The sequence below is a fragment of the Arsenophonus symbiont of Ornithomya chloropus genome (genome assembly GCF_964026495.1).
Taxonomy (GTDB): Bacteria; Pseudomonadota; Gammaproteobacteria; order Enterobacterales; family Enterobacteriaceae; genus Arsenophonus.
The window spans coordinates 115343-173013 of record NZ_OZ032148.1; the positions used below are offsets into that span (position 1 = coordinate 115343).

At 22.3% G+C, this 57671-nt stretch carries 35 protein-coding genes and 2 pseudogenes (2 of these 37 running past the window's edge); 19 read left to right on the forward strand and 18 right to left on the reverse strand.

The features are described 5' to 3' along the window. From lspA to dapB, 3 genes are all read left to right on the forward strand, one after another. Positions 1–215 carry the 3' portion of a signal peptidase II gene (lspA, locus tag ABNS14_RS00510; protein ID WP_348666426.1) on the forward strand. Its footprint begins 265 nt before the window's first position, so the window shows 215 of its 480 coding nt (coding positions 266–480); its start codon lies off the left edge, out of view; its stop codon occupies positions 213–215. Between the two features lie 359 nt (positions 216–574). Further along, positions 575–1525, forward strand: a complete 951-nt coding sequence (ispH, locus tag ABNS14_RS00515) for a 4-hydroxy-3-methylbut-2-enyl diphosphate reductase (RefSeq protein ID WP_348666427.1) — start codon at positions 575–577, stop codon at positions 1523–1525. A gap of 205 nt (positions 1526–1730) precedes the next feature. Further along, a complete protein-coding gene (gene dapB / locus ABNS14_RS00520) occupies positions 1731–2546 on the forward strand; it encodes a 4-hydroxy-tetrahydrodipicolinate reductase (RefSeq protein ID WP_348666428.1) in 816 nt (271 codons plus the stop codon). Between the two features lie 179 nt (positions 2547–2725). On the opposite strand, the gene fpr is transcribed toward dapB, so the two are convergent. From fpr to priA, 6 genes are all read right to left on the reverse strand, one after another. Next, on the reverse strand, positions 2726–3472 hold the full coding sequence (gene fpr / locus ABNS14_RS00525; RefSeq protein ID WP_348666429.1) for a ferredoxin--NADP(+) reductase: 747 nt from the start codon (positions 3470–3472) through the stop codon (positions 2726–2728). A gap of 191 nt (positions 3473–3663) precedes the next feature. Then, positions 3664–5181 carry a glycerol kinase GlpK gene (gene glpK / locus ABNS14_RS00530; RefSeq protein ID WP_348666430.1) on the reverse strand — a complete coding sequence of 506 codons (1518 nt, stop codon included), beginning with the start codon at positions 5179–5181 and terminating at the stop codon, positions 3664–3666. A 1778-nt stretch (positions 5182–6959) separates the two neighbouring features. Beyond that, on the reverse strand, positions 6960–8291 hold the full coding sequence (gene hslU / locus ABNS14_RS00535; RefSeq protein ID WP_348666431.1) for an HslU--HslV peptidase ATPase subunit: 1332 nt from the start codon (positions 8289–8291) through the stop codon (positions 6960–6962). 10 nt (positions 8292–8301) lie between these two features. After that, complete coding sequence (hslV, locus tag ABNS14_RS00540; protein WP_348666432.1) at positions 8302–8832, reverse strand: ATP-dependent protease subunit HslV; 531 nt, start codon at positions 8830–8832, stop codon at positions 8302–8304. Positions 8833–8960: 128 nt separating this feature from the next. Continuing rightward, the gene (locus ABNS14_RS00545) at positions 8961–9728 is read right to left on the reverse strand and encodes a hypothetical protein (protein WP_348666433.1); all 768 of its coding nucleotides are present in this window, start codon (positions 9726–9728) and stop codon (positions 8961–8963) included. An 895-nt stretch (positions 9729–10623) separates the two neighbouring features. After that, a complete protein-coding gene (priA, locus tag ABNS14_RS00550; protein WP_348666434.1) occupies positions 10624–12702 on the reverse strand; it encodes a replication restart helicase PriA in 2079 nt (692 codons plus the stop codon). Positions 12703–12903: 201 nt separating this feature from the next. Between priA and rpmE the strand changes: the two genes are divergently transcribed. From rpmE to gltS, 3 genes and pseudogenes are all read left to right on the forward strand, one after another. Beyond that, positions 12904–13119, forward strand: a complete 216-nt coding sequence (gene rpmE, locus ABNS14_RS00555; RefSeq protein WP_348666435.1) for a 50S ribosomal protein L31 — start codon at positions 12904–12906, stop codon at positions 13117–13119. A 667-nt stretch (positions 13120–13786) separates the two neighbouring features. Beyond that, a pseudogene (metL, locus tag ABNS14_RS00560) lies at positions 13787–15190 on the forward strand (bifunctional aspartate kinase/homoserine dehydrogenase II); the annotation flags it as partial. A 1246-nt stretch (positions 15191–16436) separates the two neighbouring features. After that, positions 16437–17657 carry a sodium/glutamate symporter gene (gltS, locus tag ABNS14_RS00565; RefSeq protein WP_348666436.1) on the forward strand — a complete coding sequence of 407 codons (1221 nt, stop codon included), beginning with the start codon at positions 16437–16439 and terminating at the stop codon, positions 17655–17657. 2381 nt (positions 17658–20038) lie between these two features. On the opposite strand, the gene gmk is transcribed toward gltS, so the two are convergent. Continuing rightward, positions 20039–20662 carry a guanylate kinase gene (gene gmk / locus ABNS14_RS00570; RefSeq protein WP_348666647.1) on the reverse strand — a complete coding sequence of 208 codons (624 nt, stop codon included), beginning with the start codon at positions 20660–20662 and terminating at the stop codon, positions 20039–20041. Between the two features lie 1105 nt (positions 20663–21767). After that, positions 21768–23012 carry a valine--pyruvate transaminase gene (locus tag ABNS14_RS00575; protein ID WP_348666648.1) on the reverse strand — a complete coding sequence of 415 codons (1245 nt, stop codon included), beginning with the start codon at positions 23010–23012 and terminating at the stop codon, positions 21768–21770. A gap of 1173 nt (positions 23013–24185) precedes the next feature. On the opposite strand from ABNS14_RS00575, the gene glyQ reads away from it, so the two are divergent. From glyQ to ABNS14_RS00595, 4 genes are all read left to right on the forward strand, one after another. Beyond that, positions 24186–25085 (forward strand): glycine--tRNA ligase subunit alpha, encoded by a 900-nt coding sequence (gene glyQ, locus ABNS14_RS00580; protein ID WP_348666437.1) that lies wholly within the window; start codon positions 24186–24188, stop codon positions 25083–25085. Positions 25086–25111: 26 nt separating this feature from the next. Further along, positions 25112–27178 (forward strand): glycine--tRNA ligase subunit beta, encoded by a 2067-nt coding sequence (glyS, locus tag ABNS14_RS00585; RefSeq protein ID WP_348666438.1) that lies wholly within the window; start codon positions 25112–25114, stop codon positions 27176–27178. Between the two features lie 548 nt (positions 27179–27726). Continuing rightward, positions 27727–29076, forward strand: a complete 1350-nt coding sequence (gene gorA, locus ABNS14_RS00590; RefSeq protein ID WP_348666439.1) for a glutathione-disulfide reductase — start codon at positions 27727–27729, stop codon at positions 29074–29076. Positions 29077–29496: 420 nt separating this feature from the next. Continuing rightward, positions 29497–30144, forward strand: coding sequence for a DsbA family protein (locus ABNS14_RS00595; protein ID WP_348666440.1), 648 nt, complete (start codon positions 29497–29499; stop codon positions 30142–30144). Positions 30145–30387: 243 nt separating this feature from the next. Here the strand turns inward: ABNS14_RS00595 and yihA are convergent, their stop codons facing one another. After that, positions 30388–30996 carry a ribosome biogenesis GTP-binding protein YihA/YsxC gene (yihA, locus tag ABNS14_RS00600; RefSeq protein WP_348666441.1) on the reverse strand — a complete coding sequence of 203 codons (609 nt, stop codon included), beginning with the start codon at positions 30994–30996 and terminating at the stop codon, positions 30388–30390. A 1330-nt stretch (positions 30997–32326) separates the two neighbouring features. Here yihA and ABNS14_RS00605 point away from each other — a divergent pair. The 4 genes and pseudogenes from ABNS14_RS00605 to ABNS14_RS00620 form a co-directional block, all read left to right on the forward strand. Next, positions 32327–33226, forward strand: a pseudogene (locus ABNS14_RS00605) (5'-3' exonuclease); the annotation flags it as partial. 1388 nt (positions 33227–34614) lie between these two features. Continuing rightward, positions 34615–35190: an anthranilate synthase component II gene (locus tag ABNS14_RS00610; protein WP_348666442.1), complete on the forward strand. Its 576-nt coding sequence runs from the start codon at positions 34615–34617 to the stop codon at positions 35188–35190. Positions 35191–35758: 568 nt separating this feature from the next. After that, entirely contained in the window at positions 35759–35965 is a 207-nt protein-coding gene (locus tag ABNS14_RS00615; protein WP_348666443.1) for a hypothetical protein, read from the forward strand. A 76-nt stretch (positions 35966–36041) separates the two neighbouring features. After that, positions 36042–36209 carry a DUF441 family protein gene (locus tag ABNS14_RS00620; RefSeq protein WP_348666444.1) on the forward strand — a complete coding sequence of 56 codons (168 nt, stop codon included), beginning with the start codon at positions 36042–36044 and terminating at the stop codon, positions 36207–36209. 348 nt (positions 36210–36557) lie between these two features. On the opposite strand, the gene dapE is transcribed toward ABNS14_RS00620, so the two are convergent. Next, positions 36558–37697 carry a succinyl-diaminopimelate desuccinylase gene (gene dapE / locus ABNS14_RS00625; RefSeq protein WP_348666445.1) on the reverse strand — a complete coding sequence of 380 codons (1140 nt, stop codon included), beginning with the start codon at positions 37695–37697 and terminating at the stop codon, positions 36558–36560. Between the two features lie 1206 nt (positions 37698–38903). Here dapE and guaB point away from each other — a divergent pair. Together guaB and guaA are read left to right on the forward strand one after the other, a co-directional pair. Next, positions 38904–40367, forward strand: coding sequence for an IMP dehydrogenase (gene guaB / locus ABNS14_RS00630; RefSeq protein ID WP_348666446.1), 1464 nt, complete (start codon positions 38904–38906; stop codon positions 40365–40367). A 46-nt stretch (positions 40368–40413) separates the two neighbouring features. Next, the gene (guaA, locus tag ABNS14_RS00635; protein WP_348666447.1) at positions 40414–41988 is read left to right on the forward strand and encodes a glutamine-hydrolyzing GMP synthase; all 1575 of its coding nucleotides are present in this window, start codon (positions 40414–40416) and stop codon (positions 41986–41988) included. Positions 41989–42489: 501 nt separating this feature from the next. Here the strand turns inward: guaA and ABNS14_RS00640 are convergent. Continuing rightward, positions 42490–43536 carry a 3-deoxy-7-phosphoheptulonate synthase gene (locus ABNS14_RS00640; RefSeq protein ID WP_348666448.1) on the reverse strand — a complete coding sequence of 349 codons (1047 nt, stop codon included), beginning with the start codon at positions 43534–43536 and terminating at the stop codon, positions 42490–42492. Between the two features lie 1341 nt (positions 43537–44877). Between ABNS14_RS00640 and prmB the strand changes: the two genes are divergently transcribed. The 3 genes from prmB (at position 44878) to fabB (ending at position 49939) form a co-directional block, all read left to right on the forward strand. Beyond that, positions 44878–45819 carry a 50S ribosomal protein L3 N(5)-glutamine methyltransferase gene (gene prmB / locus ABNS14_RS00645; RefSeq protein WP_348666449.1) on the forward strand — a complete coding sequence of 314 codons (942 nt, stop codon included), beginning with the start codon at positions 44878–44880 and terminating at the stop codon, positions 45817–45819. 74 nt (positions 45820–45893) lie between these two features. After that, on the forward strand, positions 45894–46958 hold the full coding sequence (gene aroC / locus ABNS14_RS00650; protein ID WP_348666450.1) for a chorismate synthase: 1065 nt from the start codon (positions 45894–45896) through the stop codon (positions 46956–46958). Between the two features lie 1760 nt (positions 46959–48718). Next, positions 48719–49939: a beta-ketoacyl-ACP synthase I gene (gene fabB / locus ABNS14_RS00655; protein ID WP_348666451.1), complete on the forward strand. Its 1221-nt coding sequence runs from the start codon at positions 48719–48721 to the stop codon at positions 49937–49939. An 858-nt stretch (positions 49940–50797) separates the two neighbouring features. On the opposite strand, the gene ABNS14_RS00660 is transcribed toward fabB, so the two are convergent. The 7 genes from ABNS14_RS00660 to ABNS14_RS00690 all read right to left on the reverse strand — a co-directional run. Beyond that, a complete protein-coding gene (locus tag ABNS14_RS00660) occupies positions 50798–51367 on the reverse strand; it encodes a UbiX family flavin prenyltransferase (RefSeq protein WP_348666452.1) in 570 nt (189 codons plus the stop codon). Positions 51368–52153: 786 nt separating this feature from the next. Next, positions 52154–52642, reverse strand: coding sequence for a CvpA family protein (locus ABNS14_RS00665; RefSeq protein WP_348666453.1), 489 nt, complete (start codon positions 52640–52642; stop codon positions 52154–52156). Positions 52643–52815: 173 nt separating this feature from the next. Further along, the gene (locus tag ABNS14_RS00670) at positions 52816–53427 is read right to left on the reverse strand and encodes an SPOR domain-containing protein (protein WP_348666454.1); all 612 of its coding nucleotides are present in this window, start codon (positions 53425–53427) and stop codon (positions 52816–52818) included. Continuing rightward, entirely contained in the window at positions 53417–54715 is a 1299-nt protein-coding gene (gene folC, locus ABNS14_RS00675; protein ID WP_348666649.1) for a bifunctional tetrahydrofolate synthase/dihydrofolate synthase, read from the reverse strand. The genes ABNS14_RS00670 and folC overlap by 11 nt, the downstream gene beginning before the upstream one ends. Before the next feature lie 22 nt (positions 54716–54737). Beyond that, the gene (gene accD / locus ABNS14_RS00680) at positions 54738–55676 is read right to left on the reverse strand and encodes an acetyl-CoA carboxylase, carboxyltransferase subunit beta (RefSeq protein ID WP_348666455.1); all 939 of its coding nucleotides are present in this window, start codon (positions 55674–55676) and stop codon (positions 54738–54740) included. Between the two features lie 647 nt (positions 55677–56323). Then, positions 56324–57118: a tRNA pseudouridine(38-40) synthase TruA gene (gene truA / locus ABNS14_RS00685; protein WP_348666456.1), complete on the reverse strand. Its 795-nt coding sequence runs from the start codon at positions 57116–57118 to the stop codon at positions 56324–56326. Positions 57119–57547: 429 nt separating this feature from the next. Further along, positions 57548–57671, reverse strand: the end of a protein-coding gene (locus ABNS14_RS00690; RefSeq protein WP_348666457.1) for a 4-phosphoerythronate dehydrogenase. 1010 nt of this gene lie beyond the right edge of the window; the window shows 124 of its 1134 coding nt (coding positions 1011–1134); the start codon falls outside the window, past its right edge; the stop codon is at positions 57548–57550.

Genomic DNA, 57671 nt, shown 5'->3' on the forward strand with positions numbered 1-57671 from the left:
ATCAAGAAATTCATAAAAAAATAAGCAATATTGCTTATGCAATTATTATAGGTGGTGCGTTAGGTAATTTGTGTGATCGCTTTTTTTATGGTTTTGTTATTGATTTTATTGATTTTCATGTAAATAATTTGCATTGGCCAACATTTAATATTGCTGATATCGCAATTTGCATTGGTGCTGGATTAATTATTTTAGATCATATTATACATTCTTAATAAGAAACAAGTCATACTTCTCTGTTTCTCATGTGATATGTTATATATCATTAAATAAATTTTGATTATTTGATATTTTTCTTATTGTATTATACTTAATACAATCAAAATTATTATGTTATTTTGATAATATAATTATATTTTAAAAACAGTATTTTTCTTTCAAAAAAATTAACATATTTTAATTTTTTATCTGATTTTAATTCAATTTTTTAGTAAATAATTCATCAATATTTCTTATTAAAGGTGGTATGATAGTATTTAATAAAAATATTCAAAAATTACTATTTTGTTATTTTATTTGTAAATATTTTTTCAATTAAAATTTTGTGAATATTAGTAAGAAATTGGAGCTATATATGCAAATATTGCTAGCTAACCCAAGAGGTTTATGTGCTGGTGTTAATCGTGCAATTACTATTTTGAATCGTGTATTATTTTTGTATGGGTCTCCAATTTATGTACATCATGAAATAGTACACAATCGTTATTTAGTTAACGATTTTTGTCAGCGTGGTGTAATGTTTATTGAAAAAATCTCGGAAGTACCCGATGATGCTATTTTAATTTTTTCTGCTCATGGTGTTTCACAGGCGATTCGACAAGAAGCTAAGTTGCGCCGTTTAAAAATGTTATTTGATGCTACTTGCCCTTTAGTAACTAAAGTACATATGGAAGTGATTCGTGCTAGTCAGAAAGGGCAAGAAGTAATTTTAATCGGTCATTTAGGTCATCCAGAAGTAAAAGGTACAATGGGGCAATATGATAATATGTTTGGCGGTATATATTTAGTTGAATCTAAAGAAGATATTCAAAAATTAAATGTGAAAGATAAAAACAATCTTTGTTTTGTGACACAAACTACATTATCAGTTGAAGATACTTCTGATATTATTGATGAATTAAAAAAATATTTTCCAAATATTATTAGTCCTCGTAAAAATGATATTTGTTATGCGACAACTAATCGTCAAGAAGCAGTTCGTAAATTATCTTATCAAGTTGATGTTGTACTGGTTATTGGGTCTAAAAATTCTTCTAATTCTAATCGTCTTAGTGAATTAGTTAAAAAAATAGGTAAGGAAAGTTTTTTGATTGATTCTGTTGATGAGATTCAAAAAAACTGGTTTAATAAAGTTAGTGTTATAGGTATTACTGCTGGTGCTTCTGCACCAGATATTCTTGTTAATGAAGTTATTGAATATTTAAAAACTTTAGGTGTTAATAAAATCCTTGAACTTTATGGTCATCAAGAAAATATTGTTTTTCAGGTTCCAAAAGAGTTACGTATAGAAATCAAAGAAAAATAAAAATAATTGTAATATTATCAATAATATAATTTTAGTAAAATTAGTAGTTTATAATATTTATTACAATTTTTTATATAATTATATTATTAAATGATAAAAATTTTTTAAAAATTAAATTTAAGAAAATTTCTATGTTTTAACTAAAAATTAAAAATATATTAACAAACAAATTATTTATATAACATTTTTATCTAATTGAGAAAACATGATTCTTTTTAAAAATATTCGTGTCGCTGTCATAGGTGCTGAGGGACGAATGGGAAGTATGTTAATAAAATTCATTGCACAAAATAAAAAAGTTTTTTTAGGTGCAGCATTAGTCAGGAAAGGTTCTAATATAGTTGGAATTGATGTTGGTAAATTAATAGGTATAAATCCTATAAATATTATGGTTACTGACGATCTTGTTAATGTTTTAAATGATTTTGATATTTTAATTGATTTTACTACTCCTAAAAGCACTCAATCTTCTTTATTAATATGTAAAAAATATAAAAAAAGTATGATTATTGGTACTACAGGATTTAATGAAATTGATAAAAAAATTATTAAAGAAACTTCAAAAGAAATCCCAATTGTATTGTCTGAAAACTTTAGTATTAGTATGAATGTTATATATAAATTGTTAGCGATAACAGCAAAATTAATTGGTGAATATAGTGATATAAAAATCATTGAAAGTCATCATAAAAAAAAAATTGATACACCATCAGGAACAGCATTAAAAATAAGAGAAATTATTGATAAAAATATTAAAAAAACTTTTCAAAGTTCTGTAATTGATATTCAAAAAGTTTTTTCTAATGATAAAAGAAAAAAACAGATTAATATTTGCAGTATTAGAATTGAAGACGTTATTGGTGAGCATAAAGTTGTTTTTTCTACAATTAATGAACAAGTAGAAATTAATCATAAAGTATTAGATCGTATAATTTTTGTGCACGGAGTTGTAAAAGCTTGCTTGTGGTTAAAAGAAAAAAAAGCCGGATTATATAGTATGGAAGATGTATTAAATATTTAATATATAATTTATTTTTTTATTAATATTTGAAAAATATATTTTTAAATTAAATTTTGTAAAACAAAAAATATGTAAATTCTGAATAAAAAATATTTTTTGTTTATATTGATATTTATTTATAATATTATTATTATTGCAATCAGAAAATAATTAATTTTATGTTTTTTCTAAATGTATAATTACCAATATTGCTCACTAGTAATTTGCCCCAATTGAGTACGTAAGTTTTTTTTCATCCCCCTTTGCATTTTTAGTAAATTTTGTGTATCTTTAACCATATTTGGATTACCACAAAGCATAACATGACTATCTGATCGGTTAATAGTTGTTTGTACTGATTTTTCTAATTGTCCATTTTCAATTAATTTTGGAATACGACCATTTAATGCTCCAGTGATATTTTCTCGACTTACAATAATTTGAATTTTTAATTTTCCTTTGTATTTTTTTTCTAATTTTTTTATTAGTGGTAAATAACTTAAATCTTTAGAATAACGTACTGCATGTACAAGAATAATTTGATAAAAACGAGATAAATCTTTACCAAATTGTAAGATAGATAAAAAAGGCCCAATAGCTGTTCCTGTTGATAACATCCATAAATTTTTTGCAGTGGGTAATTTTTCCAATAAGAAAAATCCAGATGATTTTTTTGTTATATAAATAGAATCACCTGTATTTAATATTGCAAGATGTGGACTAAGTTTTCCAGATGGAATTTTTATCAGATAGAATTCTAATTTTTTTTCATTTGGAGCGTTGACATAAGAATAAGCTCTTTGTATACGTTCACCATTTATTTCTAGAGCAAGTTTAGCAAATTGTCCTGGAATAAATGGTTCAATTGAAGCATTGATGATTAAACTAAATAAAGAATTATTCCATTTTTGGTTTTTGATAATTTTTCCTTTTATCCAAGTTGTCATATTTTATTTCTCTATAATTTTAATTGTTTTAATATTTTAATATATTTTTTTTCATAATTATATGATTAAAAATATTGCAATTATTACTATTACTAATATAACAATAATTATTTTTAATATTTATGTATATGTTATTTCTTAAATTTAATGAAATGAATAATTTTTTATTTCTATCCATTAATTATATTTATCTATATATTTTCTTTCCAATCTTTAACACGTGAAACTGCTTTTTTCCATCCATTGTATTTGTAATTGCGTTCAGTGGTTGCAATACTAGGAGTAAAAGTTTTTTCTATATTCATTTTTTCTTTAATTTCATCTAAATCTTTCCAAAAATTTATTGCTAAACCAGCAAGTAGAGCTGCTCCTAATGCACTACTTTCACGAATGATAGGACGTTCTACATAAGTTCCTAATATATCAGATTGAAATTGCATTAAAAAATTATTTTTTACTGCACCACCATCAACACGTAATGATTTTAAGCGTGTATTTGTATCTTTTTGAATTGCTTCTAATACATCACGAGTTTGATAAGCAATTGATTCTAAGGTAGCTCTGATAATATGATTCCGATTAGTACCCCGTGTTAAACCGAAAATAGCACCACGAGCATATGGATCCCAATATGGTGCACCTAACCCTGTTAGAGCTGGAACAACATAAACACCATTATTGTTTTTTACTTTATTTGCAAAATATTCTGCATCATTGACATCATCAATTAATTTTAATTCATCACGTAACCATTGTATAGAAGCACCTGCCATAAATACGGCACCTTCTAAAGCATAATTCACTTCACCTTTTGGCCCACAAGCAATAGTTGTTAATAATCCATGATTAGAAATTTTAGTTTTTGTACCTGTATTCATTAATAAAAAACAACCTGTTCCATAAGTATTTTTAGCCATTCCAGGTTGTACGCATAATTGTCCGTATAGTGCTGCTTGTTGATCACCGGCTATTCCAGCTATTGGAATACGCACCCCCCCCTTACCCCCAATATTTGTTTGTCCATAAACTTCTGCAGATGGACGTACTTTTGGTAACATAATTTTAGGAATATTAAAAGCATCTAAAATTCTTTGATCCCAATCTAATTTATGAATATTTAATAGCATAGTACGGGATGCATTAGTAAAATCAGTAATATGAACACGTCCTTGTGTCATTTTCCATACTAACCAAGTATCGACAGTACCAAAAAGTAATTCACCATTTTTTGCTCGTTCATAGGCTCCCTCAATATTTTCAAGAATCCATTTTAATTTTGTTCCAGAAAAATATGGATCAATAACAAGGCCTGTATTTTTACGAATATATTTTTCAAGTTCTGGATCATTTTTTTTGATTTGAGTGCAGAAATCAGCAGTACGTCGACATTGCCAAACAATTGCATTATAAATTGGTTTACCAGTTTTTTGTTCCCAGACAATAGTAGTTTCTCGTTGATTAGTTATTCCAATTCCTGCGATTTGATCACTACGAATATCAGAAATTGCTAATGCTTCAGTAAGAGTAGCACTTTGTGTTGCCCATATTTTTATTGGATCATGTTCTACCCAACCAGGTTTTGGATAAATTTGTAAAAATTCACGTTGAGAAATATTAATAATATTAGCATCATGATCAAAAACAATGGTACGTGAACTTGTTGTGCCTTGATCGAGTGCTATGATATATTTTTTTTTTGATATGATCATTATTATTATGATTACCTAATTTACTAAAAATTATTCGGTTTTTTGTTTGTATGTTTTAATTGGTATGGTAAATAAATATAAATTAATTTTCATAAGTTTATGCAAAAATAACAATTAAAACAGGTGTTGTTAGAAAAAGGGATCATATAATCAGAAAAAACTTTTCGGTTATTTATAGGAATATTACTCCAATCAGTAAGATCAGTTATTAATGTTAGATTATAATAATGAGTAGAATATAATTTAAATACAATTAGTTTATTAAATGGACTATTAGTAATTAAAATTAAAATTTTAAGCAATGGTAATAATATAACATGAAATATGTTATTTTTTTATAAGTGAAATTTAATATGGTGGAGTTTATATTAAGAATAACTTTAATGATAAATTTTTTTGGAATAGTAATAAATCTTGGTAAAAAATATTAATTTTAAAAAAAATCTTTCAGTTTTGCTATTATTTATATTTTTATAATCAAAAATAGTTTAAAAGATAATATATATAAAGTATGTAAAATTAATTTTTTCAAGTTATATAAAAGAATATAAAGTTATTTTTATAAAAATAAATAAAATAAAAAATACTGTAAAAAATTAAAGTGTATTACTAAAATCTTGTGTATAAACTAAAATAGTTAGAAAAAATTTTATTACAGTAATTTTTTTAAAAATAATTCTAGTTGTACATCTATAATGTTTATAAGTGTAATAATATTAAGTTTTTAGAAATTAAGATATAAATTAAGATATATTGACTTATAATGGTAAATTTAATAATTGGAATTATATTTTTATCTTCTTATAAAATCTAAAAATAATATAATACCAAAAATTTTTATTTGATAATTTTAGAGAAAGTTAAAGTTTTGTGATAAAATTAATATTATTTTTATAGAAAAAATATTTTTAATATTATGTTTTTAAAATTTTTAGATTTTTTTATAAACATAATAAGTATTTAATTTTTCATGTATTTTTATAATTCTTAATTATTATTGATGATAATTTTGTATTTTTTGTGATGCATAATTTTTTATAATTATTTATATAGATTAAATATTAATGCAAATTATTTTTTATGAAAAATATAAATATTAAATTTTAATATTTTGATATAATTAAGTTTTAGAAACAACAAAAATTATATATGATAATTAAAAATTAAAAAAGAAAAAAAATTAGGTTCATGAAGATAAAATTTTAAAAAATCTTTGTAAGATAAACTTTTAATATTTATTTAATATATAAATATAATACTTATTTTTAAAAAAATAATATTTTGTTTATGACCATTAGTATTTGAGATAATTTTTATTTTTTTGCTTCTCTTAATATATCTTATATAAAAATATGTAATTTTTCTTTTTGTATTTTTTACATTTTAGATATTTATTTAATAAATATTAAGTATCATATATATTTTATATAATAGATATTATATTAATAATTACATACAATAAATTAAAAATATATATAATTTTTAAAGATTATTTATTTAATTATTAATTATTTTTTATACTTTTCGTAGTAATTATTTATATGTTAAAATTTTTATAATGTTTTACAATGATATAAGCATTATAAATCAGATAAGTTAAATATATTATTTATTTAATAAATAAATCTGTTTTTTGTGATATGTATAATGAATTTTTCATATTTTTATCATAATTTCATTATGTATAGATCTTTATAAATCTTTTTTTTGAAGGATTATATCAATCATCATTCTTAAATAAGAACTATAATTTCCATAGTGACTAATCTCCATAGTTATTATAAAATAAACTTACTTAAATCTTCATCAGCTACTAATTCATCAAGATGTATAGATACATAATCAGCGTTAATTGTAATCATTTGTCCATGACGTTCATTGGCATTAAAAGAAATATCTTCCATTAAACGTTCTAGTACAGTATGTAAACGACGAGCACCAATATTTTCTGTTTTTTCATTGACTTTCCATGCTGTTTGTGCAATTTTTTCAATTCCATCTGGAGTAAATTCGATATTTAAACCCTCAGTGGCCATTAATGCTTTATATTGTACTGTTAAAGAGGCATTAGGTTCAGTTAAAATACGTTCAAAATCTTCTGTTGTTAATGCTTTTAATTCAACTCTAATAGGCAGTCTTCCTTGTAGTTCAGGAATCAAATCCGAGGGACTAACAATTTGAAATGCACCGGAAGCAATAAATAAAATATGATCGGTTTTTACCATGCCATGTTTAGTAGAAATTGTACATCCTTCGACTAATGGTAGTAAATCGCGTTGTACACCTTCTCTTGAAATATCTGGTCCAGAAGTTTGTCCATGTTTACAAATTTTATCGATTTCATCTATAAAAACGATACCATGTTGTTCTACTGCATCAATTGCTTGTTGTTTCAATTCTTCTTGATTAATTAATTTTGATGCTTCTTCTTCTATAAGAATTTTGAAAGCATCTTTTATTTTCATTTTTCTTGTTTTATGTTTTTGTCCTGCAAGATTTTGAAATATAGATTGTAATTGACTAGTCATTTCTTCCATACCAGGTGGGGCCATAATTTCAACACCAACTGCTGTTGTAGCAACTTCAATTTCAATTTCTCTGTTATCTAACATTCCTTCTCTTAATTGTTTTTTGAAAGCTTCACGTGTTGTAGAAGACTCTATATGTATATCAGGTTTTCCCCAATTATTTTTAGATAGTGGTACTAAAACATCTAGAATACGTGCTTCAGCAAGTTCTTTTGCTCGATGACGATTTTTTTCTATAGATTGTAGACGTACCATTTTTAATGCTGCATCAGTTAAATCACGAATAATAGAATCGACTTCTTTACCAACATAACCGACTTCAGTAAATTTGGTTGCTTCTACTTTAATAAATGGCGCGTTAGCTAATTTTGCTAATCTACGAGCAATTTCAGTTTTACCAACACCTGTTGGTCCAATCATTAAGATATTTTTTGGTGTTACTTCTTGACGTAATGTGTCATTGAGTTGCATTCGACGCCAACGATTCCTTAATGCAATAGCAACAGAACGTTTTGCTTTGTTTTGCCCGATAATATGATTATTTAATTCAGTAACAATTTCATGAGGTGTCATTGCAGACATGTTTAAATCCTTAAGATTTTAAAGAAAGTTCTTCAAAGTTAAAATTATGGTTGGTATATATGCAAATATCACTTGCTATATTCAAAGCTTTTTCTGTAATATCACGTGCACTCATTGCTGTGTTTTCTAGCATAGCACGTGCTGCAGCTTGTGCATATGGTCCGCCAGAACCAATAGCGATTAAGTCATGTTCTGGTTGAATAACATCACCATTTCCTGTAATAATCAGGGAGTTTTTTAGATCTACAATAGCTAATAGTGCTTCAAGTTTTCTTAGCATGCGGTCGGTTCGCCAATCTTTTGCTAATTCAACAGCAGCTTTTGTTAAATTACCCTGATGAATTTCGATTTTTCTTTCAAAAAGTTCAAATAATGTAAATGCATCAGCAGTACCTCCAGCAAATCCAGCAATAATTTTTTCATTATAAAGACGTCGTACTTTACGAACATTACCTTTCATGATTGTATTGCCCATACTTGCTTGTCCATCACCACCAATGACGACTTGATCATTACGGCGAACGCTTAAAATTGTGGTCATTCATTATCCTTTGATTATTTTATATTAAAAAAAATATTTGATCATATTTTTTTATAATGAAATAAAATTTGTATTTGCGTTATTAGGAATGTAGATGGGGGGAGAAGATGATTTTTCAACCCTTACTATTATAGAAGAATGCAATTTGATAAATCTATAGATTTTAATTGATCATTTTTTATTTTTTTTGTTTCTTTATTGTAAGGCTCTATCCTTATGGTAGGAAAATCTGATTTATTTTTAATGATGTTACTTTCTAAACCTAAAAATGCTAAATTTGCCTTCATGGATTCTATTTCTTCATTTTTTTTAAATGATAGACATTTTATTATTAAATAATTTTGCTGAATTTTATTTTGTGCTGCTAAAATAGATTTTTTATCAAAAGTAAATTTTTCTGGCAAAAGATTAATTATTTCTTTTGATGTTTTAATATTTTTTTTGTTTTTACTTTTATATAAAGTTTTAATAGAAGAATTATTTTTTTTATTATCTATTTCTGTAACTAATTGCTTTTTTTTGTTATTTAATATATTTTTATTATTACTGTTTACATTTGATTTGACTGAGTGATATAATTTTTCTAAATCATTATCTTTTTTTTTTAATTCTTGAATGTAATGCCAACGTTCTTCAGGTTTTGGAGGTAGATTATCATTATTTTTTGTATTTATATTTGGTAATAAAGATTTATAAAAAGTTGATTTATTAAATAAAGAAGATTTTTTTGATGTATAACTTTTTTTTGAGAGATAATATAGGCTAATTATACAAATACTAATTATTATACTAATTTTAAAAATAATATTTTTAGGTAATTTTTGATTAGTTTTATTTAAATGTTTATTTTTACGAGATGTTATGTATTTTTTGTTTATGTAATCTTTTTGTATCACGCTTATATTCGCTGATTAATAATTAATAAAAAGTTTTGTTTTTATTTTTTTATGTTATTGAATTTTACTAGTAATAACTAGTATTTAAGTTTAAAAATATCAAATAATTATCATATTTACAATAAAATTAGTTAAAATTTATTTTTATGTATTTTTGTATATTTTTTATAATATTATTGTATTATTATAATATATATTATATATAAATTGTAAAATTTTTTATTAAAAATTACATTTTTATGTTTGTATTTATTAAATAAATTTTTAATAAAAAATATAATCTTTTATTAAAAATTAATATATAAATATATAAGTACAAATAATTTTTGTTTTTGATTTGAGTAAATATTTGATATTAATTAAAAAATAATTATTTATAGATTATAGATGATCATTTTTTTAAAAAAATAATTAAAAACAAAAAAATTATATTAAATAAAAATTTTATTGACTATATCAATAATTGATAATTTTGATTAGTATAAAAATAGTTAAAAATAAAATTGATTATAATATAAAATATTTTTAATATTTTTTATATTAATCTTTTATATTTAAATTATGTTTTTTTAGATATCAAAATAATATATTTTTTATTATAAAATATTATTATAGACAATATTTTTCTTGTTTTTTAAAAATCTCTCTTTTTTTTGCATATTTTTTGTTTAAAAAATATAGATATTAAAAATTAAATGTAGTTATATTTAATATCAAAATTATTTTTTATTTTTTTTAATAATAAAGATATTGGTCATATTATAGAAAAGTCGATTTATTTACTTATTTTTTATAAATTATATATACATAAATTTGTTTTTTGATTAAGATTTGTATTAATTTTGAAAGAAATAAGCAATATTTTATAAATTAATTATCATATATTAATAAAAAATTAATATTTGATCGGATCCACGTCGATGCTCCATTTTACTTTATAACATTCTGGATATGTCATAATTTTAGGTAATATTAGTGATAGCATTATTTTTAAATAATATTTTGAAGGATGTTGCAATAATAATTGCCAACGAAAACGTCCTACTCGTTTAGCTAAAAGTGCAGGTATAGGACCTATAACTAAAAAATTTTTATCATGATTATTATGTGATGCCATAATATTTTTGCGAAATTTCTGTAAAAAAGTTTTTGTAGATTGGTTAGAATAACCTTCTGCTCGAATTATTATATGACTAGTGTATGGTGGTAAAAAAACATTGTATCTTTCTTTTAATGTTTCTTGTGCAAATGCATCATAACCTTTTTTTAATAAAGTTAACATTAATGGATTTTCAGGGTAATAAGTTTGTAAAATAACTTCTCCTGCTCCTATTTTGTTTGCAACATGTTTTGATATTTTTGTATAAAATTGCGCAAATTTTTCAGTAGCTCTGTAATCGCTTGAAAAAAGTGGATAATCTGCATTTAGTAATGCTACCAAGGTAACGTATGGAAAATGGTATTTTGTAGTTAATATTTGAGTGCCAATAAAAATATGAGTACCTGGCTCATAAGTATTTTTTTCTAATTTTTTTTTAGATATGTTTGTTTTTGTATCTTTATCAATGCGTGTAACTGGTATTTTAGGAAAAAGTTTTTTGATTGCTTCTTCTAATTGTTCAGTTCCTAAACCAAAAGGAAAAAGATGTTTTGAATAACATAGCAAGCATTTTATTGGCATAGGTTTTTGAGTGTTACAGTAGTGACATCGTATTTGGTTTTTATAACGATATACCGTATAATACTTTTCGCATCTTAAACATTTTGGAATCCAACCACAGTGGTGGCATATCAATATTGCTGAATAGCCTCTTTGATTTAAAAATAGTATTATTTGGTTATTTTCTTTTAGATGATTACGTATAGATCGTATTAATGGTTGTGACATTCCATACTGTAATGGTTGTCCTTTTAAAGCGATTAAATTTTGGACAATTTTTTTATTAATAGTTTTATGTTTAAGATCTAAACGATCATATTTTCCTTTTATAATATTATAAAGACTTTCTAATGAAGGTGTTTCAGTTTCTAAAATAATTGGAATATTTTCTTTTTTTGCTAAAACAATAGCAAGATCGCGTGCATGATAACACCATCCTTCTTGTTGTTTATAGGAATTACTATCTTCTGAATAAACAATAATTAAACCTAAATTCGAAAAAGAAGTAAATAATGCTGAACGAGTACCCATAAGAATTGCATTTTGACCATTTTTTGTGCGTAACCAAATTATAAATTTTTCAGTATCACTTAATGATGAATGTAGTACATCAATGGGGATATTCAAGCGTTGTTTAAACTGTGTCATCGTTTGTAGTATCAAACTAATTTCTGGAATCAGTACTAATATTTGTTTACCTTGATTTAAAATTTTTGCAATTACATTTAAGCATACTTCTGTTTTACCAGAACCTTTGCTTCCAATTAATAACCAAACTTTAAATTTTTGATTAGAATTGATTGTTTTAATTGCATGTAATTGTTCTGTATTTAGTTTTTTTTTAATAAAGATGTTTAAATTAAAATGCCAATTTTTAATTAAATCTAAACTTTTTTTTTGTTTGTTTTGGATTTCTTGGATTGGCTTGAATTGAGATTTTTTGTTTTTTTTTCTTAATTTACATTGTATTTTTGGAAAATATGTTATTTTTTTTTCATTTCGTAACAAGATAGGCAATGCATGGAAAAGCACTTTACCAATTGGATAATGATAGTATTGATGCCCCCAAATTAATAATAACCATAAACTATCTGAAAATAATGATTTTTTATCTAAAATTTTTTTAATATATCCCAATTTCAGATTACTTGTTATTGTATCATTTCTATGTGTGATTACTATACCTATGTGACTATATAGACCGAATGGTACTATTACCCGACATCCTCTTTTTGGTATGGGAAAATTAGATGGTAATTTATAATCAAAAGTACGCATAAGATGAATAGGAAGTGCAACTTGCACGATAGTCATTTTTGCTATTTCCAAATGATTACTATAAATATTTTTGATTATTTTTTTAGACAATAAAATATTAAACTTATTATGGATTTTATTGTGCTATAAAAAATAATTTTGTATTATTTTTACTTTATAATAAATATTTCAAATTAACTTTTTTAAGTTTTAATTATTATAATATGTTATTAAATTTTTAATTTAAAGGATTTTTATATGAAAAAGGGTATTCATCCTAAATATCACAAAATTACTGCAATTTGTTCTTGTGGAAATATAATGTATATCAAATCAACTGTTCATCATAACATTAATTTAGATGTGTGTGGTAAATGTCATCCATTCTACACAGGTAAACAGCGTGATGTAGTTACTGGAGGTCGTATTGATAAATTTAAGCAACGATTTAATATCTCAGTGCTTAAAAAGTAATCATTTTATTAATGTTTTATATATTTGGTAATTTTTTATTATAGCTATTTTGAGTCATAGATATTTTTTAATTTTTAAAAAATATTTTTTGTTTTTATAATCATAAAATTAAATGATTTAAGTAAATCAATATTTAATTTTTATTTTTATAAAAAATAGTTACGATTATTATTTTAAATAATTTATCTTATATATAAATATTAATTTAAATTATCACAAATAGTTATTTATAAAATTTTAATAACAAATAAATTTAATAGTAATATTTTTTTATAATTTATTAAAATATTAAATGAAATTTTTATGATCAAGCTTATATTTAGTTATACATAATAATTATAATTTTTATTTAATTTTTGTAATAGAAATTTTATTATTTGATGGTTTAAAAATAAATGTTTTATTAATTCTTAATATAATTTTTAACAATTTTGTTAAAAAGCTATAATTTCAAATTTATTTTTATGAAAATATCATATAACTTTTTGTATATTTAAAATATTGTTAGATATATGTTAGATATAAAAAATATCTTTGTATTTTTTTATTTTTATTTTTTTATTTATAAATTTTCAAGGGATTAAAAGTTTAGATAATAAAAAATCGTATAGATTTAAATGACATTTTTCATGTGCTACAAAAGAGGTAATTTTTTATGATGAATACAATGAGAAAAGGAATTATACGATATCAAAATCGTCAATTACATAAATTTGGTGGTAGTAGTTTAGCTAATGTAAAATGTTATCAACGAGTAGCTAATATTATGGAAAAATATAGCGAACCAGGTGATTTAATTGTAGTATCTGCAGCAGGAACAACTACTAATCAATTAATTCATTGGTTAGAATTAAGTAAAATTAATCATGTTTTGGCTGCTCAAGTGCAAAAATCAATATGTTATTATCAAGAAAATCTTATTATTAAACTTTTGAGTAAAAAAAGAGCTAACTTATTAAAGTTAAATTTTTTAAGTGACTTTACTTATTTGAATAATTTATTAAATAAACCAATTGATAATAATGTTTATTCAGAAATTGTGGGTTATGGAGAAATTTGGTCAGCACGTTTAATGTCTGCTGTATTAGAAGAATTTGGAATATCAAGTCATTGGTTAGATGCTAGACTTTTTTTGCGTGCAGAGCATTCTTCTCAGCCAGAAATAGATGAAACAGCTTCAAAACCATTATTAGAAAAACATTTGCGAAAATATCATAATAAACGTGTAGTTATGACAGGTTTTATTGCTAAAAGTAAAAAAGGTCAAACAGTATTATTAGGGCGTAATGGTAGTGATTATTCAGCAACACAAGTTGGTGCATTAACAGGAGTTAAGAAAGTAACTATTTGGAGTGATGTTGCTGGTATATATAGTGCCGATCCACATAAAGTAAAAGATGCTTATTTGTTACCATTATTGCGTTTTGATGAAGCCAGCGAATTAGCACGTTTAGCAGTACCAGTACTTCATGCTCGTACTTTACAGCCAATTTCTTTTACAAATATTGATTTACAACTTAGATGTAGTCATGAACCTGAGAAAGGATCAACAAAAATAGAACGTGTATTAAAATCTACTACAGATGCAAAAATTGTTACTAGTCATGATAATGTTTGTTTAATAGAATTAATTTTATCAAAGCATAAAAATTTTTTTAAAATATATAAAAAAATTGGTTTATTTTTAAAAAAAAATCAAATATGCCCTTTAGCGGAAAGTGTACAATTAGATCATAAATTAATTAAGTTATGTTATACTAAAGAAGTAGTCTATAATGTTATGTATCTTTTAAATAAAATTGGGGTAGTTAAAAAAATATCTTTGCGTGATCGTTTTTCTTTAGTTGCAATTATAGGTTCTGGAATTTGTAAGAATCCTTTATATAGAAAGTGTTTTTATCAACACTTTAAAGATCAACCGGTCGAATTTTTTTGGCATTCTAAAAAAGATATTAGTTTAGTTGCAGTGTTAAGTACTAATAAAACATTATGTTTAGTGCGAGAATTACATCAGAGTTTATTTTTGTTAAAAAAACATTTTAAATTAATTTTGTTTGATAAGAGTAAAATTAATTTTTGTTGTTTAATATTTTTTCATAGTTAATAAAAATTATTTTGCTTTATTTTAAGTAAAATTTAAGTAAAATAATTTTTTATAACTATAGTTTTATGTTTTTTTAATTGTTAATATTAAATCATATAATTTGGTTATTTTTCATTATTAATAATCTTATAGATAATTTAATAAAAAATATTAAAGTACATATTTTTTATAGAAAAATAAAATTATTTTTTAAAATTAAATAGTAAAATACTATTTATGATAATTACTATTATAATTATTTATAAATAATATTTTAACTATTTTTTAATGTTATTTATTTAATTTATTAAAATTACGTATATTTTTTATTTTTATTTTTTATTGAGGAAAATTATTCAATAAAAACTATATTTTTTTTTAATGTATTTAATTTTTTTAAAATTTTATCTTTTTTAAGGTTTAATTTTTGATAACAAAGTTAAATAATGCATATTATTAAATAATATTTTTGATTTGCATAAAAAACATAACAAATAAATATTAATAAACAATAGTTTCATAATAAAATTAAATGTATTAAAGTAAAAATAATATTTTTAAAAAAAATATTAAGATATGAAACTTTTTTATATTAATAATTATATATTTAAAATATTAAATACAAATATTAAATTTTAATAGGGTTTATTTTTTTGATTTTATAAATAAAATTTTATTTAAAGCATATGCTTATTATGATTAAATGAGAATATAATAAATAATTTATATATTTAAAAAATACAGAAAAAATAGTTTTTTGTTTTATAAAAAAAATAATATTTGTAGGTGGATAAAGATTGTTTGTTAAATGCATTAATAACATTTTTATTAATTTTAAATTATGTTTATTAAAAAAGTGTAATATTGATTATTTTTGTTTTCACTATTATTTCAATAATTTCTCAAAAATATTCATCTCCCTCTTTATAAAATTATTTATAGTATAATTGTAAAAGTTAAAAACTATATTTTATGAAGATTTTGTCTCAAAATTTTTAAAATAAATAGTAAATTTTTAATAATTAAATTCAATAATTTATATATCTTTGATTCTTAAGTAAACAAATTATTACTTTAATGTTAATGAATTTTAAATTTTTGTTTGTATTTAGATAGAAAAATTAATTTTTATCAATAATCTTATTTTTTGATTGTTATATAAAATTTATAATATTTTTTGTTATTAAATATTTTTTTTATTAAATAAAAATTAATAATAAAATGAGGTATATAAATGTATCATTTTGATGTCTATGACACGTTTTTTGCTACTACTTTAGTATTGTTATTTGGTCGTAAACTACTTCAATCAATTGCTTTTTTGAAGAGATATGCTATCCCTGAATCTGTTGCTGGTGGGATATTTGTTGCATTAATGCTTTTATTTTTGCGAATAATTTTTGATTGGAGCATAACTTTTGAATTATCTTTACAAGAACCAATGATGTTAGCTTTTTTTTCAACAGTTGGTCTAAATGCTAATTTCATTAATTTAAAAGTGGGGGGTAAAACATTATTGATTTTTATTTTTGTTGTTTTTGGTTTGCTGATTGTTCAAAATATGGTAGGTATCATTTTATCTAATTTTTTAGGTTTGAATCCATTAATTGGATTATTAGCTGGTTCTGTTACGTTATCTGGTGGACACGGTACAGGTGGTGCTTGGAGTAAAATTTTTTCTGAACATTATGGTTTTCAAAATGCAAATGAGGTTGCAATGGCTTGTGCAACATTTGGGTTGGTTTTTGGTGGATTAATTGGTGGACCGATAGTACGATTTTTAATGCGTAATATGAAAAAATCAAGTTTTACAGAAAATTTTAACAATATTAAAGAAAAATCTATTCTTTTTGAAACAATAGAAAAAAGACAATTTATTAGTTTTTTAATTTTTATAGAAACATTAGCTATGATTGCTATTTGTATAGTAGTAGGTAAATTTTTTTCTTATTGGTTAGGATTAAGTTATCAATTTACTTTGCCTGCTTTTGTTTCTGTATTATTCACCGGAGTGATTTTAAGTAATATTTTACCATTTTTAGGTTATCATAAAAATTTTAAGCATGTAGTTTCTTTTTTAGGAAATGTTAGTTTATCACTTTTTTTAGGGATGGCTTTAATAAGTTTAAAATTATGGGAACTAGCTTCTTTAGCGATACCTATATTAATTATTTTAATTATACAAGGGATTGTCATGGGGTTATATGTTATTTTTGTCACTTTTCCAATTATGGGAAGAAATTATGATGCTGCAGTACTTGCAGCTGGTCATTGTGGATTTGGTTTAGGTGCAACTCCTACAGCAATTGCTAATATGGAAGCGATTACAAAGCAATTTGGCCCTTCTCATTTAGCTTTTCTTGTAGTGCCGATGGTTGGTGCTTTTTTTATAGATATTATTAATGCATTAGTTATTAAATTTTATTTATGGTTACCTATTTTTCATTTGTTATAATTTTATTAGTATAAAATAAGTAATCATTTTTATATAGATGTATTAAATATTAATATCCTATTTTTTATAAATAAAAATATTTTAATAAATAATAATTTAATTTTATTTATGTTTTATGTTTTTTAAAAATTATAGTTTTTTATTATATTTTTTATAAATTAGATTTAATAATAATGATTTTCAAAGATTTTTTTTAAAATATGTTAACTTTTTATCTTTTTTTTGGATTTTAATAAAATAATAAAATTATGAAGAGTAGTATAATTTTTTAGTGAATAAGTGTTATGGTATTTTTGTTATATAAATTTTTTAAGGTTTTATAAAAAATATTAATTTTATTATATAGATTGAAGTCTTAATATGTAAATTTCGATAATAGTGTATATATTAAAAAATACAAATATATTTTTTGATTCTATTAAAAAATAATTGTTAAAAAAATAATGCATAAGACTAATTCTTTTTATGATTTTATGATATATTTTAATTATATCATGTTTTTTTTAATTTACAATTATTAAAGAATAAATGCGCTTATTTTTTTTAGTATTTATACCTTAAATATTGAAATTTTTGATTATTTTGCTGTTTTAAAATTAGTTAATGTTCTTTGATGAGTTATATTAACTTTTATATCATAGTGCTAAAATTTTTTTTATATTATCTGATCTCTATTAGTAAATCATTTATTCATTATGTTTTGTTTTTTGTTTTTTATTCATGTTTTTTTGCTATTTTTTAATATGTTGTTTTTTAATATAGTGAAATGATTATTGTATGACACTAATAATATCTTTTTTTAATTTTTTGGTAATTGATGTATTTTTATTTTTATAATTAACTTAAAATTTAAGTAATTTTATAAAGTTTTCCAAAATCTACTAAATATTTTGAAAATTTCTTTTTTTATCTGATATTTTATATTTATAAAAAACAAGGTTAACAAAAATAAGTGTTAATATAGCATTTATATCAAATATGAAAAGTATGCGAAATTAAAAATAGCTAAATTAGATAATTTTATTATTATGCCATTTAAAGTAAAAATTATTTTTTAAAGAAATCTAATGTCAAATTTTCTACAAATTAAAAAAATATTTCTGGTTTTTTATAATTTTAATCAACTTTTTTCTCAATTTTTTAATTTTAATAGCAGTTACTAAATTTGTTTTGTCCTTCCTTATAAAAAAGACAAGCAAAGAAAAAACTTATTTTAACTATTTTATTTATTGTTTTTTTATAATTTTGAATTAGTATTTTTTAATATGCAGGTTATGAGATATAGTAATTATTGATGTATGTAAAGGTTGAATAATTATTTGTTTTTAGAATAACAATATAATTTTTTGTATTCATGGAGAGATTTGTATGAAATATGTCTTCGACAAAGTATTTGATTGTATATCTCAAAATTTCTTTGAAAGATTATTCGGATGCATAAATATCCATAATAAAATTTTTATAATTTTAAATTATGCTGTAGTTGTTAGGAAATAAGATTTTGAATGTTAATTTTTAATTCTATTTTTATTTTTATTTAATGAATATCAAGAAGATATCAAGATGTAAAATGAAAAATTTATTTTTCTTGCAAAATTGTTTTATGTTGATTTTATTAAATGCAAACAAATTTCTTCTATTATGATTTTTATCTTTTTTATTAAAAATATGATATGTATATTTTGTAAATATACGTGTAATTATTTTTCTAAAACTTTTAATTTGTGTTTTTTATATAAATAAAGTGTGTTTAATTTTGATATATTTTCAATGCAATATAGTAATGTATTTACAAAAATAGTATTTTGATATTTTAAAAAATTTTTAAAGTATTCTAAATAATATCATTTAATAATGTAGCTATATAATATTTTTTAATCTAAATATATTTTTGCTAAAAAGATGCTACAATAAATGATATTTAATATCAAATTTATTATTTAATCTGATTTTTTATATAAATTTTTGCTAAATGATACATTTTTTTATTTAAAATATATATTTTTTATAGAAAATAATCTTTAAAAAAAATTAATTGAGTTTTTAAAATTAAGATAAAAAATTAACTTTTGAGTAGTTAATGATAATTTTTCGTAAATGAGATATAGGATTTTATTTATATTTTTATGTTTTTTAACACTAAAAATTATAAATTTATTAAACTTCATTTTCTTTTATGTAAAGAAATAACAGTGATTGTTTTATTTTTTTTGATAATATTTTTAATGATTTTTTTTTTATTGACTGATATTAAATTTTGCTATTACTAATATACTAGATGAAAGTGATCAACATTTTTATAACGTTTTAAATTATTACATTTTCTATAATATTTTAATAATAAAAAATAAAGAAATTAATAAGTTAGTATACTGAATTTTTTATTCTATTAATAATTTATTAATTAAAGTATTATGTTTTTGCATTTGACGTTTTGAACGCAGTCTTTCAGATCTAATAATAGATTTTAAATCTTGTAATGCAGTATTAAAATCATCATTAATAATAATGTAATCATATTCTTTATAATGTTTTATTTCATTGACTGCTTGTGACATACGTCTATCAATTGTTGCTTTAATATCTTGTCCTCGAGAATTTAAACGACGAAGTAATTCATTTTTTGAAGGAGGAACAATAAAAATACTGGGAGCATTTTTTATTTTTTGATGGATTTGTTGTGAACCTTGCCAATCAATATTTAAAAATAAATCGATGCCACTATTAAGTTTTTTTTCAACAAGGATGCGTGAAGTACCATAATAATTACCAAAAACATAGGCATATTCAAGAAAGTCATCATTTTTGATCATTTTATGAAATTGTTTTTTGGTAATAAAATAATAATGTTTACCATTTTTTTCACCAGGACGTATTTTTCTCGTGGTATAAGAAATAGATACTTGCATATCGTAAAAAAAATTAGCTTTTAATAAAGCTTTAATGAGAGTTGATTTACCTGCACCACTGGGTGCAGATACGATATATAGATTTCCTTTAATAATCATGATTATTTATTTTTAAAACAAAATTTATGACTGTATTTTTGTATGCTTATTTACAGTGTTTTAATGAATATTTTTATAAAATGATTTTAAAATAATTATTATTATAAATATATATAATATTTTTTATTTATATTAAATTAAATAAAAAAAAGATTTATAGATAATTTTATATAAAAATAAATATCAAAAAAATTTTTTGTATATTTTTTAAAAATTAATTATATTTTTTATGCCATAAAATTAATAATATATAAATAATCAATTTTTATTGAAATTATAAAAGTAATTGTATTGTTTTGAATATATTATATTTATCAATCAGGAGTAATAATTTTCTTGAATATATTTAAAATGAAAATTAGATTTATTACAATATGAATTGTAAAAAATATATGTCAGTTTTGTTGTTATTATTTAAAAGATAATTGATATAATAATACATTATTGTTTAATTTTATAAAAAATTAAAATTTTATTACTTTTATTTTAAATTTTGGTAAATTTTTTTGTTATTATTTTATGTATACAAAAGTATAATTTTTTTTATTGCTGATATATCTAAAAAGATAGTTTTTATTATTTCTTATTTTAGTATTAAGAGAATGATGTTAAAAATATTCAAATTAATATATTTATGATAAAAGAATATTAATTTTTTATAATTAATAAACTAATTTTTGTATAATATATATTTTTTCTGTAAATTATTATACGTTTTTTATTATATAAAAGTTTTTCTTTTAAGTAAAGTATATAACTTTTTATTTTTTTATTTGAATTTTAAATTATTACTTTTGTGTAATATTTTTTCTATCGGATAAATTTTTATATAAACTTCTATCAATTTTTCTGGATAGAGTAAATAGTATATTACATACATCATAGAATATCATTTTTTTATTTTTGTTAATAAAATATAAATAAGATTATATTTTATGTATAAAAAATTTTAAAATAGATAAGTAAAAAAGAAAAAATAATCTATTGTGACATTTTTTATTTAAACAAATTTTAAAAACAATTGATTGTGTTTTTTGTATTTTTTATATTAAAATTTAAAATTTTTATCAAAATAATAAATTTTATTTTTATAAGATGTTATTTATTGATAAGCAATAGCAATTTCATCTGCTAGAATAGAAATTGCTTTTTTAATTTTTTCTAATGGTAAAATATAATTCATACGCATGCATTGATTTTTATGCTTCCAATTTTCATTTAGCCCAGGAAAAAAATAATCTCCAGGTACCATGAATACATTACGTTTTTTTAGACGCGTATAAAGTGTTTGACTGTTAATTGGTAGATTTCTAAACCATAACCACAAAAACATACCTCCCTCTGGTTTATGAATTAGACAATGATTTGCTGATATAGAATGACGAATAATTTTTATAGTTTCATTAACTTTTTGTTCATAAAAAGGTTTTATTATTTCTTTACATAGTCTAAATAAATCTTGTCGTTTAAGTATTTCTAATATTAATGCAGGTCCTATACTACCTGGAGATAAATTGATTATACTATTCATATTACTGATTGTGTTTATTATATACTTATTCGCAATAATAATACCACAACGGCAACCTGGTAACCCCAATTTTGATAAACTCATAGAGAGAATAATATTCTCATTCCATATAGGTGTTCCATGATTAAAAATAATACCAGGAAATGGGATTCCATAAGCGCTATCAATTAAAAGAGGAATTTTATTTTTTTTAGCTAAAGTATCTAATTTGATTATTTCTTTATCGGTAATCATATTTCCAGTGGGATTAGTTGGTCTTGAAATACAGATTGCACCAATATCATCAGTGATTCTTAAAGCTTTAAAATTGATGTTATATTTAAAGTATCCATTAGGTAAAATTTTGATTTTTGGTTTTTTACTGATGAATATATCATGTTCCAATCCAGTATCAGAATAACCAACATATTCTGGTATTAAAGGAAAAAGTATTTTTTGTTTTATACCTTTCTTACAAAAACCTGCAATAATATTGAAAAGATAAAAAAAGGCATTTTGACTGCCATTAGTTAAAACAATATTATTAGCATTAATATCCCAATTTAATTTTTCATTTAAAGTATCTGCTAATTTTTCTCGCATAATATTTTTTCCCTGTGGCCCATCATAGTTACAGAGTGCTTTGTTGAGTTGTCCATTGATAGCCATTTCTATTAATAGTTTTTGAAAATATTGATCTATTTCAGGAATATATGCTGGATTACCTCCACCGAGCATTATGATATTAGGTTTATGTAAACCATCATTTAGATCTTTCATGAGATTGTAAATATTAGAAGGAGTAGAAAATTTTTTACCAAATTTGGAATGTATAATGTTTTTTTTCATAGTTACTTTGGAGTTATTAAATAATAAAAGATTACAGTATTAAGTTTATATTTTATAATTATTAAAAAAAATAAATATTCTGAATATAAAATTATAACAATATTTTTAATATAGTTTTGGATATTTTTACAAAAAAAATATATAAAATATTTTTTAATAGGTAATGATATATTTTGCTAATAATAGATAATATCTAAATTAAAGATTATATAAATAGAAAAATTTTGTGATAATTTTATAAATTTAGATTTATTGAAAAAATATTTTTTCGATTATGAAATATTCATTCAAAAAAATGCTTGATAAGTTATTAGTTAAATTATATAAAATGTTTGTGCTAATTTTTTTGAAGTAATTATTTTTTGTTTTATATATCAATTATTCAATAATATTTATTGCAATTATAAGTTATTATTGATTTTGTTCTTTTTATGAAAGTATAAATAACTTCTTTATAGTATTTTTTATATGAATTCTATATGGTTTATTATATTTAATAAATTATTTTAAATATAAATTTAAATATTTGTCTTAAAAATTTTTTGATATTTCAATGAGAATTGAAGTTTTTTAAATATTGTAAATTTTATGAAATTTTTATTTATAGTATATAATGGTAATTATAAATAATTGTTTATTTTATTTTTAAATTTTATTATTTATTTTTTTATAAAAGATATACGTTTATTTTTTAAAATTATTAAATTTATATATTTTAAAGATATTTAAATGAATTTGTTAATAAAAATTCCAAAATATTGTTATATTTAAAATATAGTATAATAATATATTCTATATAATATTTGTCATAATTAATTATAGAATATAAAAAAATATTTTTTACAAAGATTTTAAAAAATATGATTATTTGATAATTTAATTATTTTATAATATTATATAAATGATAATTTTTATTTATTAAATAAATATCTTTTTTTGAAAGATTTTCTTTTTAAGAAAATTTAATAAAAAAGATGTTTAAAAATAATAGAGCTAATGATTATTTTAATATCTTGTTTTATAAAAACAGATCATAATTTTTACTATAGATAATCAATAAGTTTTCATTATTTTTCATATCACTCATAAAGTCACTAAATAATTAAGTTAGTGACTGATTATTAGATTAGAATTTATCATGCGAATTTAAATATACATAACATGCAAAACTTTGATATTAAAACTTTTCAAGGATTAATTTTTACATTAACAAATTATTGGGCTCATCAAGGCTGTACTATTATTCAACCATTAGATATGGAAGTAGGCGCAGGGACATCACATCCTATGACTTGTTTGAGAGCTATAGGTAAGGATCCTATAGCACTTGCTTATGTGCAATCATGTCGCAGGCCAACTGATGGTCGTTATGGTAAAAATCCTAATCGTCTTCAACATTATTATCAATTTCAAGTTATCATAAAGCCTTCTCTTGATAACATGCAAGAATTATATCTTAATTCCTTACAAGAGTTAGGATTAGATCTTAATATTCATGATGTTCGTTTTATTGAAGATAATTGGGAAAATCCAAGTTTAGGAGCATCTGGAATTGGTTGGGAAATATGGTTAAACGGTATGGAAATTACTCAGTTTACCTATTTTCAACAAGTTGGAGGTTTAGAATGTAAACCTGTTACAGGTGAAATTACTTATGGTCTTGAACGTTTAGCTATGTATATTCAAAATGTTGATAGTGTTTATGATCTTTTATGGTCTACAAGTTTCTTGGGGAATGTTACTTATGGTGATATTCATCAAAAAAATGAATTTGAACAATCACTTTATAATTTTCAACATGCCAATATTGAATTCTTGTTTAAATGTTTTGAGGAATATGAAAAAGAAACGCAATATTTATTATCATTAAAAAAACCATTAGTTTTTCCTTCTTATGAGCGTATTTTAAAAGCTATGCATGTATTTAATTTATTAGATGCACGTAAAGCAATTTCAGTTACTGAGCGACAAAGTTATGTTCTGCGTCTTCGAACTTTAACAAAGATGGTTGCAGAATTATATTATGCTTCTTGTAAAGAAATAAAAAATCCTATGCATTAACATAAAAATTATAAGGTTAATTTGTTATGCAAAAAACTTTTTTAGTAGAAATTGGTACAGAAGAACTACCACCGAAATCTCTTCGTTTATTAGCTGAAACATTTGCTAAAAATTTTAAAGATGAATTAAAAAAAAGTTCTCTTCAATATGAAGAAGTTATTTGGTATGCATCCCCCCGCCGTTTGGCAATTAAGGTGATTAATTTAGCATTATATCAAACAAATCATGAAATTAAAAAACGCGGACCTTCAATAATTCAATCTTTTAATGATAATGGTGAATACACTAAAATAGCTAAAAAATGGGCTCAAGGTTGTGGAATTACTCTTGACCAATCAGAACGCTTAGTTACTAATAAAGGTGAATGGTTATTTTATCGTACTATTACTACAGGAAAATTAGCTAAGGAATTATTAAATAATATCGTCAATAAAGCAATCAATAATTTGCCATTTCAGAAAATGATGAGATGGGGTAACAATAAAATTGAATTTGTTCGTCCCGTGCATACTGTAGTTATGTTATTAGGAAAAGATGTTGTTAAAGGTAAAGTTTTTGGTGTTGAAAGCGGACGTATAGTATTTGGTCATCGATTTATGGGTAAAGATTGTATTATTCTTAATTCTGCTAAAACATATCCTAGTATTTTGTATAAATCTGGTAAAGTGATTGTTGATTATCAAGCACGTAAAGAATTAATAAAATATAAAATCAAAAAAATAGCTGAAAAATTAGGTGGTTTTCTAAAATATGAAGATGATTTATTAGAAGAAGTAACAGCATTAGTTGAATGGCCTGTTATATTAAGCGCAAAATTTGAAAAAAAATTTTTGTTACTTCCTAAAGAAGTTTTAGTTCATATTATGATTAATATTCAAAAATACTTTCCAGTATTCAATCAAAATGGTGATTTGATGACTGATTTTATTTTTGTTGCTAATATTAAATCTTTAGAACCAAAAAAAATTATTCTAGGAAATGCAAAAGTTATTCGTTCACGTTTAGCAGATGCTGAATATTTATTTATGAGGGATCGTGAGAAAAAAATAGAAGAAAATTTTATATTATTAAAAACTGTTTTATTTCAAAAACACCTTGGTACACTACTTGATAAAACTAATCGGGTAGTTATATTATCTGTTTATATCGCAAAAAAAATTGGTGCAAATATTAATCATGTTAATCGAGCAAGTTTATTATCTAAATGTGATTTAATGAGTCATATGGTTTTTGAATTTCCTGAACTACAAGGCATTATAGGAATGCACTATGCACGTTTAGATGGTGAAATAGAAGATGTTGCATTAGCTATTAAAGAACAATATCAACCTCGTTTTTCTGGTGATTTTTTGCCTTCCACTAAAGTTTCTATTGCAGTAGCTTTAGCTGATAAAATTGATATGTTAGTTGGTAGTTTAGGCATGAATCAACATCCTAAAGGTGATAAAGATCCATTTGCATTACGACGTGTTGCACTTGGTATTTTTCGAATTATTGTTGAAAGTTCTTATGAACTTGATTTATTAATCTTAGCAAAAGAAGCTACTAAGCTTTACGGAAATAAATTAATTAATGAAAATGTTGTTGATAATGTTGTTAAATTTGTATTAGGACGTTGTATTGTTTGGTATAAAGAGCAAGGATATTGTTTAGATGTTATCCAATCTGTTTTAGTTTGTTTTCCAACTAAACCTAAAGATTTTGATGCTCGGTTAAAAGCAGTAACTTATTTTCGCACTTTATCAATAGCTAAAAAATTAATAATTATGAATAAAAGAGTATCTAAAATTTTAAAGAAAACAAATGAAAAATTGAATGTACATGTTATTACTTCTTTTTTAAAAGCGCCGGAAGAGATTCTTTTAGCTACTAATGTAGGTATTTTACAAGATAAATTATTACCATTGTTATCAGAATATAGATATGAAGATATATTAATGGAACTAGTTTCACTTAATGAAATGATTGATAATTTTTTTGATAATGTTATAGTGATGGATAATGATAAATCAATAAGAATTAATCGTTTGACATTATTAAGTCATGTGCGTGCACTATTTTTACAAGTAGGAGATTTTTCTTTATTACAATAAAAACAATAAATTATTTTTAATTTTTTTTATTCTTGTATTATTGTTTAATTAAATTATTGTAATTAATTTTAATTATTAAAGCTTAATTTTTTATTTTGACCATAATTAAAATTAACTTTATATTAATTTTAGATTAATTAATAAGATGTAAGTGCATTTCTATTTTTCTTTCTAAAAATTTATGCAAATATTTATTATTAATTACTTTATCACTAATAAAGATAATGAAAATTGTAGATGAATTTAAATATGAAAAATTATATATATTCATAAAAAGTTAGTTTTTTGAAAAATAATCTGAAAAATATATGTCAACATTATTTATTCTGTATTTAAATAAATATAACTGTTTTTTAAACATATGCTTTACAATTATGTCAATTAATAATTAATTTGTTTTTATTAAAGGTAAGAAAATTTTAAATGTATTTAATTGAAATTTTTGTATGTTTTATAAAAATATTTTTAAAATTAACGTTTAACAAACATTAAAATTTAAATTATTAGTAAGTTATAATTTAAATTGATAAAATGGAATAAAATAAATGATGAATGATCATTATGATTACATTGCTATTGGTGGTGGTAGTGCTGGTATTGCTTCAATAAATCGTGCAGCTAAATATGGAAAAACATGTGCTCTTATTGAATCAAAGGCTTTAGGTGGAACTTGTGTAAATGCCGGGTGTGTACCTAAAAAAATTATGTGGTATGCAGCACAGATTGCAAAAGATACAAAAACTTATATTCCTGATTATGGTTTTTATGATATTAACCATAAATTTGATTGGAAAAAATTAATTATAAATCGTCAAAAATATATTAATGCTTTACATAAGTCTTATGAAATGAATTTAAGCATTAATAAAGTTAAAGTTATTAATGGATTTGCCCGTTTTGTTGGTGATAATATGATTGAAGTGAATGGTAATAAATTAACTGCCGATCATATATTAATTGCAACTGGTGGTCGCCCTATTCGACCTAATATTTTAGGTGCAGAGTATGGGATAGACTCAGATGGTTTTTTTCAATTGACAACTTTACCAAATAGAGTTTCAATTGTTGGTGCTGGTTATATTGCTGTTGAGTTAGCTTCTATATTAAATGCATTTGGTAGTGAAGTCCATTTATTGGTTCGTCGACATGCACCTTTGCGTCATTTTGATTCCATGATTGTTCAATCTTTTTTGAATGTTATTGAAAATGAAGGAATAATATTACATTCTGAATCAGTTCCTAAATCTGTTATTAAAAATTCCGATGGAACACTTACTGTGTATTTAAAAAATGCTCAATCAATAAATATTGATACTTTGATATGGGCTGTTGGTCGTGAACCTATGACAGATGATTTAAATCTCTCTATACCTGGTGTTTTGTTAGATAGTAATGGTTATATTAAAGTTGATAAATTTCAAAATACTAATGTAAATAGAATTTATGCAGTTGGTGATAATACAAATAGAGTTCATTTGACTCCAGCTGCTATAGCAGCTGGTCGTAAATTGTCTGAACGTTTATTTAATAAAAAATCTAATGAATATTTAGATTATAATAATATACCTACAGTAATATTTACGCATCCTCCGATTGGTACAGTGGGGTTAACAGAAAAAGAAGCAATAAAAAAATTTGGCAGTAATAATCTTAAAGTATATCAATCTTCTTTTGTTTCAATGTATACAGCAATTACTGCTTATCATCAAATTTGTAATTTAAAATTAATTTGTGTTGGAAAAAAAGAAAAAATTGTAGGTATTCACGGTTTAGGTTTTGGAATGGATGAAATTTTACAAGGTTTTGCTGTTGCTTTAAAAATGGGGGCAACTAAAAAAGATTTTGATAACACAGTTGCCATTCATCCTACAATGGCAGAAGAATTTGTAACAATGTAATAATTTAATATTTTTTTATATTTTGTAAATTTTTTGTTTTTTAAAAATTAAAATTTTACAGTATTTGTTAAAAAATTAAAAAATAAAGTTTATCAAACATTTTTATATTAAAATATCAATATATATAAATTAAATAAGTTTAAAAAATATTTTTTATGTATATTAGGATAAAATAAATATGGAGTGTAATAAATGTCATTTGTTAGTCAAAAACTTGATAAGTATAATATATATTAAATATTTTTATTAAAAATTTTTGTTTGCTTTTTTAATTCTTGTAATTTTATAAAAAAATTATGAATACTATTATATTATAAATTTTGTTTTATAAATATTTAGAAATACTATTTTGAAGTAATAATTTTATATTTTTTGTCTTATATTTTATAATAATATATAATTCAATAATTAATGAGTAATATGAAACAATTCTTTTTTGCTTTTATTTATTTGCTGGTATCTTTTAATATTTTTGCTACGAATTACTCTTCTATGCGTTATAAAGAAGGTATTGAATTTATTAAAATTAATAAAAGTATAAAAGATGCACCTACAGTATTAGAGTTTTTTTCTTTTTATTGCCCACATTGTTACGAATTTGATTATATTTATAATATATCCAAAAAAATAAAAGAAAATTTGCCTAAAAATATAATAATGGAACGTTATCATGTTAATTTTTTAGGTGCGTTAGGTAATGAATTAACAAAAGCTTGGACTGTAGCAAAAATATTTTCAATAGAAGAGAAAGTAATTCCTTTGTTATTTGAAGGGATACAAAAAACAGAATCAATTAATACACCAAATGATATTAAAAATATATTTGTTAAGTTAGGTATAAAAAGTAAAGAATATGATATATTAATAAATAGTCTTCTCGTTAATTCATTATTGATAAAACAACAAAAAGCAGCCAAGGATTTTCAACTAATTGGTGTACCAGCAATTTTTGTGCATGGTAAATATATGTTATGTAATCATAATATCAAAGCTACTAAAGAGTATAATTATCCTCAAATTTATTCTGAAATAATCAATTTTTTGATTAAAAATAGAGATCTTTTTTGAAAAAGATAATTAAATAATAAACATATGATATATGATAATAAAATATCATAAGATTTTTTTTTGTAAAATGTCAAATATTAATACATATCTGTTTTTTATGAATTTTGCATTAATAAATAGTTTTTTATTGAAAAACTATTTATTAATGCAATTTGAAATAATAGCTTCAATAAAAAGATCATTTTTATAATATAAAATGTATTTTATAAAATACATGATTATTGAATTTTGATAAATATTACTTTAATTTTTGTTAATCCAATTATTGAGTTTATGTTCTAAAATATTAATTCCTATTTTCATAAATGATGAAAATATTTCTATTTCTATTTTTTTGGAAATATTTTTTAATTTATGACGTACTTTTTTAATTTGACAATTTTGTTCATAATTCTTTAATTTATCTGCTTTATTTAGTAAAATACATGTAGGTATATGTATTCTAGTTGACCATTGAATTATTTTTATGTCCATATATTTTAATGGATGTCTAATATCCATTAAAATGATTAAACCTTTTAAAGATTTTCTTTTATGTAAATATTCATTTAATGCTTTTTGCCATTGCATTTTTACAAATATAGGTGCTTGTGCATAACCATATCCAGGTAAATCTATTAATCTAATGTTATTTTCTACTTCAAATACATTAATTAATTGTGTTCTACCAGGTTTTTTACTTGTGTATGCTAATTTCTTTTGTAGTGTAAGTGCATTTAAAGCGCTAGATTTTCCAACATTAGAACCGCCTATAAATGCAATTTCTATACCATTATCATTTGGTAAATAATGAATATTAGGTGCGCTTATAAAAAATTTTGTCTTACGATAATTATAACTCTTGTATATCATGATTATTTTTTTTGATATTGTAATTTATATAAAATTAAATTTTTTAAAAATTTTAAACTATAATAATTATATTATATAAAATATAATAAAGTATTAAAAACCTTTTATGGAATAGTTTATATAAGAAAAATCAATAATTTGTTTTGTGATTCTTGATAAAAAATCGATATTTTATCTTTAATGACGTTATTTCTTGATTGTATATTTCAATTAATAATATTATTTATTTTTTAATGTGTATTTTATAGAACGAAAATATGATTATTCTATTTATCGAATTAAAATAGAAATTTATTTTAAAATCAAGTTTTGAATATATTATTTTAATTTTACCATAAAATAATAAAAATTAGTAATAATAATTAATATTTTTAAAAATTATAAGAAAATTTCATATAAGAAAAAAATAATTTTCTAATTTCTGGGATTTATGAGCTAAAAAATATGTTTATCATTAATAATCTGTAGTAAAAGAACAAAATTTATATTTATGAGTTTATTATAAAAGGCATATAATAGATGATTGAATGAGTAATTTCTAATTTTATTTGTATAGAATTAATAGTTTTAGCATAAAAGTAACAGATTAATTTTTTATGGTTTTTTTTGTTATTATATATTTAAAAAAAAGAATTTTTCAAAAAAATATTTTATAGAGTCATATAAGTAATAATACAAGATAATAAATATTGTTAATATGATATTAAAGTATCATATTCATATATAAGATATTTAAAATATATCTGAAATTAGAAATGTAAAATTTTTTCTAGTAGTTTGAAATTGTACATTGGTAATGTTAATTAATATTTTTTTAGATTTTTTAAAATTATTAATCTGTAGTTTAATTGATACAAATATTGTTATGCAATAATAATTATATTATAGTGATGTGATCTAAGAATTTAACAAATATTTTTAAATATTATCGAAATATATGTTTAAAAAATAATAATTTTAAAAATTAATTTAATTTAAAATTATTATTTATGTAAATTACTGAATATGTTAAATATATTAAAATAATATTTTTATTTTTGTAATATCCACAAGAAATATTTGTCAATACATTTAAAAAATATTACTTTTTTTTCTATTATTAACATTTTGATTATAATAAAAAATTATACTTTATAAGTAATTAATTTCATTATTTCTGTTTAATATATGCTTAGATTTATACACAATTTTATTCACAAATTATTTTAACCTCTCTGATATTTATAAAGTTTGATTTAAAAAATATGATAAAACATATTTTAAATTATAAAAGGAAAATTATATAATTATCAATTATTCTAACCATTATTGTAAAAAGTATTTCTAAACTATGTCTACAAGTAAAAAAAAACTATTTATTCTTATTGATGGGTCTTTTTATCTTTATCGTGCATATTATACTTTTCCATTATTAATGAATTCTTCTGGAAAACCAACAGGTGCTATTTATGGTGTAATTAATATGTTACGTAGTTTAATCATAAAATATGCACCGACTCATATTGCAATAGTATTTGATGCTCCAGGAAAAAATTTTCGGCATTTGTTATTTAATAATTATAAATTTCGAAGACCATCAATGCCAGATAATTTACGTTTACAGATACTGCCATTACATGAATTTATTATAGCTATGGGATTACCTTTATTTGTTGTTTCTGGTGTAGAAGCTGATGATGTGATAGGTACATTAGCTTTACAAGCGACTCAAGACAATATTCCTGTATTAATAAGTACAGGAGATAAAGATATGGCCCAATTAGTTACAAGTGACATCAAATTGATTAATACTATGACAAATATTATTTTAGGACCAAAAGAAGTTATTGATAAATATGGTGTTCCTCCTGGCTTAATTATTGATCTTCTTGCTTTGATGGGGGATTACTCAGATAGTATACCTGGTATACCAGGTATAGGAAAAAAAACAGCAGTATCTTTATTACAGAATATTGGAAATTTAATTACTATTTACAAGGATTTATCAGTAATTAAATTATTAAAATTACGTAGTTCAAATGTTTTAATAAAAAAAATGTTAGAATATAAAGAAATTGCTTTCTTGTCTTATAAATTAGCAACTATTAAAACAAATGTTAATCTTAAAAAAGATTATCACGAGTTAGTTATTAAAAAATGTGATTTTAAAAAATTATATCAATTTTGTCATTATTATGAATTTTTTGGTTTCCTAAATAGTTTGGATTATAATAATTGGTTAATAAAAAAAGAATAAAATTGTTTTTTGATGTGTTTTATATGTAATATATTTTTTCTAATTAGAGTAAAAGTAGAAAAATCGACTAATATTTGATAAATAAATATTCTTTAATATAATTAAAATATATAAAAATTATAATAATGCATTATTAGTTTATATAAAACTTATTTTAATTATATAAAAATATTATTTATAGTAAATAAGCTATAAAAACTCATTATAATTTTATCGTAAATTATAATTATAGTGGATATTTTTATACTATGTTTCTTGTAAAAACTAGGAGGATATTTTTTTAAAAATGATAATTGATACCAAGAAATAATTCAGAAAAAGTAAGTAAATATTTGATTATTTTTAAAACTAGAAATTTTTTTTTAAAAAATATAAATTATTTTTTTTGGAGAGCATAAAATGGTTTCATAAGAAAAAATTTTTTATAAATTAATTATTATTGATACAAAGTAATGAGGGTATATTTAAAATTATGTAATAATAAAAATTATTTTTTGGCATTTTAGCTTATTAAGTTTAAAATTTATTTTTTGTTAACTATAAATTATAACTTATTTTTCATATAAAAAATTATAAATGTTTTGGTATCTGTTGTTTAATATACCAATATAGAAATATTTTGATATTTAAAATTTATGTAATTTATTTTTATTTTTTTTGATTTATTGTAATTTGGTAATGAGTTTTTAGTATTTTTTTATTATTTGATTATGTATCATGTCATTTCTATTTTTTGTTTTTTTATGTTTATAACATTACATTAAAAATTGTTCAATTAAATGATTGGAGAATGATTGGAGGTTGATAATATTTTATCAGGAGTGTTAATTTTTTAGCAAATATCAAATTTATATTTTTTATGATATATAACAATCATATTTAAGTGACGATTATGGTATAAATAAATTTTATGAAAATTTTTAATGATTAAATTGCATAAAATTTATTAGAATTAAAAATTAGATTTTAATTTAAAATACAAAATTATCGATTAATAATATAAGTTAAAAAAAATATATGAATTTTTTATAATAAAACATTTTTGTAAATTTCGAAAACAGATAATTTATTCCTTTTGATTTGATTAAAAATAAAAAAATAATATTAAAATATTAATTTAGATTTAGTTTTGTTGAATAAAAATATAGTTTTATTATTATATTAATTGGTTATTTTAATATGATTAACATAAATATCAATAATTTTTAGATTATTAGCGTTTATTTGGCTTTTTTTTATTGTTTATTTTTTCGTTTTTTAGGTTTATTTTTAGGTTTAAAATAAATTAATTAAAATAATTAATTTTATTATTCTTATTTAAGAAATACAATTATAAAATTAAAAATTATGCAAATTTTTGAATATTATATGGTTAATAAAATATGATTTTGATAATTGATAATTATGATTCTTTTACTTATAATCTTTATCAATATTTGTGTGAATTAGGGATGGATGTTTTAGTAAAACGTAATGATGCTATTACGATAGCAGAAATCAAAAGATTTTCACCAACACATTTGATTATTTCACCTGGACCAGGTATTCCTAATAAAGCAGGAGTTTCATTAGATATTATTTCATTTTTTTCTGGTGTGATCCCCATTTTAGGTGTTTGTCTTGGTCATCAGGCAATCGCGCAGGTATTTGGTGCTTCTATTATCAAAGCTAAAAAAGTTATGCATGGTAAGGTATCTACAATTTTTCATAATCAAGAAGGTGTTTTTAAAAAATTAAAAAACCCTCTAAAAGTAATGCGTTATCATTCTTTAGTAATTGAGATTACAACATTATCCAATATTTTTGAAATAACAGCATGGACTTTATGTAATGGAAAAATTGATGAAATTATGGGTATTCGACATAAAAATTTACATATTGAAGGTGTTCAATTTCATCCAGAGAGTATTTTAAGTGAACAAGGACATGAATTGTTAAATAATTTTTTAAGATATTAATTTTTTTTGTGCATTATTATTTAATTTAATGATGTCATTTTTACATTATTAGATAAATTGTAGACATTAATACTTTTTGAGTTTCAAAATTTGATTTTTGATTTATATAGATTATTTTTTTTAAAAATTGAATATAGGTCAATATTTTTTGAATAAAATTACAATATTTATTAATAATAATAAAATATACAAAAATATTTTTAATACTGATTTTTATAATTAAATAATATTTAATAAGTATATTATACATATTTTTGTATTTTAAAATATACTCTTAATACATATTTTATTAAAAAAAATCAATAATTTTAATAAAATATTAATATTAATGATGTGTTTTAAATTTAAATTATATATGCATGAAAAATATTTTTTATGATTAATATTCTTAATATAATATTTTGAATATTATAGAAATTAAGTATTCATATTATTAGATTTATTTTAAAAAACTTTAAAACTTTTTATGATTTTTATGCATTAAATCATCACCTGATTAATTTTTATAAAAATATTAATAAATAACATATTTCAATTACTGGTAAATTTTTAGTAAATATAAAAAATTATGAGTAATTTTGAGACAGCATTATTTATTTTTTTTGTATTAATTATTTTAGAAATAATGAGCAATAATATAATTTTAACAGTTGCTACTTTATTATTGCTTATTGTTTGTATTATACCTTTAAATGTTTTTTCATGGATTAAAAAATATGTTATGACAGTTGGTATTTTAATTTTGACTGTGTGGGAAAATAAAATTTATTACTAATAAATGTCTAGCAGTAAAAAATATGATGAATTCTTTTTTGTATTGGGAATAATTATTAACAATTATTATCGGGATTTTGTTATCATGGCTAGGTAGTCAAGGTGTTTTTTTGATTGATTATAAAGCAGTAATGATTATAGGGTTATTATTTGGTACTTTGATAGGTGTTTTTATTTTTCATGGAGTAGTAGTAGGTCCATTAATAGCAGTAGGAATTCTTTCTTTACTAATTGATAATTTTTAAAAATTATGTTCAAAATAGAATCAATTAACTATATCATTTTTTACAAGATTTTTTCTATCTTTTATTTTTTGAATTCATATTCTACATTATGGTATCTTTAATAAGATTATTTTTAAAAATATTAAAAATAATAAATAAAAATAAAGTTAATTATATGTTTATATGTTTTTTTAAAAAAATTATCTAATTTTTCAAACATGTCTATTTAATTAGATCTGATGATATACTTAGTTTTTTATAAAATTTTAAAAAACTATATTATAGTTTTTTATAGGAGAAAGCTTATTATTAAATAATTACTTTTGATATATAGTGAATACGATATATTTTATTTTTTGTTATTAAAATTTAATTTAAAAGTATTTTTTTTGCAATCTTATAATAAATAAAACTTAATTTTTGTAAATCTTTAACACTAATGCATTCATTTGCTTTGTGGATACTTTTGTTCAAAGGGCCTAGTTCAATAACTTGTGCACCGATATCAATAATAAAACGAGCATCTGATGTTCCTCCATCAGTTGATAACTTAGGATAATAACCACAATGTTTTTCTATAACTTTACAAACAATATTTATTAATTCTCCCCCTTTTGTTAAAAAGGGGTTAGCAGATAATGAGCAATATAATTTATAATTTAATTGATATTTTTTTAATATTTTTTCAATTTTTTGCTTAATTTTTTTTGCAGTTAATTCATTACTAAAACGAAAATTAAATTTTATTACTAATTTACTTGGAGTAGTATTATTACTTTGTATATCTGAATAAATATTTGCAATTTGCATACTTGTAGGTGGAAAGAAAATATTTCCAGTATCCCATTTTTTTTTCACTAATTCGCTTAAAAAAGGTAATGCAATAAGAATTGGATTATTTATTGAATTGGGATAAGCAATATGTCCTTGCTCTCCCTTAATAATAAGGGTAATGTTAAGTGATCCACGACGTCCATTTTTTATGGTATCACCGATTTTTTTTGTACTAGATGGTTCACCTACTATACAATAATTAATTGTTTCATTGCGTTTTATTAATGTATTAATTACTTTTACTGTTCCATTAGTAGCTTTATCTTCTTCATCAGAAGTAATTAAGAAAGCTAATCGACCTGGATGAGATGGGAAATTTTTAATAAATTTTTCTGCGGCTATAATCATTGCAGCAAGAGAACCTTTCATATCAGCAGCTCCTCTTCCATAAAGAAATCCATTATTTAACGTTGGTTGGAAAGGAGGAAAATTCCAATTTTTTTGATCACCTGCTGGGACTACATCTGTATGTCCAGCAAAAACTAAAGTTTTTCTTTTATCCTCACCATGAAGGGCCCATAAATTTGTTGTATCTTTAAAATACATAACTTCAATAGAAAAATTAAGTTTTTTTAATCTTTCAATGAGAATAGTTTGACATCCATGATCATCTGGGCTGATTGAGGGTTTTTGAATAAGTTCTTGTGCAAGTTGAAGAATAGAGTAAATGTTCATTATTTTTTTAAAAGATAAATTCTTAATGTTTATTTTGTATATTTAAAAATAAAATTAGTGAATATTAGTATGGTAAATATTTTCTGTTTATTTTTATTATCAGTAATATAAATAATTTTCGTATTTTGTTATTTAATGAAATCTATAATTAATTATTTATATTATATATTTTTTTTGGTTGTTATATTTTGATTATAAATAGATTAATTATTTATAATAACATCATTTAATAAAAATTTGTATATAAAAATATTTCAAATTAATATTGCTATTATTTATTAATTTTTATAAATTCTTTAAATAATATTATTCAACTAAAAATAATAATTAATATATTTTATTTTTAATAGTTTTTGTTAAATTTTTGCTTATCATAAATTACTTTTTTAATATTTATTAACTTTTTATAAATTTTAATTTTGTTATTATTTTTTTATATTATTTTTATTTGTGTGTTTAATTATTTATAAATATTACAATTTATTTACAATTTTAAATAAAAAATTAAAATATGAAAAATAAAAAATATTTTCAAAGAAGTAATACATTATTATTTACAAGTATTATTTATACAAAATATTTATGCCTAAATATTTTAATATTATTTTTTAAAATTTTTATTTAATTTTTATGTATTCAATCAAAAAAATATAATATATGTTTTTTTATAAAAATATTTTTAAATACTAATTTTTATTGTTTTAATATGTATGAATCTATAAATATTTAAATCATTTATTATTTTTCATTATAAATATTATGTTTGCCGATAATGGGAGTTTTTAACTATTAATAAATAGTAGTAATACAAGTATATTATATTTTGATATGATTTTTAAATTAAATTTAATATTTTTAAAGAAAATTAAGATATCATTAAGCAATAGAATATTGTTCTTTGAATTTAAAATTTTATCTTTTTTATAATATGTTTTATTATTTTGTATATTTTTATTTATATAATACGGATATAAAAATAGAAATTAACTTTATTTTTAATATATTTTTTTGTTAAATATTTTTTAAGCACATATATGTTTTTAATGATAAACATAAAAAATATTTATTCGTTATGATATTTTATTTTTTATTTAAAAATTCTTATTTTTTAATATTAATTTTAATAAAATGTGCTAGAAATAATAAATTTTATCATGTAAAATACGATCGCAATATTTTATCTTTTTTAAATTTGAGATATTGCATATGTTACGTATAAAAAAAGAAGGACTAACTTTTGATGATGTATTATTGGTTCCTGCGCATTCAACTGTGTTACCAAATACCACAGATCTATCAACGAAACTTACTGAAACCATTCGTTTAACTATCCCAATAATTTCTGCTGCTATGGATACTGTAACAGAATCATCTTTAGCTATTGCTTTGGCTCAAGAAGGAGGAATTGGTTTTATTCATAAAAATATGTCAATTGAACGTCAGGTAGAAGAAGTTCGTCGAGTTAAAAAATATGAAAGTGGAATTGTGATTAATCCGCTTACAGTAACACCACAAACAACAATTCGTGAAGTTCATGAGATGGTTAAACGAAATGGCTTTGCCGGGTATCCTGTTATTAATAATAAAGAAGAACTAATAGGTATTATTACTGGACGTGATATTCGTTTTGTAACTGATGTTGATCAACCTGTTACTGCAGTGATGACACCAAAAACTCATTTGGTAACAGTAAAAAATGGTGAAGATCATGATCTTATATTACAAAAATTACATGAAAAACGTATTGAAAAAGTTTTAGTAGTTGATGATAATTTTCATTTGTTCGGTATGATAACAGTTAAAGATTTTAAGAAAGCAGAATGTAAACCAAATGCATGTAAAGATGAACATGGTCGTTTACGAGTAGGTGCTGCTACTGGTGTTACTGTAAATGATCAAAAACGTATAGAAGCATTAGTAGAAGCAGGAATAGATGTTTTATTGATTGATTCTTCCCATGGACATTCTGAAGGTGTTTTGAGATGTATTTCTACAATAAGAAAAAAGTATCCAGAATTGCCTATTATTGGTGGTAATGTAGCAACAGGTGAAGGTGCAAAAGCATTAGCGCAAGCAGGCGCCAGTGCAGTTAAAGTAGGTATTGGTCCAGGTTCTATTTGTACAACAAGGATAGTTACAGGTGTTGGCGTACCCCAAATTACAGCTATTGCAGATGCAGCAGATGCATTGAAAGGAATTAATGTGCCAGTAATTGCTGATGGAGGTATTCGTTTCTCTGGTGATATTGCTAAAGCAATAGCTGCTGGAGCGTCATGTGTTATGGTTGGTTCAATGTTTGCTGGTACTGAAGAATCACCAGGTGAAATAATTTTATTTCAAGGTCGTTCTTATAAATCATATCGTGGAATGGGATCAATAGGAGCAATGTCAAAAGGTTCGTGTGATCGGTATTTTCAAAGTAATAATGCAGTAGATAAATTAGTGCCTGAAGGAATAGAAGGTCGTATTGCTTACAAAGGATTATTAAAAAATATTATTTATCAACAAATGGGTGGTTTGCGTTCTTGTATGGGGCTGACTGGGTGTGTTAATATTGAAGAATTAAAAACAAAAACAGAATTTATTCGTATTACTAATGCAGCAATTCAAGAAAATCATGTGCATGATGTAATAATTACACAAGAATCACCTAATTATCACTTAAGTTGATGATATTATATTAGCAATTTGTTTGATATTATAATTTTTTTTGCAAATGAAAAGTAATGTTTATCAATATAAGATTTTAATTCTCGATTTTGGTTCACAATATACGCAATTAATAGCTCGTCGTGTTCGTGATACCGGTGTTTATTGTGAAATTTTTCCATGGCATGCATCTAAAAATCAAATACGCGCATTTAATCCTCATGGAATCATTCTTTCTGGTGGTCCGAATAGTTCGACGAAAGTTGATAGCCCCCGTGCGTCAGAATATGTTTTTCAGTCTGGAGTACCAGTTTTAGGTATTTGTTATGGTATGCATATTATGTCTATACAATTAGGGGGGCAAGTTAGGGTTTCTTCTGATCGCGAATTTGGATATGCTCAAGTATTTATTCAGGAATCTTGTACATTATTAGATAATATATATGATCGATTAACTAAAGAAGGTACACCATTACTTGATGTTTGGATGAGTCACGGTGATATTGTTACTGTTATCCCAAATAATTTTAAAATTATTGGTAGTACTAACAGTTGTCCATGTGCCATCATTGCTAATGAGATAAAGCATTTTTATGGTATTCAATTCCATCCAGAAGTTACACATACTCATCAAGGACATGTTATTTTTCAGCGTTTTATATTAGATATTTGTAAATGTAGAAAATGTTGGATTCCTGTGATGATTATTGATGACAAAATACAAAACTTAAAAAAACAAATTGGTTTTGACAAAGTTATTTTGGCTTTATCAGGTGGCGTTGATTCATTTGTAACTGCTTTATTACTTAATCGGGCTATTGGTAAACAATTAATTTGTATCTTTGTTGATAATGGTTTATTACGATTAAATGAAGCAAAACAAATTATGAAAGTTTTTAAAACCTTTGATTTGAATATTATTAAAATATCAGCAGAAACACGTTTTTTAAATGCTTTAGTTGGTATTCATGAATCAGAATTAAAACGTAAAATAATTGGACGTGTTTTTGTTGAGATATTTGAAGAAGAAGCCAGTAAGCATACTGCAGTAAAATGGTTAGCACAAGGTACGATTTATACAGATGTGATTGAATCAGCAGTATCAAAAACATGCAAATCACATTTAATCAAATCTCATCATAATGTTGGTGGTTTACCAAAAGAAATGAAATTAAAATTAATTGAACCATTAAAATATTTGTTTAAAGATGAAGTACGTAAATTAGGTTTAGAATTAGGTCTTCCTTATAATATATTATATCGTCATCCGTTTCCTGGTCCTGGATTAGGTGTAAGGATAATTGGTGAAGTTAAAAAAGTATATTGTGATTTGTTACGTCAAGCAGATGCTATTTTTATTGAAGAATTATATAAAGAAAATCTGTATTATCAAATTAGTCAAGCTTTTGTTGTGTTTTTACCTTTGCGTTCTGTTAGTGTAATGGGCGATACTCGTAAATATAATTGGGTTATATCATTGCGTGCAGTAGAAACTGTTGATTTCATGACGGCAAATTGGGCGCGTTTGCCTTATTCTTTTCTTGCTAGAGTTTCAAATAGAATTATTAATGAAATTATTGGTATTTCTAGAGTGGTTTATGATATTAGTGGAAAACCACCTGCAACTATAGAATGGGAATAATAAATTAATATTGATTTCAGAAAATTTTTTAATAAAACATTATATGATGACTAGAATTTATGAATATAAAATTATCTTCTATAGAGTTATCAATAAAATTATTATTTTTTTTAAAAAAAATAATGTTTTAATATATTAAAAACAATATATTTTAAATTACGTATTTTTATTTTTGTTAAATGTAATAACTATAAATTATTTTTTTTGCTTATTATATATAAATAAAAAATAGTTTATACTATTTTTTTTATATTTTAATAAAAAGATATTGATAACTTAAAATTTGACCTTTAGCGTGCGAAATTTATAAAATATTATAATAATACAATATTGTATTTATTTTTGATTTGTAAAATTATTCAATAAAATTAATTTTATATAACGTTTTAAAAAATACTTTTTATAACAGAAGCAATGATGTTTTATTAAAAATATTATTTATTAAGAATTTTTTTGAAAAATCAATGATAGTTTTAATATCAATATATTTATATATTTTTTTTAAAAACGATATTTTACTGCATTAGCTATTATTTGTAATAATTTTTTAGTATCTTTCCAACCTAAGCAAGGATCAGTGATAGATTGACCATACGTTAACGGGTTGCCTTTTATTAATTTTTGAGCTCCTTCTCTTAAAAAACTTTCTACCATAATCCCAACAATTGCTGTAGATCCATTTTTTAGTTGTTGAGCTATGTTCCTAGCAACTTTTAGTTGTAATAAATATTTTTTTTGAGCATTTCCGTGACTACAATCAATAATTAATTTTTGAGGTAATCCAAATTTTTTTAGTTGATTACACGCAATATTGATATTTTTTTTATTATAGTTTGGATATTTCCCTCCTCTCATTATGATATGTCCATAAGGGTTTCCTTTTGTTTTATAAATAATCATTTCTCCATTTTTGTTTGGTGACAAGAATACTTGGCTGGTATATGCTGCACGAATAGCATCGATAGCAATGTCAATATTACCATTAGTACTATTTTTAAAACCAATTGGACAAGAAAGTGCCGATGCCATTTGTCTATGAATTTGACTTTCTGTTGTTCTTGCTCCTATTGCTCCCCAACTAACCAAATCCGAAAAATATTGGCTTGTTATCATATCTAAAAATTCAGTTGCAGTTGGTAATTCAAGTTGATTTATATTTACTAGTAATTCTCTAGCTAATCGTAATCCTTTATTGACTTTAAAAGAATTGTTAAGTTCAGGATCAGATATTAGTCCTTTCCAACCAATTACAGTACGTGGTTTTTCAAAATAAGTACGCATAACAATTTCAAGATAATCTTCATAATCAAGATGTAATTGCATGAGTTTTTTTGCATATTCAAGTGCTGATTCAGTATCATGAATTGAACATGGTCCAATTATAACTAATAAGCGTTTGTCTTGTCCGATTAAAATAGATTGAATTTTTTTACGTGATTCTATTATATGTTTGATATTTTTTTCAGATATTGGGAATTCATTTATTAGTGTTTGAAGTGTAATAAGTTTATCAAGAGGTTTTTTGTTTAACTCATTGGGTTTTTGCATATTGATCTCATATATACTTCAATGTAGTAAATTTTCTCCTATTAAATAAAGTATCATTAGAGTTATTAAAAATAAATAATTTTTCCTTTTTTTATAAAATTATTAAAGTAATAAAATTTATTTGATAGTTTTTGTTATTAAATTGTATAATAAATTTTGCTATTTATGCAGTAGTATTATATTTATAAAATATAATTTTTTTTTATTAAAAAAATATTATTAATATAATATGTATGATCATTTTTTGATTTATAAAAATATAAATAATTTATTAAAAAAAATAAATTGATGATTCAATAATTAAGGATGTATTTAAAATATATCTGTTATATAGTACTACAAAATATTAAAAGATTTCAAAGGATATATATTAATATAACGAAATTTTTTTAGAATTATTTAATTCATGATTACATTAAATAATATGTTATTTATTATAAGAGAAAAGTATAAAAAATAATTTGTGTTAATACAAATTATTTAATAATATATGATTTAATTTTTAAAGATTATTTATTAAAAAATAACTTATCGATACACAGTTAAGCAAATGAATAAAATATATTTCTCATTATCAAATAACTTTAGATGACATTTATTTTATTTATGATGTATAATGTATAAAATTTATATTAAATTTTATACTAAAAAAAATTTTCTATTAAATATTTTTTAAAAAAACTAGATTACATTTATATTTTATTGTTATTCTATAACCTATATCAGTATAATAGAACTTTTTAATAGCAGCAAGATAAATATAGTTAAGATAAATATAGTTTTCAAAAAAATTATGCTTAAAAAACAATAAAAAATCTGTTAGAAAAAATAAATAAATCAGTTATAGGAAAAATCATAATAATATTATATATTAAAATTTATTAGTACATATTTTTTTAAATTTAAATACATTGTTATGATATTTTTTATATGAAATTATAAAAAAATAAATATTTTTATATTTGTAATGTAAAAATCTTAAAAGTATTTGAAAATTAATAATGCAATCACATAAAAAATATATACCTTTGATTATTTTTTAGTATATTAAATTTAAAAGTATTATTTTACTAATATTAATTATTTTTAAAATAATATCATTTTGATATATCTTAAAATATTCGAATATTTATTGTTAATGTAGAATAAATTATTTTTAAAATTATTCATGATGTACAAATAATGATTATTAATAATTTTTAACTTTTTAATAAAATTTTTATGATTCAGAAGAATCATAATCTTTACTGTTTGTTTTATTATTATGATAGACAATTTTTATATTTTTTATAAAAATTATTAGTTTTGAGCTATTTATATATTATTTCTGGTAGGAATAATTTGAAGAAAATTATTATTAATGAAATTGTTTCAGAATTAAATACAATTCAAGACATATTACGTTGGATAGTTACTCAGTTTAATAGAACAAATATTTATTATGGTCATGGAACTGATAATGCTTGGGACGAAGCATTACAACTTGTTTTACCATTATTGTTTTTGCCATTAGAAATACCTCCGCAATTATTATTGTCTCGTTTAACTATCAATGAACGTTATTATATTCTTGAAAAGGTTTTGAGTCGTATTTATGATCATATCCCTGTCCCTTATTTGACTAATAAGGCTTGGTTTTGTGGACATGAATTCTATGTAGATCAACGTGTTTTAATTCCTCGTTCACCTATCGGTGAACTTATTAATAAAAATTTTGAAGGTATTCTTAATAATAAGAATCCATTAACGATTTTAGATATGTGTACTGGGAGTGGTTGTATTGCTGTGGCTTGTGCTTACATATTTCCTAAAGCACAAATTGATGCAGTAGATATTTCTATTGATGCCTTAGCTGTAACAGAAAAAAATATTTCATTTCATGGATTTTTTGATCGTATAGTACCGTTATATTCTGATTTATTTCAAGAAATACCATCATTAATTAAATATGATTTAATAATAATTAATCCACCTTATGTTAATGAGGAAGATATGTTAGATTTGCCTGCTGAATATTTGGCAGAGCCTTCCTTAGCACTTGCTGGCGGATCAGATGGTTTGAAGTTTATTAGAAGAATTTTAGCTAATGCTTCTCGTTTTCTAACAAAAAAAGGTATTTTGATTTGTGAAGTTGGTAATAATATGTCATATCTTATTAATCAATATCCGGATATCCCGTTTACTTGGTTAAATTTGAAATATGGAGGAGAAGGAGTTTTTATGCTTACAAAAAAAAAATTAATAAAATATAAAAATATATTTAAAAAATACGTTGATTTATGAAATATAGCATATTTCTTAGTAATTATGTCATTCAGTTATGATTATTTATATGACTAAAAAACAGGAATAAGGAGATGGCAGGAAATTCGATTGGTCAACTTTTTCGTCTTACTACATTTGGTGAATCTCATGGTATAGCATTAGGATGTATTATTGATGGTGTCCCTCCTGGAATAAAATTATCAGAAAAAGAATTGCAAACTGATTTAGATCGTCGTAGACCTGGTACCTCTAAGTATACTACTCAACGTTGTGAATTTGATCAGGTTAAAATTTTATCAGGTGTTTTTAATGGTGTTACTATAGGAACACCTATTGGTTTATTAGTTTGTAATTATGATCAACGATCTCAAGATTATAATCAGTTGAAAAATATTTTTCGACCTGGTCATGCGGATTATACTTATCAAAAAAAATATGGTTTTACTGATTATCGTGGTGGAGGTAGATCTTCAGCTCGTGAAACAGTGATGCGTGTTGCAGGAGGAGCGATTGCAAAAAAAATTTTAAAACAAAAACTTGGAATAACTATTCGTGGTTATTTAAGTCAAATGGGAAATGTTTGTTGTGAGTTAAAAGATTGGAATATAGTAGAAAAAAATCCATTTTTTTGTCCTGATATAGAAAAATTAGAAGCTTTAAATACTTTATTATCTTCTTTAAGAGAAGAAGGTAATTCTGTTGGTGCAAAAGTAACTGTTATAGCTGATCATGTGCCAGCTGGATTAGGAGAACCTGTTTTTGATCGATTAGATGCAGATATTGCACATGCAATGATGAGTATAAATGCAGTAAAAGGAGTAGAAATTGGTGCTGGTTTTAAAGTTGTGACATTGAAAGGTGATGAAAATAGAGATGAATTAACTCGTGATGGTTTTCTTACCAATAATGCAGGTGGAATTTTAGGTGGTATTAGTACTAGTCAACCTATTATTGTTCATTTGGCTTTTAAACCCACTTCTAGTATTGCATTATCTGGTAGAAGTATTAATAAAAAAGGTGATGAAGTTGAGGTAGTGATAAAAGGACGTCATGATCCGTGTATTGGTATTAGAGCAGTGCCAATAGCAGAAGCTATGATGGCTATAGTGCTTATTGATCATTTCCTACGCAATCAAGCTCAATGTGGCAAGAAATAATTTTTGCTGAATTTGATGTTAGTTTATATTATATTTATAATAAATTTATAAGAAAATTAAAATTAATTTTTTTGATCATTTTCTTTAAAAGATTATTAGATGTACATATTAATAAACTTATTTTACTAAAATATTAAAATTAATTATAAAAATTTTTGTATAATATTTTATGCTATTAAATTTTTAATGAAAAATATATTTCTCAAAAATTTTATGAATATTGCATTTTATTGTTATGATTATTAATAATAAAAATTATGATGTTAATCTGATATTTTTAAATATTTATGTTGTTCTTATTCATAAACTCATATACTTGAATAGTTGGATTATTTTTTTTATAAAAATTTTGTGTTATAATAATTTATGTATTTATTTGCTTTCAAGATGTATCATAAAAAACTATAAGTAGTTATCAAATTTTAACATTAAAAGTGATAATGTACTTTGTATGAAGGCGTGAAGTTATTTTTTGCTGTTTTGAATATTTAATGATAAATTATAATAACTTATCTAGTATATATTTACGAAATAATTATTTTTTGAAATAATTGTTATTTAATATATGAAACAGTTAGTTATGTTATGAATGTTATACAGCTATAAACTGTAGAGTAAAAATATTTATTGAAAATTTAAAAAATATGTTTTATAAATTATTAAAAATATTAATGATTTTCTTTTTTTTATGAAAATATTAAAACTATTTATTTTAGAAAATGATTCTATTTATAAAATTAGATTAAAAAAGATTTTTGATTAGAAAATTAAGAATTTATTTGTAAAATTTTACTAAAAATTTATAAAAATTATTTTTTAATAAATAAAATAAAAAAAAATATTTCATAAATTAGATGGTAAATATGTTAATAGTATTTATAAAATTCTAATATTTGTTACAATAGAATTATGTACTTATATATATTATTAATCTAAAACAAATAAAATAATAAAAACAAATTTAGAAAATTCTCTATTTTATTATAATTTTTAAAAAATATTTAAAAATTTTGTGTATTGATATTTTTCGACTAAATGAATTATTAAATTAAAAATTAATTTTACAACTTATAAATATTTTCATGAAATTATTGCAACAATTTTTTTTCAAAAAAAGATATCCTTAAATTTATAAAATATTATGTAATTTTTAAATTGTGATTTTTGATGTTGAAAACATTAATAAAGAAAAATATTTTTAATTAAATGTTTTTAAAACTTTTTTATCATTGCATAATAAATAATTATAAATTTTTTTTATTTTTATTAACTAAAATATATTATTATATAATAACTTTATAAATATATTTTATAAATATTATAAAAAATTTTAATTAATCTTATAATTTATTTTTAAAAATTTTTTAGTTATATTAATGAAGATTTAATAAAAATTAATATTTTAAAAGTTTAGCTATAGTAAGCGATACAAATACTTGATAGGATATATTCTATAATTTATATATAGAAAATAGGTTAAATTTTCAAATAAAATCTAAATTTTGTTCATTTTTTGTTTAATATGCTAGTTTATTTCTCAATCTAAGATTAGAAGTATTATTATATATTATAAATATATTAGATTTTGTGTATTAAGAATATATAATTTAAATATTAGAAAATATCATTATAGTTATGATCATAAAAATAATATTTCTATAATCATAACTGATCGAGGTTGTTTAACTTACAAATGTAAGTCAAAAGTAAAAAATAAGCTTTTTTAGTAAATGAATTTTGACTATGAGGTAATATAATCAATGAGGCGTGCAGTTATCACTGGTCTAGGGATTGTGTCCAGCATAGGTAATAACCAGCAAGAGGTACTGGATTCTTTGAAGACTAGCCGATCTGGCATAAGGTTTTCAGAAGAATTTGAAAAAATGGGTTTACGCAGTCATGTCTGGGGTAATATTGAGCTATCGGAAGATTATATTAAAGAAAACATTGATAGAAAGATTCTTCGTTTTATGAGTGATTGTTCCGTTTATGCTTATTTAGCTATGAAGGAGGCAATTGAGGATGCTAAATTGACACCGAAACAAGTTTCGAATATTCGTACCGGTTTAGTTGTTGGTTCTGGAGGCGGGTCACCCCGTAATCAAGTTGCTGGTTCTGATGGAATGCGTGCTAAAGGATTGCGTGGTGTTGGACCATATATGGTAACAAGAGCAATGGCTTCAGGTGTATCAGCTTGTTTAGCTCATCCATTTCAAATAAAAGGAGTTAATTATTCTATTAGTTCTGCGTGCTCAACTTCAGCACATTGTATTGGTCATGCAGTTGAATTAATTCAATTAGATAAACAAGATATTATTTTTGCTGGTGGTGGTGAAGAATTAAGTTGGGAATTAGCTTGTGAGTTTGATGCAATTGGTGCATTATCTACTAAGTATAATCATTTTCCAGAAAAATCTTCACGTACTTATGATCAGAATCGTGATGGATTTGTTATTGCTGGCGGTGGAGGTATTGTTGTAGTAGAAGAATTAATACATGCCTTAAAAAGGGGTGCACATATTTATGCTGAAATTGTTGGATATGGTGCAACTTCAGACGGGTATGATATGGTTGTACCTTCTGGTGAGGGAGCGATAAGATGTATGAAAATGGCATTAAATAAAATTGAAGAAGTTGATTATATCAATACTCATGGTACGTCAACTCCTATTGGAGATACTAAAGAATTAGAAGCAATTATGGAAGTATTTGGAAATCATACACCAGCAATTTCTGCAACTAAAGCTATGACTGGGCATTCTTTAGGAGCAGCAGGAGTACATGAAGCGATTTATAGTTTATTAATGTTAGAACATAGATTTATTGCAGCAAGCATTAATATCGAAAATTGGGATGAAAAAGCAAAAGGAATGAACATTATTACTAAAGCAACTAAATATATATTAAATACAGTAATGTCTAATAGTTTTGGTTTTGGCGGAACTAATGCATCATTGGTAATGAAAAAATATTATGAATAATAATCTTATTATTTCATGAATACTGTTTAATATAAAATTATTTTTTAAGTATATTTTTATATATGATATAACAGAAATATTGGTATACAATAAAATATCAATAATATATAAAATGATAAATTAATTTATCAGGAATATATTATTCAAAAAAATTAAAAAGATATTAAAAATATATGTCTTTATACATTTGAAACTTATTTCTATATAAGCTTTTTTCAGTAGTTTTTAACACAACACTATTATTTCTGTATTTTTATAATTTTTAAAATATTTAATAATTTATTATTAAATATTAATGAAATTAAAATAATTGACACGTATTTTCTTTTTATTAATTAGATAAAAATTTTTTTTAAAAAGATATTATTAAATGTATCTTTAAGATATCAACTAAGTAATTTGTTTGATAATTAAATAATTTTACCTTGAAAAAATTTGTATTTAATTTTTTATATTATTAATTATTTTAATATTTTTATCCTAAAATAATAACTTGACAAATGTTTTATGATATTTTAAAAGTATTTTATAAAAATATTTTTTTGTAACAAAACTATAATAATTTATTTGCTATCAGATATTAATAATTATAATAATGTAATGTAAAAATAATATATAATTATAATACAAAATATTAATAAGTAAAAAAAGAGGTAATACTAATTTATTTATTTTTTTTCTATTTAAAAGTTATGATTAAACATATAAATAAAAATAAAAAGTTTTGATTTATATATTTTTTTATTTTTTTTTGAAAATATTCTTATCATTTTAAATTTAAAAAATACATTTTTTTATATTTTAATTTTGATTTTTTAATATAAAGCAGTATTGTTCTTTTTTTTTAAAAAAATATTTTTATATACCTTCCCAACGAGTAAACAAAGTATTTGATAAGGTTATGCCGTATTGATCTAATATACGATTAACAGTGTGATCTATGATGTCTTGCACTGTTTTTGGTTTATGATAAAATGCAGGCATTGGTGGAAAAAGTATTGCACCGGTTCTCGATACATCTGTCATTAATCTAAGATGTATTAAATGCAAAGGTGTCTCTCTAATGCCTAATATTAATTTACGTTTTTCTTTTAAAACTACATCAGCAGCACGAGTAATTAATGTATTATTATAACTATTAGCAATAGAAGACAAAGTTTTTATTGAACATGGCATAATAATCATACCAGATGTGATAAATGAACCTGAAGAAATTGTTGCTGCAATATCTTTATTGTTATATATAACATCTGCCATTGCTTGAACATCGCGTAAACTATAAGTTGTTTCTAATTTTAAAGTTTGTTTAGCAGCTGCACTAATAATTAAATGTGTTTCAATATTATCTATAGAAGATAAAATATCTAATAATCTAATACCGTAAATAATACCGCTGGCACCTGTAAATCCAATAATTATTTTTTTCATAATATGACTTAGCTCTGTAATAAAAATAGATGTAATAAAATTACATTTTTTGTGATATTTGGTGATAAATTATTTTTTTTGAATCTTTTATTATAAAAGATTAGTAGTATTTTTTAAATTTTTGTTTTTTATATTTAATAAGATTCTTTAACTGATAGTGCTATATACATTATTTTAGCAACTTCAATGAATTATTTTTATGTTATAGAAATTGAGAGTATCATTGTATTGAATATCTTGTAATTTTAATGTTTTTTAAAATTAAAAAATATTTTAATACATTTTACTGTATAGGTATTAATTCATAAAATTTTTTATTGATTTTATATTTAAAGTATCAATCATTAATATGCAAATATATACATTTGTATTTTACATATATTTTTATAAAAAATTACTCTTATTTTTTATAAAAATATACTTTAAAAATCAATTTTTTTTTAAATAAAAAATTTAAAAACATATTTTTGATCATATTATTTTAAATAGAATGCATTAATTGCAATATTATTCATATTTTTTAATTAAATATTATTTTTAATAAATCGTAAATTTAATATTGAGTTAATAGTAATAAAAATATTTTATAGATTGAATATTATTATAATTTTTTAGTTATTTTTTAAAATTTTTCTATGATATTTTTTTAAAATATTTTTACAGGAAATGTCTTTAAAATAATTATATCTTTATATTTAAAGATAAAAATATTTAAAGATAAAAATTAAAGTTTTTTAGATATTTTTTTATCAGAATTATCATAAAAAATTAATGAATTTAATAAGTCTATATTTTTTGTAAAAAAATAGAGTTGTTTCTTAAATAATTAAAAAACCATTGAATAATATCATTAAATTGGAATATTAATTCAGAATTTTTCCATTCTTTGTGGTTTGGAAAAGGAGTAAAAGTATCTAGAAAAAACAAAATAGCTAATACGATTAGTATACCTCGTAATGTTCCAAAACACATTCCCAAAACACGATCTGTGCTGCTTAACCCTGTTTTTTTGATTAACGTGTTGATCAGATAATTTATTGTTGCACCAATAATTAATGTTGTGGTGAATAAAATGGTAATTGCAATGGCTTTTCTTATGAAAGTATCTTGAAAAATTATTAAATAATAAGATAAATTATTATGAAATTGACTAGCTACAAAAAAAGCCCCACCCCATGTTATAAGTGACATAGCTTCTCTTATAAAACCACGAATTAAACTTAAAAATGCAGAAAATAGAATAATAGTAATAATGCAGTAGTCAATCCCAACCATGATCTTAATCCTAAAGAATAATTTTTAATATGTTGGATAAATATTTATAAATAACATAATATTTATTATAAATATTTTAGTAAATATATATAATATTATTTTAATAAATATTCCTGAATATATAAATTATTAATTATTATTTTTTTATAATATTAAGAATTGATAATGATTTTTTATGGTTTATAAATATGTATTTGGCCCTCTAATCCTGTTAAAATTTTTAATTTTTCTAAATTTGTTTTTAATTTTTTTTGCGATAAATTTGGTCCAATAAAAATATGTGTTAATTGATGATTGTTTTGAAAAGACGATTTAGTATAGACTTGATATCCATATGTACGCAGTTTAGTCAGAATTTCTTTTGCTTTTTCTGTATTTCTAAATACACCTAATTGAATAATATAAGCTTTGCCTTGTGGTCTTTGATGAGAGAATGTATTTGAATTAATATTGTTTTTTTCAAAAAATGTATTTTTTTTAATTTGAGTTTTCGATACTTTTATATTTTTTTCATGCAGATCAAAATCTTTAGTAAATTTTTCAATAGATTTTTCTTCAGAAATTATTGCTTGATTAATATTTTCTAATGTATTTTTTTTTAGTGTAGTATTAAGTTTTTTTATGGATTCCATATTATTTATTTCTGGAAATTTCGGTATTAAAGGAATTACAGCAAATTCATTTTTATTATATTTATGTCCATCTAAAAAGATGGGAAATACAATTATGCTTATGCTGATAACAAAAATTAATCCTATTAAACGATTTTTAAATTTATGTTTCATTGTTTTTTAGGGTCCTGTTTTTTAGTATCAAAACTTCTGATACAGTATGAAATGAACCGTATACTATTATTATATCTTTTTTAGTAGCTTCTAACATAACTTGTAACCAAGCATTTTTTACTGTATTAAATTTAGATGGAGATTGAACATATTTGGCTAATTGCTCAGCACTAGCGCCACGTGATACATTTAATGAAGCTAGATACCATTTGTCGACTTGTGTGTTTAAACAAGATAATGTACCTTTTATATCCTTATCTATTAACATTCCTACAACAGCATAAACTTTAGTATTTTTCTTTCTGGGTAACTGAGATACTTTTTTTGCTAAATAATTTGCTGCATGTGGATTATGTGCAACATCTAATATAACGTAAGGTTGATGTGAAATCACTTGTAAGCGTCCAGGTAATTTTGCATTAATTAATCCTTTATTAATAGCTTTTAATGATATAGTATTTGCAATATGTTTGCTTTCTTTCATTAAGCAAGAAAGGATTGCTAATCCTGTTGCAGCATTTATTAATGGAACATTTGGTAAAGGTAATTGTTGAAAATTATGATTAACGGATTCCCATGCCCATTGATTTTTTTCTTTTTTAAATTGCCAATCGATTCCATAACAAAATAGTTTAGTTCCTAGAGTATCGGCAACTTTTTTAATAGATTTTGGTATGTTTAATTCACCGATGACTGCATATTTTCCTTTTCGAAAAATACCTGCTTTTTCATATCCAATGTTTTCACGATCATGACCGAACCAATTAAGATGATCTAGTGCAATATTGGTAATAACTGAAATAGTAGAATCGATTATATTAGTTGCATCAAATAGTCCACCTAAACCAACTTCTAAAATTACCAAATCAAGTTTAGCTTTTTTAAATAATTGTAAAGCAGCTAAAGTCCCATATTCAAAATAAGTTAATGTTGTATTATCACGTTTAGATTCAATATCGGAAAAAACTCGACAAAATTCTATTTCAGGCAAGGTGTGACCTTGTATTCTAACACGTTCAGTATAATTTATAAGATGAGGAGAACTATAGACACCGACTCTTAGTCCTGTTTCAATTAAAATTGATTCTAATATATGACAAGTTGTTCCTTTCCCATTTGTTCCTGAAACAGTGATAATTTTAGGAGCAGGATTTAAAAGATCTAAATTATGAGCGACAATATTGATGCGATCAATACTCATATCGACCATTTTTTTATGTTGATTGTTTAAATAATTTAACCAAGTATCTAAAGAAGAATTTACATTAGGTATGATAAAATTTTTGATTTTTTTTTTGTTTTTTATTAAGTTAGTTATTAATTTCTGCTTTATCACAATATGGTGACTCCGAATCATCAAAGATATTAGTAATTTCTGTTTTGTTTTTGTTTTGAATGGTTTGATGAGTTAAAATAGCGATTATTTCAGCTAACTTGTCTCGCATTTCAGATCGTCTTATAATCATATCAATTGCCCCTTTTTCAATCAAAAATTCACTCCTTTGAAATCCATCTGGTAATTTTTCATGCATAGTTTGTTCAATAACACGTGGTCCAGCAAAACCAATAAGTGCTTTAGGTTCTGCAATATTAATATCTCCTAACATTCCTAAGCTTGCTGATACTCCTCCCATTGTTGGATCAGTTAGTACTGAAATATATGGAAGTTTTTTATCTTTTATTTTTGCTAGTGCTGCACTGGTTTTTGCCATTTGCATCAGTGATATTAATGCTTCTTGCATTCGAGCGCCACCACTAGCTGAAAAACAGATTAATGGGCAATTATTTTCTAATGCTTGATTAACAGCACATACAAAGCGAGCACCAACAACCGATGCCATTGAACCTCCCATAAAAGAAAATTCAAAAGCAGCTGCAATGATTAATATTCCCTTTAGCGTACCTTGCATTACAATTAATGCATCTTTTTCATTTGTTACTTTTTGTGCAGCTGATATACGGTCTTTATATTTTTTTGAATCGCGAAATTTTAAAATATCTTTTGGTTCTAATTCAATACCTAATTCACTTGTACTATTTTCATCAAGAAAAGACAGAAGACGTTTACGTGCTGAAATACGCATGTGATGATCACATTTTGGGCATACTAATAAATTACTTTCTAATTCAGCTTTATAAAGAACTTGGTTACAGTTATTACATTTTGTCCAGATCCCTTCAGGAATGTTTGCTTTACGTGTTTGCGTAGTAATGTTAGTTTTATTTAGAATTTTTTCAATCCAGCTCATAAATAAACCTTTTGATTTGAATTTTTTTATAAATCTTATCATAATATTAATTATTATAATGATATTTGAAATATAATAGATAAATATTTTGTTGAATTATTGTGATTATTTCTTTGCGTATCTATATGTATTACATTATTCTTATAAGTGAGTAAGATTATAGTAATGTATTTCAATAATATTTAAACATAACATAATAATTATTAGAATAATCATTATAATATATGTGATATAAATATAATATATGTGATATAAATATAATATATGTGATATAAATTATTATTTATTGATAAAAATATTTTGTAAATTATATTTTTAGATATTCTGAATAGAATACTGTTATTTATGTTATAAAATATTGATTTTTAGTTTAATTAAGATAATTAATAAATAAAATCAATTGTTAAATACAAAATTGTTATAATTAAAAACATATAATTTTTAATTAATTCTAATATTAGAAATTCTAATATTAGAAATGTATTTTTTATAAAAAATAAAACAGTTTTTATAAAAATATTTAAAAAATTTTTATAATAAATTTATCTTTATGTATTTTATAATAAAATAAAAATATGCTATATTTAATAGATGATAAATTATAATTTTTATTTTTAAATTTTAAATTATATTAATTAAGTTGGTAATTAAGTTGGTATAAAAAAGGGTTCTGTTATTTTTTTTGGTAATTGATATTTTAATGGATATTTAACATAAACTAAATAAAGTCCTTCTGCTTTTGCAGTTGCTGCTGCTTTTTTTCTATCTTGTAGCTTTAAAAGTTCTTTTATCCAAGTAACATCTTTTTTTCCACAACCTATCTCAATTAAGCTACCAACAATATTACGTACCATACGATACAGAAAAGCATTAGCTGTAATGTCGACTATAATACAGTTATAGTATCGATAAACTTGAATGTTAGTTATATTACGAAAAGGAGATTTAGATTGACATTCTATGCATCTAAATGAAGAAAAATTTTTTTCTCCAATCAATGCTTGAGCAGCAATATGCATTTTTTTTTCATTTAATGGTGTATAACAATATGCAACTTTTTTTGCTAATATTGCTGGTCGATATTTATCATTGAAAATAATATAACGATATCGACGCGCTATTGCACTGAATCGAGCATGAAAATCTGAGGTAACAATTTTAGCCCAACGTATTGTAATATCAGGTGGTAAATAATTGTTAACTCCTATAGTCCATGCAGCGTTTGTTCGTACAGTCGATGTTTCAATATGTACAACTTGACCTGTAGCATGTACGCCAGCATCAGTACGTCCAGCACAATAAGTTTTGATACACTGATTAGCAATTTTTGTTAGTGCGAACTCTAAACATTCTTGTATAGTTTTCTGATTTTTTTGACGCTGCCAACCATAATAATGACTTCCATTATATTCAATACCTAATGCAATTTTTGTTTTTGGCAAATACTAATTTCTCCAATGTATTAATATTTTTTTTATAAATTTTTACAGTTTTTTTTGAAAAAGAGTAGCACTAATAGTTAATATTTACTGAAATATCATAAATGCTCAATATTAAAAACTATCTTTATGAAATTATTATTTGATCTTTAATTTTTATAGTGTTTTTCATTAAAAATAAATAAAAAATGTTTATTTCAATATTAAAAATTAAATTTTGCTTTTTTAAAATGTTTTGTTATTTATCATTATATAAATAGTAATAATTATTTAGATGATGTTACTTAATTAAAACATAATTCTTATTTTTTAATTTTAGTTAAAAATCTAGATAATAATGAAAATAACAAAAAATTAGTAGTTATAAAATCACATAAAATACTTATATTAGCAAATACAATAGCGTTTTATATTAGAATATTAAAATTTTTTTTATAAAATTAATTTTGCAGTAAATCCTAGCATTTTTAATATATCCGCTGTATATTTATTATCACAATTAACAGTAAGAGATGACCATTCTCGTCGTTTAGGATAATATTTACGTAAATGATCG

Bases quoted from the DNA above. Each gene is read 5' to 3' on its own strand.
- ABNS14_RS00670 (WP_348666454.1), bottom strand. From the start codon at position 53,427: ATGAAACATAAATTTAAAAATCGTTTAATAGGATTAATTTTTGTTATC.
- dapB (WP_348666428.1), top strand. From the start codon at position 1,731: ATGATTCTTTTTAAAAATATTCGTGTCGCTGTCATAGGTGCTGAGGGA.
- guaB (WP_348666446.1), top strand. From the start codon at position 38,904: ATGTTACGTATAAAAAAAGAAGGACTAACTTTTGATGATGTATTATTG.
- ABNS14_RS00660 (WP_348666452.1), bottom strand. From the start codon at position 51,367: ATGAAAAAAATAATTATTGGATTTACAGGTGCCAGCGGTATTATTTAC.
- glyS (WP_348666438.1), top strand. From the start codon at position 25,112: ATGCAAAAAACTTTTTTAGTAGAAATTGGTACAGAAGAACTACCACCG.
- dapE (WP_348666445.1), bottom strand. From the start codon at position 37,697: ATGAACATTTACTCTATTCTTCAACTTGCACAAGAACTTATTCAAAAA.
- guaA (WP_348666447.1), top strand. From the start codon at position 40,414: ATGAAAAGTAATGTTTATCAATATAAGATTTTAATTCTCGATTTTGGT.
- hslV (WP_348666432.1), bottom strand. From the start codon at position 8,832: ATGACCACAATTTTAAGCGTTCGCCGTAATGATCAAGTCGTCATTGGT.
- aroC (WP_348666450.1), top strand. From the start codon at position 45,894: ATGGCAGGAAATTCGATTGGTCAACTTTTTCGTCTTACTACATTTGGT.
- ABNS14_RS00615 (WP_348666443.1), top strand. From the start codon at position 35,759: ATGAGTAATTTTGAGACAGCATTATTTATTTTTTTTGTATTAATTATT.
- ispH (WP_348666427.1), top strand. From the start codon at position 575: ATGCAAATATTGCTAGCTAACCCAAGAGGTTTATGTGCTGGTGTTAAT.
- fpr (WP_348666429.1), bottom strand. From the start codon at position 3,472: ATGACAACTTGGATAAAAGGAAAAATTATCAAAAACCAAAAATGGAAT.
- gltS (WP_348666436.1), top strand. From the start codon at position 16,437: ATGTATCATTTTGATGTCTATGACACGTTTTTTGCTACTACTTTAGTA.
- rpmE (WP_348666435.1), top strand. From the start codon at position 12,904: ATGAAAAAGGGTATTCATCCTAAATATCACAAAATTACTGCAATTTGT.
- ABNS14_RS00610 (WP_348666442.1), top strand. From the start codon at position 34,615: ATGATTTTGATAATTGATAATTATGATTCTTTTACTTATAATCTTTAT.
- gorA (WP_348666439.1), top strand. From the start codon at position 27,727: ATGAATGATCATTATGATTACATTGCTATTGGTGGTGGTAGTGCTGGT.
- hslU (WP_348666431.1), bottom strand. From the start codon at position 8,291: ATGTCTGCAATGACACCTCATGAAATTGTTACTGAATTAAATAATCAT.
- glpK (WP_348666430.1), bottom strand. From the start codon at position 5,181: ATGATCATATCAAAAAAAAAATATATCATAGCACTCGATCAAGGCACA.
- ABNS14_RS00640 (WP_348666448.1), bottom strand. From the start codon at position 43,536: ATGCAAAAACCCAATGAGTTAAACAAAAAACCTCTTGATAAACTTATT.
- fabB (WP_348666451.1), top strand. From the start codon at position 48,719: ATGAGGCGTGCAGTTATCACTGGTCTAGGGATTGTGTCCAGCATAGGT.
- ABNS14_RS00665 (WP_348666453.1), bottom strand. From the start codon at position 52,642: ATGGTTGGGATTGACTACTGCATTATTACTATTATTCTATTTTCTGCA.
- priA (WP_348666434.1), bottom strand. From the start codon at position 12,702: ATGACTATCGTGCAAGTTGCACTTCCTATTCATCTTATGCGTACTTTT.
- glyQ (WP_348666437.1), top strand. From the start codon at position 24,186: ATGCAAAACTTTGATATTAAAACTTTTCAAGGATTAATTTTTACATTA.
- yihA (WP_348666441.1), bottom strand. From the start codon at position 30,996: ATGATATACAAGAGTTATAATTATCGTAAGACAAAATTTTTTATAAGC.
- accD (WP_348666455.1), bottom strand. From the start codon at position 55,676: ATGAGCTGGATTGAAAAAATTCTAAATAAAACTAACATTACTACGCAA.
- ABNS14_RS00595 (WP_348666440.1), top strand. From the start codon at position 29,497: ATGAAACAATTCTTTTTTGCTTTTATTTATTTGCTGGTATCTTTTAAT.